This window comes from Clostridium sp. UBA1056 (assembly GCA_002316385.1).
Taxonomy (GTDB): Bacteria; Bacillota; Clostridia; order Clostridiales; family Clostridiaceae; genus Clostridium_J.
Genome location: DCDL01000061.1, coordinates 118049 through 175719, shown reverse-complemented (window position 1 = coordinate 175719; position 57671 = coordinate 118049). Strand labels below are relative to the sequence as shown.

General features: G+C 30.1%; 55 protein-coding genes, 2 riboswitches and 3 other annotated features (1 of these 60 cut by a window edge). Of the genes, 12 read left to right on the top strand and 43 right to left on the bottom strand.

What is annotated here, in order from left to right:
- The 23 genes from B3W71_RS17940 to B3W71_RS17830 all read right to left on the bottom strand — a co-directional run.
- Positions 1-112, bottom strand: partial view of an ABC transporter permease gene (locus B3W71_RS17940; protein ID WP_346890310.1) — the 5' end (the start) only. 830 nt of this gene lie to the left of the window's left edge; only the first 112 of its 942 coding nucleotides appear in the window; its start codon is at positions 110-112; the stop codon falls past the left edge of the window.
- Positions 105-1181, bottom strand: coding sequence for an ABC transporter permease (locus B3W71_RS17935; protein ID WP_346890309.1), 1077 nt, complete (start codon positions 1179-1181; stop codon positions 105-107). Before B3W71_RS17935 ends, B3W71_RS17940 begins: the two co-directional genes overlap by 8 nt.
- A gap of 1 nt (position 1182) precedes the next feature.
- Positions 1183-2712, bottom strand: a complete 1530-nt coding sequence (locus B3W71_RS17930) for an ABC transporter ATP-binding protein (RefSeq protein WP_346890308.1) — start codon at positions 2710-2712, stop codon at positions 1183-1185.
- 233 nt (positions 2713-2945) lie between these two features.
- Complete coding sequence (locus B3W71_RS17925) at positions 2946-4058, bottom strand: BMP family ABC transporter substrate-binding protein (protein WP_346890307.1); 1113 nt, start codon at positions 4056-4058, stop codon at positions 2946-2948.
- A gap of 212 nt (positions 4059-4270) precedes the next feature.
- Complete coding sequence (gene grdD, locus B3W71_RS17920) at positions 4271-5434, bottom strand: glycine/sarcosine/betaine reductase complex component C subunit alpha (protein ID WP_346890306.1); 1164 nt, start codon at positions 5432-5434, stop codon at positions 4271-4273.
- A 100-nt stretch (positions 5435-5534) separates the two neighbouring features.
- A complete protein-coding gene (grdC, locus tag B3W71_RS17915) occupies positions 5535-7073 on the bottom strand; it encodes a glycine/sarcosine/betaine reductase complex component C subunit beta (RefSeq protein ID WP_346890305.1) in 1539 nt (512 codons plus the stop codon).
- 175 nt (positions 7074-7248) lie between these two features.
- Positions 7249-8553 carry a glycine reductase complex selenoprotein B gene (grdB, locus tag B3W71_RS17910; protein WP_346890304.1) on the bottom strand — a complete coding sequence of 435 codons (1305 nt, stop codon included), beginning with the start codon at positions 8551-8553 and terminating at the stop codon, positions 7249-7251.
- A gap of 76 nt (positions 8554-8629) precedes the next feature.
- Positions 8630-9097, bottom strand: a complete 468-nt coding sequence (gene grdA, locus B3W71_RS17905; protein WP_346890303.1) for a glycine/sarcosine/betaine reductase complex selenoprotein A — start codon at positions 9095-9097, stop codon at positions 8630-8632.
- 67 nt (positions 9098-9164) lie between these two features.
- Positions 9165-10451, bottom strand: coding sequence for a glycine/sarcosine/betaine reductase component B subunit (locus tag B3W71_RS17900; protein WP_346890302.1), 1287 nt, complete (start codon positions 10449-10451; stop codon positions 9165-9167).
- 110 nt (positions 10452-10561) lie between these two features.
- On the bottom strand, positions 10562-10891 hold the full coding sequence (locus B3W71_RS17895) for a thioredoxin family protein (protein ID WP_343826950.1): 330 nt from the start codon (positions 10889-10891) through the stop codon (positions 10562-10564).
- Between the two features lie 73 nt (positions 10892-10964).
- Positions 10965-11888, bottom strand: a complete 924-nt coding sequence (trxB, locus tag B3W71_RS17890) for a thioredoxin-disulfide reductase (RefSeq protein WP_346890301.1) — start codon at positions 11886-11888, stop codon at positions 10965-10967.
- Between the two features lie 15 nt (positions 11889-11903).
- Positions 11904-12281: a GrdX family protein gene (locus B3W71_RS17885; protein WP_346890300.1), complete on the bottom strand. Its 378-nt coding sequence runs from the start codon at positions 12279-12281 to the stop codon at positions 11904-11906.
- A 66-nt stretch (positions 12282-12347) separates the two neighbouring features.
- A riboswitch (glycine riboswitch) is annotated at positions 12348-12403 on the bottom strand.
- Between the two features lie 3 nt (positions 12404-12406).
- Positions 12407-12513: riboswitch (glycine riboswitch) on the bottom strand.
- Positions 12514-13204: 691 nt separating this feature from the next.
- Positions 13205-14056 carry a DegV family protein gene (locus tag B3W71_RS17880; protein WP_346890299.1) on the bottom strand — a complete coding sequence of 284 codons (852 nt, stop codon included), beginning with the start codon at positions 14054-14056 and terminating at the stop codon, positions 13205-13207.
- A gap of 14 nt (positions 14057-14070) precedes the next feature.
- A complete protein-coding gene (gene trmL / locus B3W71_RS17875; protein WP_346890298.1) occupies positions 14071-14538 on the bottom strand; it encodes a tRNA (uridine(34)/cytosine(34)/5-carboxymethylaminomethyluridine(34)-2'-O)-methyltransferase TrmL in 468 nt (155 codons plus the stop codon).
- Positions 14539-14642: 104 nt separating this feature from the next.
- On the bottom strand, positions 14643-15464 hold the full coding sequence (locus B3W71_RS17870) for a Cof-type HAD-IIB family hydrolase (protein ID WP_346890297.1): 822 nt from the start codon (positions 15462-15464) through the stop codon (positions 14643-14645).
- A complete protein-coding gene (locus B3W71_RS17865; RefSeq protein ID WP_346890296.1) occupies positions 15464-17869 on the bottom strand; it encodes a transglutaminase domain-containing protein in 2406 nt (801 codons plus the stop codon). The genes B3W71_RS17870 and B3W71_RS17865 overlap by 1 nt, the downstream gene beginning before the upstream one ends.
- A gap of 4 nt (positions 17870-17873) precedes the next feature.
- Positions 17874-19043: a DUF58 domain-containing protein gene (locus B3W71_RS17860; RefSeq protein WP_346890295.1), complete on the bottom strand. Its 1170-nt coding sequence runs from the start codon at positions 19041-19043 to the stop codon at positions 17874-17876.
- Positions 19030-19986 (bottom strand): MoxR family ATPase, encoded by a 957-nt coding sequence (locus B3W71_RS17855; protein WP_346890294.1) that lies wholly within the window; start codon positions 19984-19986, stop codon positions 19030-19032. Before B3W71_RS17855 ends, B3W71_RS17860 begins: the two co-directional genes overlap by 14 nt.
- A 204-nt stretch (positions 19987-20190) precedes the next feature.
- A complete protein-coding gene (locus tag B3W71_RS17850) occupies positions 20191-21540 on the bottom strand; it encodes a VanW family protein (protein WP_346890293.1) in 1350 nt (449 codons plus the stop codon).
- A gap of 146 nt (positions 21541-21686) precedes the next feature.
- Positions 21687-22949: a magnesium transporter MgtE N-terminal domain-containing protein gene (locus B3W71_RS17845; protein WP_346890292.1), complete on the bottom strand. Its 1263-nt coding sequence runs from the start codon at positions 22947-22949 to the stop codon at positions 21687-21689.
- A 549-nt stretch (positions 22950-23498) separates the two neighbouring features.
- Entirely contained in the window at positions 23499-23633 is a 135-nt protein-coding gene (locus tag B3W71_RS17840) for a hypothetical protein (RefSeq protein ID WP_346890291.1), read from the bottom strand.
- A 29-nt stretch (positions 23634-23662) separates the two neighbouring features.
- On the bottom strand, positions 23663-24325 hold the full coding sequence (locus B3W71_RS17835) for a hypothetical protein (RefSeq protein WP_346890290.1): 663 nt from the start codon (positions 24323-24325) through the stop codon (positions 23663-23665).
- Between the two features lie 66 nt (positions 24326-24391).
- A complete protein-coding gene (locus tag B3W71_RS17830; protein ID WP_346890289.1) occupies positions 24392-25279 on the bottom strand; it encodes a YegS/Rv2252/BmrU family lipid kinase in 888 nt (295 codons plus the stop codon).
- A gap of 255 nt (positions 25280-25534) precedes the next feature.
- Here B3W71_RS17830 and pssA point away from each other — a divergent pair, with 255 nt between their 5' ends.
- Complete coding sequence (gene pssA / locus B3W71_RS17825) at positions 25535-26047, top strand: CDP-diacylglycerol--serine O-phosphatidyltransferase (RefSeq protein WP_346890288.1); 513 nt, start codon at positions 25535-25537, stop codon at positions 26045-26047.
- 54 nt (positions 26048-26101) lie between these two features.
- Here pssA and cax read toward each other — a convergent pair whose 3' ends face one another.
- The 4 genes from cax to B3W71_RS17805 form a co-directional block, all read right to left on the bottom strand.
- Positions 26102-27202 carry a calcium/proton exchanger gene (gene cax, locus B3W71_RS17820; protein ID WP_346890287.1) on the bottom strand — a complete coding sequence of 367 codons (1101 nt, stop codon included), beginning with the start codon at positions 27200-27202 and terminating at the stop codon, positions 26102-26104.
- Positions 27203-27314: 112 nt separating this feature from the next.
- Positions 27315-28193, bottom strand: a complete 879-nt coding sequence (gene sdaAA / locus B3W71_RS17815) for an L-serine ammonia-lyase, iron-sulfur-dependent, subunit alpha (protein ID WP_346890286.1) — start codon at positions 28191-28193, stop codon at positions 27315-27317.
- A gap of 5 nt (positions 28194-28198) precedes the next feature.
- Positions 28199-28879: an L-serine ammonia-lyase, iron-sulfur-dependent subunit beta gene (gene sdaAB / locus B3W71_RS17810; protein WP_346890285.1), complete on the bottom strand. Its 681-nt coding sequence runs from the start codon at positions 28877-28879 to the stop codon at positions 28199-28201.
- 378 nt (positions 28880-29257) lie between these two features.
- Positions 29258-30913, bottom strand: a complete 1656-nt coding sequence (locus tag B3W71_RS17805; RefSeq protein ID WP_346890284.1) for a nucleoside kinase — start codon at positions 30911-30913, stop codon at positions 29258-29260.
- A 219-nt stretch (positions 30914-31132) separates the two neighbouring features.
- Here B3W71_RS17805 and B3W71_RS17800 point away from each other — a divergent pair, with 219 nt between their 5' ends.
- The 3 genes from B3W71_RS17800 (at position 31133) to fba (ending at position 33303) form a co-directional block, all read left to right on the top strand.
- A complete protein-coding gene (locus B3W71_RS17800; protein ID WP_346890283.1) occupies positions 31133-31843 on the top strand; it encodes a DUF421 domain-containing protein in 711 nt (236 codons plus the stop codon).
- A gap of 17 nt (positions 31844-31860) precedes the next feature.
- Positions 31861-32241 carry a DUF4363 family protein gene (locus B3W71_RS17795; protein WP_346890282.1) on the top strand — a complete coding sequence of 127 codons (381 nt, stop codon included), beginning with the start codon at positions 31861-31863 and terminating at the stop codon, positions 32239-32241.
- Between the two features lie 114 nt (positions 32242-32355).
- Positions 32356-33303: a class II fructose-1,6-bisphosphate aldolase gene (gene fba, locus B3W71_RS17790; protein ID WP_346890281.1), complete on the top strand. Its 948-nt coding sequence runs from the start codon at positions 32356-32358 to the stop codon at positions 33301-33303.
- A 48-nt stretch (positions 33304-33351) separates the two neighbouring features.
- Here fba and B3W71_RS17785 read toward each other — a convergent pair whose 3' ends face one another.
- Positions 33352-34392 (bottom strand): nucleoid-associated protein, encoded by a 1041-nt coding sequence (locus B3W71_RS17785; protein ID WP_346890280.1) that lies wholly within the window; start codon positions 34390-34392, stop codon positions 33352-33354.
- A gap of 164 nt (positions 34393-34556) precedes the next feature.
- Here B3W71_RS17785 and B3W71_RS17780 point away from each other — a divergent pair, with 164 nt between their 5' ends.
- The 5 genes from B3W71_RS17780 to leuS all read left to right on the top strand — a co-directional run bounded on the left by B3W71_RS17780 (position 34557) and on the right by leuS (position 39891).
- Entirely contained in the window at positions 34557-35105 is a 549-nt protein-coding gene (locus tag B3W71_RS17780) for a class IV adenylate cyclase (RefSeq protein WP_346890279.1), read from the top strand.
- Positions 35105-35977 (top strand): DUF5685 family protein, encoded by an 873-nt coding sequence (locus tag B3W71_RS17775; protein WP_346890278.1) that lies wholly within the window; start codon positions 35105-35107, stop codon positions 35975-35977. Before B3W71_RS17780 ends, B3W71_RS17775 begins: the two co-directional genes overlap by 1 nt.
- Positions 35970-36590, top strand: a complete 621-nt coding sequence (locus tag B3W71_RS17770) for a J domain-containing protein (protein ID WP_346890277.1) — start codon at positions 35970-35972, stop codon at positions 36588-36590. Before B3W71_RS17775 ends, B3W71_RS17770 begins: the two co-directional genes overlap by 8 nt.
- Positions 36591-36602: 12 nt before the next feature.
- On the top strand, positions 36603-37109 hold the full coding sequence (locus tag B3W71_RS17765; RefSeq protein WP_346890276.1) for a hypothetical protein: 507 nt from the start codon (positions 36603-36605) through the stop codon (positions 37107-37109).
- Between the two features lie 69 nt (positions 37110-37178).
- Positions 37179-37381, top strand: a binding site (T-box leader).
- 71 nt (positions 37382-37452) lie between these two features.
- A complete protein-coding gene (leuS, locus tag B3W71_RS17760; protein WP_346890275.1) occupies positions 37453-39891 on the top strand; it encodes a leucine--tRNA ligase in 2439 nt (812 codons plus the stop codon).
- Positions 39892-40180: 289 nt separating this feature from the next.
- On the opposite strand, the gene B3W71_RS17755 is transcribed toward leuS, so the two are convergent.
- From B3W71_RS17755 to B3W71_RS17700, 12 genes are all read right to left on the bottom strand, one after another.
- Positions 40181-40720, bottom strand: coding sequence for a GNAT family N-acetyltransferase (locus B3W71_RS17755; protein WP_346890274.1), 540 nt, complete (start codon positions 40718-40720; stop codon positions 40181-40183).
- Positions 40721-41086: 366 nt separating this feature from the next.
- Positions 41087-41503 (bottom strand): carboxypeptidase-like regulatory domain-containing protein, encoded by a 417-nt coding sequence (locus B3W71_RS17750; RefSeq protein WP_346890273.1) that lies wholly within the window; start codon positions 41501-41503, stop codon positions 41087-41089.
- Positions 41504-41571: 68 nt separating this feature from the next.
- Positions 41572-42360 carry a GTP pyrophosphokinase family protein gene (locus B3W71_RS17745; RefSeq protein WP_346890272.1) on the bottom strand — a complete coding sequence of 263 codons (789 nt, stop codon included), beginning with the start codon at positions 42358-42360 and terminating at the stop codon, positions 41572-41574.
- Between the two features lie 101 nt (positions 42361-42461).
- A complete protein-coding gene (locus B3W71_RS17740) occupies positions 42462-43151 on the bottom strand; it encodes a metallophosphoesterase (protein WP_346890271.1) in 690 nt (229 codons plus the stop codon).
- A gap of 44 nt (positions 43152-43195) precedes the next feature.
- Positions 43196-43462 (bottom strand): EscU/YscU/HrcU family type III secretion system export apparatus switch protein, encoded by a 267-nt coding sequence (locus B3W71_RS17735; protein WP_346890270.1) that lies wholly within the window; start codon positions 43460-43462, stop codon positions 43196-43198.
- 16 nt (positions 43463-43478) lie between these two features.
- Positions 43479-45077 (bottom strand): hypothetical protein, encoded by a 1599-nt coding sequence (locus B3W71_RS17730; RefSeq protein WP_346890269.1) that lies wholly within the window; start codon positions 45075-45077, stop codon positions 43479-43481.
- A gap of 194 nt (positions 45078-45271) precedes the next feature.
- The gene (tyrS, locus tag B3W71_RS17725) at positions 45272-46501 is read right to left on the bottom strand and encodes a tyrosine--tRNA ligase (RefSeq protein WP_346890268.1); all 1230 of its coding nucleotides are present in this window, start codon (positions 46499-46501) and stop codon (positions 45272-45274) included.
- A gap of 268 nt (positions 46502-46769) precedes the next feature.
- Positions 46770-46994 (bottom strand) — a binding site (T-box leader).
- A 67-nt stretch (positions 46995-47061) separates the two neighbouring features.
- A complete protein-coding gene (locus B3W71_RS17720) occupies positions 47062-47472 on the bottom strand; it encodes a hypothetical protein (RefSeq protein ID WP_346890267.1) in 411 nt (136 codons plus the stop codon).
- Positions 47473-47993: 521 nt separating this feature from the next.
- A complete protein-coding gene (locus B3W71_RS17715; RefSeq protein ID WP_346890266.1) occupies positions 47994-48197 on the bottom strand; it encodes a heavy-metal-associated domain-containing protein in 204 nt (67 codons plus the stop codon).
- 147 nt (positions 48198-48344) lie between these two features.
- The gene (locus B3W71_RS17710; RefSeq protein ID WP_346890265.1) at positions 48345-50780 is read right to left on the bottom strand and encodes a heavy metal translocating P-type ATPase; all 2436 of its coding nucleotides are present in this window, start codon (positions 50778-50780) and stop codon (positions 48345-48347) included.
- A gap of 13 nt (positions 50781-50793) precedes the next feature.
- Positions 50794-51060 (bottom strand): metal-sensing transcriptional repressor, encoded by a 267-nt coding sequence (locus B3W71_RS17705; protein ID WP_346890264.1) that lies wholly within the window; start codon positions 51058-51060, stop codon positions 50794-50796.
- Between the two features lie 176 nt (positions 51061-51236).
- Positions 51237-51806 carry an ECF transporter S component gene (locus B3W71_RS17700; RefSeq protein WP_346890263.1) on the bottom strand — a complete coding sequence of 190 codons (570 nt, stop codon included), beginning with the start codon at positions 51804-51806 and terminating at the stop codon, positions 51237-51239.
- A 240-nt stretch (positions 51807-52046) separates the two neighbouring features.
- Here B3W71_RS17700 and B3W71_RS17695 point away from each other — a divergent pair, with 240 nt between their 5' ends.
- On the top strand, positions 52047-52226 hold the full coding sequence (locus B3W71_RS17695) for a hypothetical protein (RefSeq protein WP_346890339.1): 180 nt from the start codon (positions 52047-52049) through the stop codon (positions 52224-52226).
- A 44-nt stretch (positions 52227-52270) separates the two neighbouring features.
- Here the strand turns inward: B3W71_RS17695 and B3W71_RS17690 are convergent, their stop codons facing one another.
- On the bottom strand, positions 52271-53866 hold the full coding sequence (locus tag B3W71_RS17690; RefSeq protein WP_346890262.1) for a peptide chain release factor 3: 1596 nt from the start codon (positions 53864-53866) through the stop codon (positions 52271-52273).
- A gap of 353 nt (positions 53867-54219) precedes the next feature.
- Complete coding sequence (locus B3W71_RS17685) at positions 54220-54750, bottom strand: hypothetical protein (RefSeq protein WP_346890261.1); 531 nt, start codon at positions 54748-54750, stop codon at positions 54220-54222.
- A 261-nt stretch (positions 54751-55011) separates the two neighbouring features.
- Between B3W71_RS17685 and B3W71_RS17680 the strand changes: the two genes are divergently transcribed.
- A complete protein-coding gene (locus B3W71_RS17680; protein ID WP_346890260.1) occupies positions 55012-55596 on the top strand; it encodes an ATP-binding protein in 585 nt (194 codons plus the stop codon).
- A gap of 65 nt (positions 55597-55661) precedes the next feature.
- Here B3W71_RS17680 and trpS read toward each other — a convergent pair whose 3' ends face one another.
- Positions 55662-56660, bottom strand: a complete 999-nt coding sequence (trpS, locus tag B3W71_RS17675) for a tryptophan--tRNA ligase (RefSeq protein WP_346890259.1) — start codon at positions 56658-56660, stop codon at positions 55662-55664.
- A gap of 182 nt (positions 56661-56842) precedes the next feature.
- Positions 56843-57074 (bottom strand) — a binding site (T-box leader).
- Positions 57075-57327: 253 nt separating this feature from the next.
- Between trpS and B3W71_RS17670 the strand changes: the two genes are divergently transcribed.
- Positions 57328-57594, top strand: coding sequence for a hypothetical protein (locus B3W71_RS17670; protein WP_346890258.1), 267 nt, complete (start codon positions 57328-57330; stop codon positions 57592-57594).
- Positions 57595-57671 lie beyond the last annotated feature (77 nt).

The following is a 57671-nucleotide window of genomic DNA, read 5'->3' as shown; positions in this document are numbered from 1 at the left end:
CACCTGAACGTTCTGAGAACATTCCTCCAAGGGCTGTAAAGATAAGTGGAGTAGCTATTCTTAGTGTGGATGCTATCAATGATATAATACTTGCAAAAATTATGCTATCCATTCATTATCTCCCCTTTCTTTTTCTTATTTTCAAAGTAGGTTACAATATAATCCGTAGCTACAAATATAATAATTACTGCTTGAATTAAGAATACTATTTCTTTTGGTATTCCACTTATTTGAAGTGCTCTTGAACTACTATTTAAAGCTCCAAATAATACTGCTGATAGAATACATGCTACAGGATTATTTTTTGCTAATAGCGCAACTGCTATACCGTCAAATCCGTAACTTGGAACAACCATAAAATCTTGAATAAGATGTTTAACACCTGCTACGTGAGTAGCTCCACCAAGGCCTGCTATAGCTCCTGATAATACCATTGCTAATACAGCTTTCTTAGCTACGTTTACTCCACCATATTCTGCTCCATACGGGTTAATACCTACGGCTCTAATTTCATAACCCAAAGTAGTCTTCCATAATATAAATGCTATAAGAATAGCTACTATAATTCCTATAAATAAACTTATATTTGCTGAACTTCCTTCAACAAATCTAGGAAACATTGCACTCTCTTGTATAGTCGGAGTTGCTGATTTTCCTTGAACTCCAAAGGCAGTTCTAAGTATAACATAGTTTGCAAGAGCTATAGAAATATAGTTCATCATAATTGTATTTATAACTTCACTAGTTCCAAATCTAGCTTTAAGATATCCAGGTATTCCACCCCAAAGTCCCCCAGCTACTATACCACTTAATATCATTAATGGTATATGTACTATTGGACTAAGTCCAGGAATAACACCAACTATAGCAGCCGCCAGCATACCTAATACAAACTGACCACCAACACCAATATTAAATAATCCACATCTAAATGCCACCGCATTAGCCACACCAGTAAAAATTAATGGAGTAACCTCTGCTAATGTAGTCATAACATTTCTTTGAGTTCCGAAACTACCATTCCATATAGTTGAAACCAAGTCTGTTAAAGCAGTAAAATATTGAGTTATTGAATATCCCTTCGCCCACATAACAAAAAATACTGATATAAATAAAGAAAGTATAACTGCTACTATTGGAAAGAGGATAGCTTTCATGGTATTCTTAACTTTACTATTCATCTTATTTCTCTTCCCCTTTCTTATCTAAGCTTCCACCAGCCATTAATATACCAAGCTTTTGTTCATCTGCATCTTTTCTATCTAAAATATCTACTATTTTTCCATCATACATAACAGCGATCCTATCTGAAAGAGCTAAAATTTCATCTAACTCTAAAGATACTAGTAAAACGGCCTTACCTTTATCTCTCTCATCTACAAGTCTACTATGAATGTATTCAATAGCACCTACATCAATACCCCTTGTAGGTTGAGCCGCAATTAGTAATGTTGGGTCCTTTGAAATTTCTCTAGCTGCAATTAATTTTTGTTGATTACCTCCAGATAGAGCGGATGCATAGACCTCATTGCTTGGTGTTCTTACGTCAAATTCTTCTATAAGTGTATCGCAATGTTTTTTTATGGCCTTATAATCCATCATAATTCCTTTATTAAATTCCTTATTTTTATGAATTCCAAGAATAGAGTTTTCAAATAAAGAATATTTAAGTATAAGACCTCTTTTATGTCTATCCTCTGGAATATGTCCAACACCAGAGTCTATAATTTCTCTAGGTGATTTACCATATAAGTTCTTATCATTTAATAAAACTTTCCCATTCTGGCCTTTTCTAAGTCCTGTAAGCACTTCTAATAACTCCGTTTGACCATTACCATCAACCCCTGCAATTCCTAAAATTTCTCCACCATTAACAGAAAAAGAAACATTTTTTACAGCCGGAATACCTCTTTGATCACTGGCAGATAAATTTTCCACTTTAAGAACTTCTCCTACTAATTTAGGTTCATCTTTATCTACAACTAAATTTACCTTTCTTCCAACCATCAACTCTGCTAATTCGTCAATATTAGTATCAGCAGTGTTAACGATACCAGTAACCTTACCTCTCCTAATTATAGTAACTCTATCGCTCATGCTCATAATTTCTTTTAATTTGTGCGTTATTAGAATGACAGATTTTCCTTCTTTTTTTAGATTATCTAGTATTTTACCTAATTCTTCAATCTCTTGAGGTGTTAAAACCGCTGTAGGTTCATCAAGGATAAGAATCTTTGCTCCTCTATAAAGAGCCTTAAGAATTTCTACCTTTTGCTGTTGCCCTACAGAAATATTTTCAATAACCGCATTAGGATCTATAGAAAATCCATATTTGTCAGACAGTTCCTTTACATCATTATATGCTTTTTTTCTGTCCATAAGTAATCCTTTAGTAGGCTCACATCCTAGTACAATATTTTCAGCTACCGTAAAGTTGTGAACTAACATAAAGTGTTGGTGAACCATTCCTATTCCAAGCTTTATAGCTTCGCTAGGTGTGTTAATATTAACTAAATTTCCATTAACGTAAATATCACCTTTTTCTTGTTGATACAAGCCATAAAGTATATTCATTAAGGTAGTCTTTCCTGCTCCATTCTCTCCTAACAATACGTGAGTTTCACCTTGTAACAAGTCAAAATCCACATTATCGTTTGCTATGGTGCCAGGGAAAACTTTAGTTATACCTTTCATTTCAATTACTTTTTTCATTTCCCTTCCTCCTCATAATATTACCTACGTTTACATCCTACATTAAAATACTTAATATTAACTAAAATACCGCCATGTACTTTATAGAATCTACTTTTCATTATACCATAAAACTATTTTATTTAATATTTTTTTAACTTTTCATACAACTTTATTCTTCTAAAAATATATTATCAAAAGTAATAAAAAAAAGCTAGATGTAATATCTAGCTTTTTTACTACTCTAATTTTTATTACTGTAATTCAAAATCAATAACTTCTTGTCTTGTAACCGGCACTTTAAACTTACCTTCTTTAATTTGAGTTTCATACTCTTCTGCTTTTACAAGTACATCAGGAGCAGTATTATCTTTAGTTGTTTCAGCCATGCCTACTCCATCTTCTGCTATTCCAAGAGACATAACTCCAGCTTTGAAGTTGCCTTCTACAACTGACTTAGTTGCATCATAAGTAGCAGTGTCAACTCTCTTGATCATAGAAGAAAGAATTACATCTTTGTACTTTGGAAGTTCAATTGCCTGGTCCTTATCAACACCAATAGTCCAAACTTCTTTACCTGAATCTTTTAATTCTTTAGCAGCTTGGAACATTCCTAAACCAACTCCACCAGCTGCATGATATATTACATCACATCCAGCTCCGTATAGTGATAGAGCCAACTCTTTACCTTTGCCTTGATCAGCAAAAGAGTCTGCATATTTAACAGTTGTTCCTGGATTCTTACCATCTGCACTTATAAGTCCAGCAGCGGCTTGTGGGTTAACAGCTTTAACTCCAGCTGCAAATCCTGTTTCAAATTTTTGCATTACTTCATTGTCTTTTCCACCTATAAATCCAATTTTATCAGTTTTAGTAGTTAAACCAGCTATAACTCCCATTAAGAAAGAACCTTCTTCTTGTTTAAAAGTTATAGATAGAACATTGTCAGCTTCTACAACTGAGTCAATGATAGCAAATTTTGAACTTGGATTATTTCCAGCTATAGCTTTAACTGCATCAGCTAATTGATATCCAACTGCAAAAGTTAAAGCTGAACCATCATCTACTAAAGCCTGTAGGTTAGGCTCATAATCTTCTTTCTTTTGAGCTTCAACTGCTGTATATTTCACACCTAATTCTTTTTGAGCTTTCTTTACCCCTTCATCTGCTGATTGGTTAAATGATTTATCATTTAATCCACCCTCATCTGTTGAAAGACCTATTGATATTTCTGTTTTTGGAGTATCTTTTCCTTCATTTGCTGCACCTTTGTTATCATTTCCGTTACCAGTGCCAGCACAACCTACTAATAAGGAAGCAGTCATAGCAACCGTTGCCATAAGAGCAACTATTTTTTTCATTTTCATTTTAAACCCTCCTGAAATAAATAAGTAGTAAATATATAAAATTTTTATTATAGTATGTATTATATCCTAATAAAAAAATTTTATCATTAGTACTCTATATGCTATACTATTTAACTTCATATATTTATATGCTGAATATACCATAATTACCCGTAAAAATCAAATAAAATTGACTGCAAATTCACAGTCAATTTTATTTTTCTACTCATATTTTATGATATGAATTCTGCCTTCTTTAATACTTCTTGAGCCTTTAATCCGTCTTCATCAGCTACAAGTACTATGGGTCCTGTACAACCCATTCCACTCTCTGAATATATATCTTCTTTCCAAAGCGCTTTACATGCGTTTTCAAGCTCTAATATATCAATCCCTGCTATGGAGAAAGTTACTACCTTTTTAGTAGGCATTTTTACTTCTTCCTCTTCTTGTGGTTTACTAGCTTTTTTTGTAGTTTTATCTATAAACTCCTTTAATCCAGCTTTATTAGCTGCTTTAAATTCATCTCTCGCTATATCTAAAACTTTATTTTCTGCACAAGTTGCACAGAATCTTAAAGCCTCTGCAATAAGAGGTGCTCCTGATGCCCTTGAAACTATGTTAACTAATTTATCATAGTTTTCTCCAATACCAGGTCCATATCCAGCTCCTACAGTTTCATAATTTCCACCAGTAGTAAATGATGAAAATACTTTAACTAATAAGTTTCCTGTTAATGAATCACAAACCATGACATCTGGAGTTCCTGCTAAAAGGTCGTTTCCTCTCATTACAGCTCCACCATCAGCTCTTAGTGATTCAGTAAATAACATGTCATATCCACTCTCTTGAACTTCTCTTAGAATTCTTTCTACTTGTCTAGCGCCATCAAGGTTCAATATTCCTACCTTCGGATTTTTAATACCATTTGCTTTAGCTACAGATATTCCCGATATAGCATTTTTGACCATACCTTCAACTCTATTTGTAGAAGTAGTTCCTGTAGTTGTAGCTATTATCATTTCTTTTCCTTTACCTGGAGTCATTACTTTACCTACTGTTGAAACTCCTATAGGGAAATCAAAGTGTTGTGTAACACAACCATCTAAATCTCCATTCTCTAGCATAGCTGTCATTTTCTTATGACCTTCTTCAGCTGTTTCTGCTTCTACTACTTCAAAATCAGCATCCACTTTAGGTCCAATTAAAACTACATCAAAATCGCCGTATTTCACTTTCGCCAATTCAGCAGCTTTAACCATTTCTTCGATTCCATGTTCAGAGCCTAATATAGTTAAGCCTATTCTAACTTTTTTCTTAAATTGTCCGCTTTTTATTCCTGTTGCTATATCATTAAAGACTTCAGCAATCATTGCTTTAGTAGCATTTTGATTCATTTCTACACCCCGTTTCTTTAATAATCTCTTCTATATTAAAGAGATAAATTAGTAATTTTAAGCTTCAGAAGGAGTAAACCTCCTTCTGAGTTTAAAGGCTCTATTTATCAGAGTTCATTAAGAAGCTTGCAAAATCCTTCATAGCATCTGCCACCATTGATTTAACTTCTTCTTTACTTACCCCTGATTCATTGTCTAGTTTTCCAGTATTCTTTTCAACTAGTATAGAAACTCCATCAAATAAGTTAGTCATTCTTCCTAAGAATAAACTTCCTTTTCCTACTATCATGAAGTTATTTAGAACTCCATTTTTAATGTGATCTATTCCATGCCCAACTATCGGTACTCCAGATGGAATATGTCCTTGAGTTGGTGCAAATCCTTGATATCCATGAGCTTTTATAAACTCTGGTAATTCTTTTCTATCTAATTGACCCTTCTTAACAGCTAGTGCACCAATCATTTTGTAGTTTTGAGTTGGTACATCCCCAGCTCCTGCCGGTTCAGTAATGTCTGGTGTTTGCATCTCTGGTGCATACTTATCTACATCCTGAACTTTAAGTCCAGCTGCAGTTAATGGGTCAAGTACTAATGCTTCAAGTACTGCTTGTGGAGAAGCTCCATGACCAATTGTATGTCTTCCAATTATATCAGTTCTTAAAACTGGGCTTACACCGTCATTTTCAGATACTAGAATAGCAAATCCCCCTAAGCAATCTTCAAGAACAGGTAATTCTTTCTTTATGTGGTCCCTACCATTCATTCCAAGCTTAGCAGTAGCTCCACCTGCTATTACTAATACGTTTTTAAATATTCCACTCTTAACAAGTGATGCTGCATTTATTAAAGCATGAGTAGGTCCTGCACAGAATCCTCTCATATCTGAACCAGTAGCTCCTGAAAGTCCTACAACTTCACCTATAGATTTAGCAACATTTCCGCCACCTCTTTGGTTCATATCCCCTATTGCTTCTTCTGAACATTCTATTATATATCCAATTTCCTCTACTGGAACATCTAGATTGTCAACTAAATGCATTCCAGCAAGTACTCCCGAAGATTTAACTGCTAAGTTTTCAAGCATGTAATGAGCTGAAAGGTTTGGGTCGAACTCATGAGCTCTTCTTACACATCCTACAAGATTTCCATCTATATATAATCCTTCTGCTCCAGCATTATTAACTAGCTCTTCAACTTTAGCCATTTCATCTCCAATAACTTTATCTAGTTTTGAATTTAATAATGGGTGCTTAGCTAATTTTTCTTTTACGGCCTCAGCAAATGCTGACTCTAGTATAACTAGATCAAATACATCAGAGATTTTCATTAAACCATAGAATTCATCTTGTGGCATTATCTCTCCGAATTTACCAAATCTATTAGCATTATCTATATTCTTTCCAACCCATGGTCTTGGCATTTCGCCTAGTTCTTCTGGTGTAATGTTTCCTATATAAGTTTGGTTTGGTGCATAAGCTACCACTTCTTCAAAACTTCTTAAATGGCTTTTTATAGCCTTCAAATATTCTGAGTTAGGATTTGTTTGTCTTTCTAATGTTTGTGTAGTTCCATTATGTATTACCATATCTGGAGTATTCACTAAAATATAAGATGCTTTCTTTATAACTGGAAAATTCATTTTAAATTCAACCTCCCTTAATAATGTGCCTTTATAATAATTAATTTTGTAATTTGCACAATCTATAATAAATGGATAAAAACTATTCATTGTACATTGTGCAAACTAACCAACTTGATATTAATATATTTAGTAATTAGGGGTAATCCCCTAATTACTAAATTATTAATTTCAGCTATTCAAATATTTTTTGTCCATCAACTTCTGTTTCAAGAGCTTTTAAAGCTTTCTCAACAAGTTTTCTTCTTAACGCATATTCATCTTCTTTTGATAAATTTGGATTTCCAAGTGGGTGAGGAATAGCAACTGTAGGAATTATTCTGTTAGCTCCAACAGTTAAAGATACTGGAGTAATCGTACACATGTGAACTACTGGAAGTCCAGCTCTTTCTATTTCTTTAACAAGCGTTGCACCGCAACGTGTACAAGTTCCTCACGTAGAAGTTAATACAACTGCATCTACGCCATCAGCTATTAATTCTTTAGCTGCAAACTCACCATATTTTTTAGAAGATGCAACAGCAGTACCATTACCAACAGTTGAATAGAAATATCTGTGTAATGATCCTATTCTACCCTCTTTTTCAAGTTCTCTTAGAACATCTACAGGGATAACTCTATCTGGATCTTCATTAGCATACACTGGATCGTGTCCACCGTGTGCTGTTTCAAAAGTTTCTCCAGTTAAATCATTAATTCCTTCTATATCATATTTACCTATTTTAGAAGCTGAAGATGACTCAATGTGATCTGGATTTCCTTTTGGAACTATACCTCCTGATGTAACTATAGCAATTTTAGCTTTAGTTATATCTTTTATTGCTGGCATTGGATCAACTCTATCAAAGTCAGGCATTTTAAATTCTGTAATAAACTCTTCACCTTTTATCTTTTTAACAAGCATATCAACTGCTCTCTTAGATCCTCTTTCAGTTGCAAAGTAATTCTTTCTTATACCTCTTTCGATATAATTTTCTTCTACTGGAGAACCTATTTCTTCTCCTTTAGCTAACTTAATAGCTAACTTAGCCATCTTAGGTAGAGCATCTCTCATACCTACAGCACTATTTCTTGTAGAGATAAGATATACTTCTTTTTTATACATATCTGCACCTGGGTTTTCAATGTACATTCCAGATAAAACAGGTATATTTAACTCTTCTTTTACAGTTTTACATATATCTCCACATGCAACTCCGTATCTTCCAGCGTTAAATGCAGGTCCAGCTATAAATAGATCTGGGTTATATTTTTTAACCATCTCTATAACTTCAGCTTTTGCTTCTTTTGTATTTTCCGCAAAATAAGAGTCACCACAAATAACTGTCGCTACTATCTCAACGTCTTCCTTCTTTAATAATCCATTTAACCCAAGTCCTGGTCCAACAAACCCTTCACGAACCTCAGGTTTAATATCTGCTTTCTCTTCTCCGCCTATTCCTGCGTAGAATTGGTTTATATAATGAACAACTTTTAACATAGGTTTTCCCCCTTTCATGGGACTTGACCTCTAAAAAACCATAATTTTAAAGGTCAATTAATTGAATATTTTTCTATTAAAGATATTTGCAGAATTGATCTCTTACTGTTTTAACTTCTTCTATAATAGCATCAACATCAAGAACCATTTCCATCATTCCGCACTGCTCGTCATAAATCGCTTCATCACATTCTTCTTTTATTTCTGGTTCTACAACGTGGAATACAGATAATCCAAGGTCAACTCCTGCTAAAGGACCTGCAAATGTAGGATCTCCTGCAGCAACTGTTTCAGCAGATAATCCAGATGCCTCTGCTTCAGCTCCTCCGATTACTACAACCATGTTTTCTGCTCCATATTTTTCAGCTAAATCTTTAACTCTTTGTTGGATCTCCAGATCCATTGCACCTGCAGCTGTTCAGACAAAACATTCTGTTGATGCGAAAACAACTTCTGCTCCTGCTGATTTAACACAAGCTTCTATAGCTGGTCCTGGTATTCCGTCTCTATCCCCTATACAGATAGCTTTTTTTCCTTGTAACATAATATCTATCTCCTTCTCATTAAACTATAATCAGTAAATTAAACTTTTAGTCATTTTTTATTTTCTATTAATAACCTTTAGCTGTTAAGTAGTTAAATCCAACTTCACTAGTTGCTCCAGTAATAACTTGAATTTCAGCTTCGATTGATCCATCTTCTCTTAAACTTCCCATGTGCCCACCAGCAATAATATTTGCAGCATCCACATGACCAATTACTCTTTTCATAGGTGGTAAAACAATAACTTCGTTAGCATTTCCACCTGTTACTACAGCATCTCCTTTTGGAGTTGAATCTGCTAATGATTGTGACATACCATCTTGACCAGCATATTCATCTGTTACTAAAACAGTTTTAACACCTTTAGCTGTGATTTTATTACAGTTCATAACTAAGTCGGCATCTGGGTTTCCAAATCCTTCTTCAGAAATTATGGCAGCATCTGCTCCTAAGAATTCTACTAATTTAGCAACCATATTTGATGATCTTTCTTTATCAGCTAGATATACGTTTTCATTTGTTATAACGCAACCTAAGAAGTTAAAGTCCTTACCATGTCTTTCATATAAATCTTCTATTATTGGATGATTCATGTGAACATAGCTTGGATTTTTATCACATGCAGATACGCAGTTTCCACTTACGATTGCTCCATCAAATACTTCTGTTGGATAAATAAATGTAGGAATTATTTTCTTAGCATCTACTCCATATACATAAGTATCATGTAATAATCCTTGTGTTTGAAGCATGTATACATATACAACCTTAGGTAATTCTGGATATTGTTGAACTTGTTGTAAGATTGGTAATGTTTCGTAAATTTTCACTTCATCAGGTTCAATATCTTTTCCTGCTTTTCCAAGGTATGTAGCTGCTTTAAATCCTATAGTTCTTACTGCTTCCTCATGATCATGTTGTAAGATACCTTCTTTAGGTTCGCATATAACTACTAAATTATTTGTTTTTGAGAATGGTGTATATTTAGCACCTTCTCCACTCATGTCAACTATACCTTCTTGGAAACCAACAATTTTACCAGTAGTTACAACTGCAGCCCCTTTTAGAACATGTGTTCTGCCAGAACCCACTGTATCTACTTTACTAATAAAGCCTGGGAATACCCCACCATTTCCTTCTACTTTAACTCTTGGTTCAACTACGTCTTTTACAGGTATTATTCTAACTTCTTCACCTGGTCTTGCTATATCAAAATCGATACTTGCAATTCTTTCATCTCCAGATACTTCGTTTAATAATTCCTCTTTGTTTACATAAAGAACTCCATTCTCAACTTTTGTTTCTGCTCCGAATTGAATATCCTTTATAAATACTTTTCCAATCTCTAGACGCAAAACCTTCACCTCCTAAAAATATATAGGTCACTTTTATTTATTAAAAGATGGGAGGTACGTCCTCCTCATCCAATAATCCCTTAAAATTCAAATGATTTAAATAATTCAAATTATAATGTTTCGTAATATTCTTTAATGAATCCTTCTATGTCATCTAAAGTAGCGATTTTATCTGGAGTTATTGTAGCAACACAAGCTCCACCATTGTAGATTTTCATAGTTGGAAGTCCTAAAACTTTTTGTCCAATAGCAACTCTTCTTGCTCCACCTATGTTTAAGCTAGCAAATTTAATTTTATCTTCGTATTTTGGTTCTAAATCGTGAACGCCTGGCATTAAAGATATACATATTTCACATTTATCTCCCCAAAAATCTACGAAAACTGGTTTATCGCTGTTTAAAACTTCTGATTCAAAATTGTCTTTGTTTAATTCTATCATTGTATTCTACCTACCTTTCAAATTATAAATATTTATATATTATATAATTTACCTAAATTAAATAAATTATGTTCTAGTGTAAACTTTCTATATAGTGCTCTGCATTAGTAGCTGCAATAGCACCATCTGCTGCTGCTGTAATTACTTGTCTTAATGATTTTTCTCTAACATCTCCAGCTGCAAATACTCCTGGTATATTTGTTCTCATTTCTTCGTCAGTTATTATGTCTCCTCTTTCAGTCATGTTTACTTTACCTTTGAATAATTCTGATATTGGTAAGTATCCAACGAATACGAAACATCCATTAACATCTAAAGTACTAACTTCGCCAGTTTTTACATTCTTAATAGTTAGATTTTCAAGAATTTCTTCACCATTAGCTTCTTCAACAACAGAATCCCAAATAAATTTTATTTTTGGATTTGCAAAAGCCTTTTCTTGTAATGATTTAGCAGCTCTTAATGAATCTCTTCTGTGAATTACAGTAACAGTTTCACCAAATTTAGCAAGATATATAGCCTCAGTGATAGCTGAGTCTCCTCCACCAATTACAGCAATGTCAAGGTCAGTGAAGAAATCCGCGTCACAAGTAGCGCAGTAAGAAACTCCTCTTCCTCTTAACTCTATTTCATTTTTAAATCCACCAAGTCTTGGAGTTGCTCCAGTTGCTATTATTATAGTCTTAGCTTGATATTCACCTTTTCTACATTTAATAACTTTAATATCACCTTCTAAAACAGTATCAACTACTTCATCCTTAACAAATTCTGTACCGAAGTCTTCAGCTTGTTGTCTCATTCTTTGGCTTAGTGCTGTTCCAGTACAATCTTCAATTGAACCTGGGTAGTTTTCTAGTTCATCAGTTGTTGTAGCCTGACCACCATACTTAGCTCTTTCAATGACTAACGTTTTCATTCTTGATCTTGAAGCATATAGTCCTGCTGATAATCCTGCAGGGCCTCCTCCAATTATTATAGTGTCATAGATTTGTGACATATTAATATACCTCCCTTAATTAATAGCATGATCTATTAAATCTGAATCTATCAATTGAAAATCTGCTAATATTTTTTCACTCCATTGAGGAGTGTTAAAATCTTTTAGAAACTTTTCTGTGGTAGCTAAAGAGTTTTCTATAATCTCTAAAGATTGTAAATCCACTCCATTAACCACCTCTTTTGAAACACAAACTGTTCTATAAGGAGTTTCATTAGGTTTTACGCTTCCCATCAATGGATGAGTAAGCAGCCTATTCCCCTTATGAATATAATCTCTCACTTTTTTTAGTATATTCAACTGCGGTGCGTCTATAAACTCAACTCTATACTTTTTTTCAAACTTTTCCTTAGACATAGGATTGTTAGTTACAATAAATAGTGGTTCAATCACTTAAATACCTCCTAATGATAAACATAAAGAGGCATAAGACAAAATATTAAATATCTCGCCTTATGCCTCTGTATTTTAACCTGAGAGTTTTGCTCCTTCGGTGCAATATACGCTTTCCAGAGTTTTGTCCACCTTCGGTCCCTTTGCCTGAGAGTTTCATATTTATTTGGCAAAATAAATACTTGCTTCTTCGGCTACCTAAATTTATTAGGTCATCTCCCGAAAATGTCATCCAAATTCTATTATTTTATTTACTTGCTTTCTTCACTATAAGTATATAATAAATTTGTTTAATATTCTACATAATTTTATTGTTTTACTATTTGATTTTTCTATAGTTTCTATAAAGTTTTTCTAATGGAAATATTCTGTAAATTGTTCATAATATTATCTTCTACTTTTATATTATTTCTAACCATCAATAAACACCTTGTGTGGCAACACTTCCACTATGTTTCTATCCTTTTGTATCTTTATATAAGGATAATCTAAAGCAACTCATTCTTAGTAAATGTAAAGTTTTTTTCATATAATTTTAAAAATATATTGATATTTTTTTAACCTTCAAAAGTTGTAAAGTAATGTTAATACCAGATACTTAATTATAAATATGAAACATTTTAAGATTTTAAAATGTTTCATAGGAAAATATTTAAATATATGACTTTTTGAAATGTTATATATTCCCCATTAATCCAAGGTAGCTTCTTCGCTTCCTTAATAAAACCATATATTTACATCATATGACAATATTTAATGCAAGATATTTAATCCTGTAGTATTCATCAACTTTCTTATAGATATAAAAATAATTTCATTTAAATTATACCATTTACTTTCTATAGAAATCAACTTTAAAAAGGATATGACTTTAAATCATATCCCTTTACTTATATATTATGAAGTTAATTTCTAAATTACTACTAATTTTTTTCAATAAAGAAAATACCACAAGCATTTTTCCCAGAATGTGTGCCTACGACACAACCAACATCTGACTCTATAAATTCAATATTATGTTCTTTTAAATAATCTATAATTCCATTAAGTACGCTTCTATTTTCCTCATCTGCTGCTGCATTTAAAACTATAGGAGTAACTTCTTCTGAAATTCCACACTGCTCTAAATAATCTATTAAATACTTAAGTGCCTTTTTACTCCCTCTTACCTTATCTTTTACAACCATCTCACCATTTTCAACGGCCAGATTTAATTTTATTCCTAAAAGTCCACCTACAAATGCTGTGGTTTTACTAAGTCTTCCACCTTTAACTAGGTTATCTAATGACTGAAAGTTTAAAGTACTCTTTACACGAGAAATTGTATCATTAATAATTGAAAGTATTTCTTTAGCATCTTTACCCTCATCTCTAAGTTTACACGCCTTAAGTACTAATATTCCTAGTCCACAGGTAACATTTTGCGAATCTACTACATGTATATTATCACTACCTACCATATCTTTTGCTATCAAAGCCGATTGATATGTTCCACTCATCTTTGATGATAAATGTAATGAAATTATTTCATACCCATGGTCTATATATTCCTTATATATACTTTCAAACTTAGCTGGAGGTATTTGACTTGTTTTTGGCATCTCATCAGTTTTATCCATTTCTTCAAAGAATGTTTCTATATCAATATTTATTCCATCTAGATAAGTATTATTGTTAATAGTTACCTGTAAAGGTATTACATGAATATCTAGAGATTTAACCAGTTCCTTTGGTAAATCACATGTACTATCCGCTATAATTTTTACTTTTTTCAAAACTGTATCACCTCCTATTTCATATTTTCAAATCCTATTTGTCTTAATCCTTCATAAGCAATTATAGCAACTGTATTAGAAAGGTTAAGAGACCTAGTTGTAGTGTTCACCATAGGTACTTTTATAAGATTTTCCTTGTTTTCTTCTCTTATATAATCAGGCAATCCTTTAGATTCTCTACCAAATACTAAAAAATCACCTTCTTTAAAATTAGCTTCATGGTAGTATTTAGTTCCTTTCGTAGTACAAAAATAAAAGGTTCCATCCTTATATTTTTCTCTTAAATCTTCATAGCTATCATGAATTTCTAAATCTAAATATGGCCAATAGTCAAGGCCCGCTCTTTTTACTTCTTTTTCATCTAAACTAAATCCTAGAGGTTTTATTAAATGCAACTTACAATTAGTAAGTACGCAAGTTCTTCCTATATTCCCAGTATTTTGAGGTATTTCTGGTTGAAATAATACTATATTTAAGTTCACTCTTATGTCCTCCTAAAAATAAATCTGTTAAGGCTTAATAAAAATATAATACTTCAATTCTATTTTTATGTAAAGTTTATAGTTCTAAAAACTTCATTAACACTCTATTTTAATATAAACTCTTCAATTACATGAGCTACTCCATCATCTTCATTACTAAAGGTTATATAATCCGCTTGCTTCTTTACAAATTCTTCTGCATTACCCATAGCTACACCTAATCCTGCAAATTTAATCATAGAAAGGTCATTTTCGTTATCACCTATGCAAATTACTTCATTTCTATTAATTCCATAATACTCACATATTTTCTTTACTGCTTCACCTTTTGATGTTCCCTTTTTCATAATTTCAAAACTTCCATCCATAGAGCTTACTACTTCAAATTTTTTTAACTCCAAAAAATCTTTCTTTGCGACTCTAACTCTATCTTTGTCATCATCCATTACCATAACTTTAATTAAATTTATGTTCTCTTCAAAAAGCTTTTCCCATTGACTTACGATTCTTATTGCTACCTGTCTATTTCTAGGTAACGTTTCATTTGCTTTACTATATGCTAATGCTGAATGTTTCACCTCTTCTGTGTATATTGTATCTGTACTATAAAATTGAGGCATAATACCATGTGTTTTTAATAAATTTAGTATTGATATACACTCCTCTTTGTTTAGATACTCTTCATATATAGCTCTATCCATATCTTTTTCTCTAATATAGGCTCCATTTGAAGCTATAATAGGAGTTTTTACCCCTATTATATCTCCATAGTAATTGGCTGATACAAATATTCTTCCTGTGGCAACCACAAATCTAGCTCCCTTATTATATGCTTCATTAATTGCCTTTAAATTTCTTTGAGATATCTTCTTTTTATTATTTAATAATGTGCCATCCATATCAACACAAATTAATTTATATTTCATTAGTCCCTCCATAGAATAAATACAAAATATTTATTAGTAATGTATTTATACCATCTTTCTCTCTCCTTAATATAATTTTCAATATACATGAAATATTCCTTTTTTTCAAACTTTCCAGGTAATCTTTCTCCATAAAACTCATCGTATACTAAATTTACAATAGTTCTTAACCTATTTTGTAGTTCCTTGTCTTTAATACTTTCCACAAACTCCAAATCTCCACTACTTTTACTTTTTATTATATCTTGAGTCTTAAGTCTTTTTAAATAATAATTATATAAAGGTATTGCACTTTTATTGTTAACTATTATTATTTTATTAATTTCAAAGTTTCCTACAAATATAGCTATTATTATAGCCATTAATCCTACAAATACATACACTCCAGTATATTGATTAAATATATTATCTTTTTCTATTTCACTATCACTTTCATCAAATCCAGGTTGATTTTTATTAAGTTTATTTTTCTCTGATTCATTGCTAGCACTACTTTCTGTAGATGTATTTTCTAACTCAACGGCTTGTCGAGCTTCTTCATATTCAGTTGGGGTAGGTGCTGAATCCACTATTGCCCATTGATTCCTATACGGATTTATAAGTATTTCTGCCCAAGCATGAGCATCAGCATTAGTGACCTTATAACTACCATCTTCCCCTTTATTATCTGACATTTTGAACCCTTCTACATATCTAGCTGGAACTCCCGCAATTCTACACATCATTACAGTAGCAGAAGCAAAATAAGTACAATACCCCTCTTTATCTAATAATAAAAAGTTACTAACAAAATCACTATATCCACTATTATTTCTCACATTAGTAACATATTTATAATTCTTCATTAAATAACTTCTAATTGCTAAGGCTTTATCATGAGTAGTTAATTTCTCTACAAATTTTCCTTTAGTTTCAGCTTCATCTCTCATTATATTATTTACTATTTCATAGACTTCATCACTTATAGGAGCATCCAACTGAAGATATTTCATGTAATGTAACATAAATTCATTTAAAATAGTACTTTCTCTATTTACATTTTCTACACCTTTAGATGTATCTATAGATGAAATTAAATATTCTTTATAAGAATAATCATCGACTGCAAACTTTCTTTGAGGCAACCTATAATTCTCAAATATTGGAATTTGTTTGTACTGTGAGTTTTGAATACCTTCAAGATAATTATCAAAGCCGCCATAAGATAAGTAATTAACATTGTAAGGTTCTTTTATCTCTACATCACTCATAAATACAGGAATTAAGTCCAAGAATAAATTTTTATTATTATCAATGATATTATTACTATTATTAGGAGTAAAATAAGAAGTAGTTTTAAAGTTTCTTTCTGGTACTATAGTTAGAGTCTTTTCTTTAATATCAAAAGTCTCATCATTTGTTGCCTGTATAAGTTTATACATGGGCATATTTGAAGTTGCATTAACTTCACCTCTTCTCATTACTTTCTCCTCAGATTTTATCCACGACCTACCTGTGTATTTGTCCATAACTTTTCCTCTTAAATAATAAGGCTTATCTGAAATTACTTTAAATACCTCTCTGTGATTTATAGATATAGACCCACCTAAAATCGTGGATGAATCACTATATCCACTTTGCTTAATAGAAAAACTTCCTTTCACCGCTTCTAAAGACGGATTTTTTTCATTTTCTTTTTTCTTTTCAAATTCATTTTTAAAATAAGTAAAAACACCATTTACAGTTCTACCCTTATATTCCTGAGGCAGTATTAATACTATTTGTGGAATTACTAAAGAAAGTATAATAATTAATGTAAGCATGTGTATTATATTAACATCTGTTTTAATTTCTCTTACTTTATATTTTTTACATCTTTTAATATATTCTCCGATTCCTAAAGTGATAATGATTGTCCCTATGAAATATGGGATATTAGAAATAACATTTTTATAGAAGATTTGATACCAAAAAACTATAAAAACACTTATTGAAAAAATCAAAGGGGTATATATAAACTTCTGAGTGATAGCTATAAGAATAACAATAATCAAAGGAATTGTTATGGAGAATATGTGAGTAAACTGTTCAAAATTAATGCTTTTAGCCTTAAGGGCTGCATTATTTATATTTCTTAGATTACCTGATATTACTTCAATTTCCTTTAATATAAATATTCCAGAAGTTTTATAAATAATTATTGCCAATAAAATGAACGTAATTATAAAAAAGATTACTCTTTTCCTTGCATTGTTAAGTATCTTAGAAAAAAATAAGTAGATCAATACTCCCATAGTAAATAAAAAGGCTAAAAATATAAAGTTAAATTCCTCTATTTTAAAACAAGCTATTATAAGCTTTATCACTAACGCAAAATTTATAATAACTAAAAATAATTTTAATATTTTTTCATCAATTACTCTCATGATATCACCTTACTTTTTCTATGCTGTAGCAATTTATACCCTTATTTAACATGTGAAAAATAATATCATCACTGATCCCTGGTGCTTTATCTAGATAAAATAATGTAACCGCATATCCTTCTGTAGATAAGTCTATAAAATAATCTATATTTTCTTTACTCATATCATAGGTTATTATTACAACAGCACTTTTTTTATTTATGTTAAGCATTAGTTTTTTCATGAAAAGTGGTAGTTTACCTTTTCCTTCGCTATACTTACTCACCATATGAGTCTTTAATCCCTCTGAATGCTCCATATTACCAATATTAAAAACTTCAGTGGTCTCTCCTATAATTATAGCTTGTGAATTAGCACCTCTCTCCTGCATATAATTTATTAAAGATAAGAAAAATTCTACGACTTCTTCTTCTTTTTCTCCGGCTTTATCTAAGCTAAAAGGATCTTCTCTTAGATCTAAGAATACATGTATACGTGGACTTTCACTACTTTCATATTCCTTTACAAACAGCTTTCCATGTTTTGCAGTAACTTTCCAATTTACTCTTCTATAGCTATCTCCAATCCTATATTCTCTAATATTTTTAATAGTTTCTAGGCTTTCTGGACCTTTGTTTAACTCCTTCATTACAGCTTTAGTATTAAATTCTCTTAGATTGGCGCCTCTTATTTTAATATTTTTCAAGGAATATGTGCTAGGATATACCTTTATAGTTTCCCTGTGATTATATTTATTTTTCCAATTAAAAACTCCAAATATATCACTAATTACACTAGTTGTACTGCCTAATCTATACTCACCTCTAATTGGTATATTTATATCTCTTTTTATAAATTTATTACTATTAATATTAATCGATAGAATATCGCCTCTATACCTCTTCATAACTTCTTTTAAAAGAGAATTTTCTATTTCTATATAGGATATCGGAAATATAGAATTATTGTATATTTTTATTGTAATATTATTATTTTGACCAGCAATTATCTCTTCCTTATCACTAACTACATCAATATTTAAATTTTTTCTTACAAAATAAGTATATATTCCTGTAATAATTAACACTATAAGAAGACAATAAAAAATAGAATATGGTAGATTTCCTCCCGAAAATAGCGCAAATATAAAAGCAAAAACTATTAATATAAAATATGACTTTTTAATCTTCACCATATACTCTCACCTTTGGAGCTATTACCACATTTAAAATTTCTTCTAAAATATTCTCTACCTTTATTCCTCTTGCAATGGAACCATTAGTTAATATTAATCTATGAGAAAGAGCCAACTTAACATTTTCTTTAACATCTTCTGGTATTACATAGTCTCTCCCCTTTATTAGTGCTGTAGCTTGCGCAATTCTAAGTAATCCTATGGATGCTCTTGTACTTCCCCCTAATACTATTTCTTTGTGATTCCTTGTGGCATCAATGATGTTTACTATATACTTATTAATTTCATTATTTACTTTTATTTCCTTAACTTGTTTCTGTATATTTATTATATCTTCCTTATTGGCTACAGGAGTTAACTCATTCAATGGGTTTTCACTTCTATATAAGTTTAAAATATATGCTTCATCCATCTTGCTTGGATATCCAAGATGAACTTTTATCATAAATCTGTCTAATTGAGCCTCTGGTAAAGAAAAAGTTCCTTCATATTCAATAGGATTCTCCGTAGCCATTATAAAAAATGGTTCTTCTACTTCATATGTCACTCCACCTTCTGAAACTTGCATTTCTTCCATTACTTCTAATAGAGCAGACTGTGTTTTAGGTGATGTTCTATTAATCTCATCTGCTAAAACTATATTAGAAAATATAGGACCCTTATTAAAAGTAAATTTTCCTGTACCAGCATTATAAATAGAAATTCCAGTAATATCTGAAGGCAGTAAATCAGGCGTAAATTGAATTCTACTATATGTCAAGTTCAAGCTTTCTTTTATAGCCTTTATCAAAGTTGTCTTTCCAACTCCTGGTACATCCTCTATTAAGATATGCCCCCCTGAAATCATTCCCTTCATAATATCATAAATTTCTTTTTGTTTTCCAATTATAACTTTTTCTATATTACCTACAATACTCTCTATCAGTTCTACATTGTTTGCCATTTTAACTCCTCCCTAAGTTTTGTCCATTACTTTCTTCTTAATATTTCGTTAGCATACCCGAAAAAACCTTTTAACTTTTTGGAATTTGCTAAAATTTTACCCAGTTATAGATATACTCTCTATAACTGGGTAATAATTTTAATCCTTTACTATTTTAACATATATGGATATTTAATTCAAATAGATTGGGACATTGTAATAATTTTAATCTTTTCCCATTCTAACTATAGTATTTTTACTAGCATATATACTTTCACCAACTAAAACCTTCTCTACTATCTCATCTTTATCATATCTAACTCTATAAGTATTTACTATATAGCCAATTTTCCCATTTTGTTCCACCATTATGCTACCTTCACTTAAGCTATAGTCATAAATAATTTCCTTTTTAGGCTTAATCTCTTTTACTATCTCATTTTTTATTTCATAATTAGGTTCTTTATCTTTTTCATTAGAGAATATATTGAAAGTTATTTGCTTATTTTGCACAATAGTCTCAAGCAAAACAGGATGATTAAAGTTATTTTTAAACTTAAGATCTGAAACTCCATAAGATATCATAGCATCTTGTCCCATCGGAACATAGGATATTATCTTACTATGATTTCTTCTTTCTGTTATAGATAAATTACTTTTTAATACAGCATTATATAAAGTTGAAGAGACTTGACATACTCCTCCCCCAATTTCATCTACAAAAGTTCCATTTTTAATTACCTTTGCATATTCAAATCCCTTTCTAGGCGTAGCTGCACCCACAGCCTTATTGAAACTAAATTCATCTCCAGGCATAATTACTGTATTATCTATATATTTAGCTGCCAATTCAATATTTCTACATCTACCAAAGCTAGAATTTCCAAAGCTAGTTGTATATGATGATATTTTAGTATCTATACTTTTCAAATCCTCTTCCATAATCTTAGGATATTCCTTGTTAAAGTTTACATTTACAAGAATATCACTATCATCTAGGCTATTATCTATAGCTTCGCGAATACTTTTATTTAAATCATCGCCATCTATTTTTCTTCCAAGTTCATGAGGGGTTATAATAAAGCCATTCCATTCATGATCTATAGTTGCATTTATTGCTGATTTATTTTGTTCTTTTTCCATAACATTTAAAAACTTATTAAAACTCTCTTCATCCAAGGTTGTTAAGGTGTAAAATTCTCTATTTACACCTTTTTTAATATTTTTATATTTACCTATGAATTTATCTTTCTTCCCATAAAGTAATGCCATATCAACTATTTCCTCTACATTTTTCTGAACACCTAACTCATCAAAAGATATTTCATAACTTTTTTCATCAATCTGAACTTTTACATTTTTATTTGCATTGATACCTGTTATATCTTTGCATACTTTATCTATAGCCGCCTCTCTATTTAAAAGTGAAACATCTATTTTATTAATGCTAATTCCTTTATATATAAGATTTTCATGACTTTTTATAATAATTTGCATCTTTATTGCTATAAAAGTAATTATAATAACTAATATGATTATTAGTAATAAAGTTATTCTCATAAATTTCTTTTTCAAAACATTCACCTCCATATGTAAATATATGAGGCTGATGAAGTTATTATAATATCTAAAAATATATTTTTAAAAATAAAACCTTAGATTAAACATTTTATTTAATCTAAGGTTTTATTTTAATTCATCAATTCACTCTATATAATATTTTATGCCATCCTCTTGATTCTACGTTTCCAACTTGGTGATAAAATTTGATCTATAATATCTCCCATTACTGCAACTCCACATAACTTATCTTCTTCATCTACCACTGGTACAGAATATAAGTCATACTTTACAGCAGTTGCTATAGCAGCATCAATCTCATCTGTATCCACTACTTTAAATGTCTCTGTATTCATAATAGATTTTAGTTTAGTTTTTGGTTCTGCTATAACCAAATCTATAAGAGATACTGTTCCCTGTAGTCTTTCATTCTTATCAATAATATATATATAATGAGCTACTTCTTCCTCTGGTTTAAGTTCTCTCAGTATATTGATTGTTTCTTCTATTGTTATATCTATGTTAAAAGATATAAAATCAGTATTCATTATATTACCAACTACTTCATCTTCATATTTCATAAGATCTCTTATTTCATTTTCATCATCATCATCTAAATTAACTAATACACGATTAGTGGTTTCTTCATCCATATTATCTAGCATGTTGGCAATCTCATCGTTAGGCATGATATCTAATATCTTCTTTGCCTTATCTTCGCTTAAATTTTTTAGAATATCCTTTACTATATCATGGTCCATTTCCTCTAAAGTATCTGAAGCCAACTCAATATCTAATCCATCTATAACTTTAACTCTATCCTCTGATGATAAATCCTCAATAATTTTAGCAATATCAGCTGGATGCAACTTACTCAGCTTATTATATGGCGTTGTAAGCTTTAAAGATGAATCTACCATCTCTAAAGATTGAACGCTCTCCCAGCTTATTAAATTTTTTTTTGGTGTTTTATTAAATAAGGCATATGCATTCTTTATAGGATTCTCAATCTTTAATTTTCTTGCAAGTGCTAAAGTTCCTGATTCTACCCCTACTACAATTAAATATCCATTACTTTTAACCATTTTTAAATCAACAACTCTAACTATCTTTTTGCCATTTACGTCTACTATATCCTTATCTAATAAATTTTTTGATAAAAGATATGAATACTTTCTTGGAATTATATCCTTAACTTGTACAACCTTAATAATATATTTACCATTTTCTTTATATACATCAATATTTCTAAATTCAAAGTTTTCAATTTCTCTTCCATTTTTAATCTTGTATCCTATAGCTCTTGGATAGCCATAATCTGTAGTTACATAAATATCTTCTAACTTTCCTATGCAATAATTTAATTCATCATAAACCCACTTGTTTAGAATACTACTTAGATAAAATTCTGATAGTTTTTCCATATTCTTTCCTCCTTAAATAGAGGAAAATGCATATAAGTGTCTAAAACTTAATAAACAGTATTCCCCTATTTCTATTCAATTTATAAATATCATCACAGTCCGTGCACAACAAAGGCCCACCGTCCATTAATTTCTCACCACCTAATTAAATATATTTCATATATTCATTATAATCTACAGATTAAATTTTGTAACTATATTATTCAAATTTGGTTGAATTTCTTCATATTTATTTAATATCATAATTTTTCTCTATTTTCATGCAAATTACTACACTTTGCTAGGTTAATCCAATTTTTATATATTAATTTACCATAATAATCCTAATAACCCTATTAATATTTGTCTCTTATTACGTCAATATAGTTTAATGTATAAATTAGTGCGAGAAAAGAATTATATTATTATTAACTTACTAATATTATCATTAGTATTCTCATTAAAAGTTTAATTACTCGAAGTAAGTTTATATAAGCAAGCCTATGAAAAATAATAAAGGATATTTAAGATTTATATTCAAACCTTAAATATCCTTTTAAATTTTAACTTCTATATTTTATTTTTATCTCTATCATGCTCTGCTAATCCATCTTTTACTGCCTTTTTTATAACAAAATATAAGAAATATAAAAATGGTAATATAGCTACAAAATATAATAATATTATGTTTGTTATTTTATTCATATTTCCCTCTCTTTAAATAAGCTAATAACTTATCTCATACTTTTAACTAAGCGTTGCTTAAAGGTTCTAATGCTTCCATATAGCGCTGCCATCCAAGCCAAATCACCTATCAATAAGTAACCTATATTTTCACTACTTTGCAGTGCTATTGCAGTGGTTCCTATAAATACTAATGAAGCTATACTAATTAATGCTGTACCCCACTTTACACTATGATTATATCTAAAGCTCTTTATCCCCATAAAGAAGGATAGTCCGTTAACACATAATAGTATTTTATATGGTAGTGAGTTGTTTAAAATAATATTATATCCATAGGATAATGAAATATAGTATTCCATAGGAATTTTAAAAATACATGCCAAATAAACCACTATACCTGCAATAAAAACTCCATAAAACCACTTTATATTCATTCTTGTGTTTCTATAAAATATATATAAACATGTATATATATTTATGGGAATATATATGATGTTTAAGAAAACTAGGTTTTTCATTAAATATACACTTTTCATATTATCAGCTAGAAGAAGTATCAACAAACTAATTATTCTAATTATAAGTAAAATAAAAGATATTGTGAGCACTTCCTTTATCTTAACAGGACAATACTCTATACTTAAGGTCACAGCCTCATAAATCAAAAACATCATAGTTAAAATTAAAAATAAGTATATATAAATATTCACTATCCACACTCCAAAATAATAATTATATTTATATATATATTATTTTTTATTTATTTTATGAAAGTATTATTCTTCCTTATATCCTATTATTTTAATAGCCCTACGTTCACAGGTAATTTCAAGTGGTAAATCAGGTCCTTTTTCCCCATCAATATCTGTTGCTACATTCTCATCACACTCTATGACTAAGTTCTTGCACTTAAAATAAAGTATTCCATCTAAATCAGTAACCTGTCCCTTTCTCATCATAATAATTAAATTATTAAAAGCATTCTTTAAAATTTCCTTTTTTATAACCACTACATCTAGTAGGCCATCGTCTGCTTCTGAGTGATCTGCAAATTTAATATTTCCTGCTGTTTGACCATTAAACACTAGTAACGTATATATTTTACCTTCAAAGTTTATTACTGGAGAAGTAATCTTCACATTTATCTTCTTTAGATTCTTAACCTCCTCTACAGCTTTTAAATAATAAGCTAACTTTCCCATGGTATTTTTAAGATTACTATCAGTTTTTTGAGATATATCTGTAAACACTCCTGTACTAGCTACATTAACAAAGTATTTATTATTTATTTTACCAAGATCAAAACGTTTAACCTTTCCTTCTAAAATCTGCTTACAAGCAGCAGAAACATCATTTGGTATCCCTAAATATTTGGCAAAATCATTAGCTGTACCTACAGGCAAAAAACCTACAGGAATATCTATATTGTTTTGCTTCATCTTATTTATTACTGAATCAATAGTACCATCTCCACCTGCTATTAATATATACTTATAGCTTTCATCTATTTCAATAAGAGTATCTCTAATATCCACATCATTACTAATTCTAAAGGGTTCTACAGTATATCCATACTGTTGATGAATTTTTATTACTTTATCTATGTCGTTTATTATTGAATTTTCTCCCGAATAAGGATTATAAATAAATTTAACTCTTTTCATAATTTCCTCCTAAATTATTTATAAATAATTTAACTTATTAATTTAATTATTCCCATTAATATTATTTGTAAGTATACATCTATATTATACTTTATTCCCTTTAATCTATATCATATTACCATTTAAAAAACCTTTTTTCAAATTTTTTAAATTTATTCATATTTTCCTACTTCATAATTAAATCTAATTTTCATTGCATATATATTTTACAATAGTAATTAAAATGTATATAATAAGGTAGAGGTAGGTGATAATGTGAATAAATCTATTATCCCAAATTCTATGACTTTGGGTAACTTAATTTGTGGTGTTTTATCGATTCAACTTACTATAAATAATGATTTTACTACAGCTGGAATTTTAATTTTATTAGGAGGAATTCTTGATAGATATGATGGTACAGTTGCAAGGTTCCTAAATACTCACAGTGAATTAGGGAAAGAACTTGATTCTCTAGCAGATTTAGTTTCCTTTGGTGTCGCACCATCAATTTTAGCATTTTCCTTATATGGATTTATTAACTTTGGACTTTTAGGTAAAATTTTATTAGTATTATTCCCTGTGGCAGGAGCTTTTCGTTTAGCTAGATATAATTGTACAGAATTTAATAATGTATTCACAGGCATACCTATAACTGTAGCTGGTAGCCTATTGGCTGTACTTGAGATTTTTTCTACTGTAAGACCTATACCATCAATAATTCCTATGGTATTTATTACATTACTTTCATATCTTATGGTTAGTCATTTTCAAATTAAGAAAAAATAAAATAATAATATTAAAAGCAACTNNAGTTGCTTTTAATATTATTATTAATGTAATCTAAGCTACATAATAATACGAGAGAGTCACTACTATATATACAGCTATAAGCAATGCTCCTTCAAACCAATAAGTTTTACCATCTTGAAACACAAAATAAGACATGCCCATAGCTATAGACATGGTTACTATTTGAAAAGTTGAAAACAATAAATTTACCTGGAACCCCATAAAAGAAGAGCAAATAATTAATACAGGAATTACAAACATAGTAATTTGTATACTTGATCCTATGGCAGTTTCCAGACTAGCATCTATTTTATTTTCTAGAGCACAAACTATACTTGATGCATTTTCACCAAATGAGCCTAAAAGTGGAATTAAAATTACTCCTATAAACTCTTGTGAAATTTTATACTCTTCTACAATAACATTTACACCACTCACTAGCTTTTGGCTTATGAAATATAAAAGTATTGTTATTAATATAATTAATACAAAAACTTTCCTAGTTTCATTCTTATTTACGTCTTTTGAACATATCTTTTTTTCATCTAATATGAATAAATTGCTATGGGTATATAATGAAAATATTAGACCTAGTATATAAACCAGTATCAATACTCCACCTATAATTAAACTTAATTTTTGAAAACTGCCATTATCAATAATAGAATATCTATTTAAAGCCGATACAATTATTATAGTAAACATAACTAAAAATAGCATATTTAAATTTGTACGTGCAATTATTTTATTAAATTTCTGCTCTCTATATTTTATTCCACCGCAAAACACAGCAATTCCCAACCCTAATAACATATTTGTAACAACAACTCCTAAAAGCCCTGCTTTCGCCATGGAAATCATCCCATACTTTATAGACCAAAGCCCCATCATAAGCTCTGGTACATTTCCTGCTGTAGCTGAAATAAGTCCTCCCCTTTTCTCACCTATATAATCAGATATTTTTGATGTTCCTCTGCCTAATAAAATTGCCAAAGGAATCATGATTAGTGAATAGATTATAACATTAACTATGCTTGAATCTATATTTATAAAAAGTAATACCATAGAAATTAATAATACCACCAAGGTAACTACTTCTTCTCTTTCAATAAAACCTTTTAACTTGAACTTACTTTTCTTAAAGTCTTTCATGCTTTCCTCCATAATATTACATAGATATATATTTACTCTATTCATATTATAAAGAAACAGTTACACCTATGTTTTTTCTTAAGGTGTAACTGCATTAAAACACTTTATATTTTTATTTTTTAGAATATACTTTCTCCTTTAACTTTTGACCACATGGAGTTACTGCAAGACCACCTAAGGCAGTTTCTCTTAATTCACTAGGTAATCTCTTTCCTATTTTATACATAGACATAACTGTATCATCAAAAGGAATTTTACTCTCTACTCCCGCCATAGCTACATCTGCCATAGTAAGAGCACTTACTGCTCCTGCAACATTTCTCTTAGCACATGGTATTTCAACTAAGCCTGCTATTGGATCGCAAACTAGCCCTTCCACATTCTTTATTACCATAGCTCCTGCGTCAAAGGCCATCTTTGGAGTTCCTCCCATCATTTCTACAACAGCAGCTGCAGCCATGGCAGCCGCGCTACCACACTCTGCTTGACATCCACCTTCAGCACCAGCTAAAGTTGCATTTTTTGCAATTAAAATTCCAACCCCTGAAGCCGTAAATAGTGCAGTTATCATCTCATCATCAGTTTTATTTAACTTCTCTCCAGCAGTTATAATAGCTGCTGGTATAATGCCACAGCTCCCTGCAGTAGGTGCTGCCACTATTCTTCCCATAGCAGCATTAACCTCAGAACAAGACAAAGCTCTCGCCATAGCCTTCACTATAAAGTCACCACATAAAGTTTCTTTTTTCTCAAAATATTTTCTAAGCTTAGTTGCATCTCCACCTATAAGTCCACTTATAGATATAACCTCTTTATCCATGGCTTCTTGAGCTGCCGACTTCATAACATTTAGATTATCTCTCATCATTTCTATTAATTCTTTCCTAGAACTTTCTGAAGACTCCATTTCCTCTCTTATAGTATATTCTGCAATTGATATGTTTTCTCTATTACATACTTCAATTATTTCACTAGCCTTTGATAAAAACATAAAATCTACTCTCCTTTCATTGGTGGTAAAATTTCCTCTACATTTTTCACATCTTCTATATTTCTTATTTTGTCTACCACATCATGACTTGCTATGCCATCAGTTTCAACTACAGTTGAAGCTTCCAATCCTTTAGCTTTTCTATATACATTCATTGACGCTATATTTATATTTTCATTAAATAAAAGATTACTAATCTTATATATCATTCCTGGCACATCACGATGAGTAATTATAAGAGTTGGATATTCTCCTGTAAAATGGATACTTTGTCCATCTAACTCAAATATAACTATATTTCCTCCTCCTATAGATGAGCCTGTAACTGTAGTTTCTGTGCCTTTAGAATCCTTCATTATAAATTTCACTGTATTAGGGTGTACATCTCCTAGATCAGTTTCTTCAAAGGTAAATTTTACACCTCTTTCTTCTGCTATAGTAAAGGATTCTTTTAGTCTATAATCCCAAGGATCCATACCTAAAATTCCTGCTACCAGTGCCCTATCTGTACCATGGCCTTTATAAGTTTTTCCAAAGGAGCCATGAAGTAAAAATTTAACTTCTCTAACATCATCTTCTGCAATCTTTGCAGCTAATTTTGCAAGTCTTGCAGCTCCTGCTGTATGTGAACTTGAAGGACCAATCATTATAGGTCCCATAATATCAAATACGCTGTAACTTTTCATAATTTCCTCCTATAAAATACCACTCTAGCCTATACTAAATTTAAATCTTCTATTGTCTCCTCAATTAATTAATTTTAATTTAGTATACCCATTTAGTATAATGTCACTATTTAAACATTAAAAACATCTAACTTTTTAATAAAAAATTAGGTATCAATACATGTCCACTATAGTTATACCATAATTTCATATATATAATAAATATTATTTTCAATACAAATAGAGCTAGATAATAGTATTACGTATTTAACACTATTATCTAGCCCTTTCTAAAATATCTAAACTTATTTTTCTACTAACTTAGAATGTATATAGAAATATTAAAACTATACTAATACATCTAATTTTGATTATACACAATTTAAATAATTCATTAATTTAGTATTGATAAAAACAACTTCCACCTATAAATTCTCTAATTAAGGAATTAGTTGGAACCACATCCTTATCTACTTCCTTAAAGAAATGTAAAAATTCTATAAGTCTTCTTGCTTCATTATAAACTGTACTTTGTGGCTGTACTTTATAAAGCTCTGCCAAAGCATATTTCTTTAAAACTGCTAATTCATATATAAGTGCTGAGTTGAACATCACATCTGCACCTTCTTGATAAGGAAAAATATTTTTATCTTCTCCCCTTCTTATAGACGTCCACATTTTTAGTGTATATTCCACATCATATCCTCTAGATAAATAATCTCTAACTATACGTCTAATCATCCTTACATCTGTAGTTGCTATTCTATTATGATCATCCATATTTATTTGAGTTAAAGGACTAATATATATTTTGAACTTGTGATTATATGGAATAGAAGCTGTTAAAACTTCATTTAGACCATGTATTCCCTCAATAACTATTACACCTTCATCTGGAAGCTTAACTTTATTTCCCAGCCATTCTCTTTTTCCTGTTATGAAATTAAAGGTTGGAAGTTTAACTTCTTCTCCATTTAGAAGCATTTGAAGATGTTCATTAAATAACTTTAAATCCAGTGCATTTATACTTTCAAAATCATATTCACCAAACTCATCCTTTGGAGTCTGCTCTCTATCTATAAAATAATCATCTAAGGATATAGGTACTGGAATTAAACCATTAACTCGCATTTGAACTCCCAGTCTCTTACAAAATGTAGTTTTACCCGAAGATGATGGCCCTGCTATTAAAATTAGTTTTATATTGTTATTTTTCTTTATTTTATCAGCAATATTGGCTATCTTTTTCTCATGTAAAGCTTCCGCAACCCTTACTAAAGTTACAATATCACCATGTTCAATTTCATCATTTAGAGCACCTACATGTGCAATATCTAATACATCTCCCCATTTTTCCGCCTCATAAAATACTTTAGCCAATTTCTTATGTTTTTCAAACCTTGGAATTTTTGTTGGTTCTTCTTGAGTTGGAAATCTAAGAATAAACCCTGGATCATAGTAAATTAAATCAAAATATTCTAATAATCCAGTAAAAGGTATCATTAGACCATAAAAATAGCCTATTTCTTCCTCTAATTTATAAATTACTAAGCTACTTTGATTCACATTACTAAAAAGACTAACCTTATCCTCCATACCCGCTTCTTTAAATAGCTCTATAGCATCTTCTCTACTATAATTTTTCTTTTTAATCTCCATGTTAACATCGATTATTTCATGCATTCTCTTCTTTATTGCATATATATCATCTATCCCTAAATGTACATCCTTATATATTTCTCCAAATAGACCCTTACTCAAAGAATGTTCAATTTTTATTCTGCTATCTGGAAATAAGTCCTTAGTAGCTTTAATTAAAACGAACTGTAAACTTCTTATATAACACATCATTCCTTGCTTATCTGTAATATCAATAAATTCTAAATCACAATTATCTTCAAGAATTGTTGATAACTCTTTAAGCTCTCCATCTACTTTAACTAAAACTATAGGCACTTTATGATTGTATCCATACTCTTTCATTAAGTCATAACAGCTTATTCCCCTATCAACCTCTATAGTTATCTCTTTTATTCTTATTTTAATTTTGTCCATACCTTCACCTCTATTATGATTATTTCCACATATTCTATTAACTTACTTCTTCTAAGCTAATAAAGTGATAATAATAAAATTTTAATTTAAATTAGATTATATATTAGTATTACTTATTATATTACATAATTGTAAATATGAAACCAACAAATCACAAATAATTTATTATATTCTGTGCATAATATATTTAGCATCATATTAGAAATATAGGTGATATTTATGTTTATACTTATAATAAGAACAGTTATACTATATGTTTATTTAATTTTTATTATGAGAGTTATGGGCAAACGACAACTTGGGCAATTAGAACCTGTGGATTTCGTAGTTGCATTAATGATTTCTGAACTTGCTACTCTTCCTATGGGAGATAATAGAATTCCACTAATATATGCCATAGTTCCTATAACTACTTTAGTCTTTCTTCAAGTAATGACCTCTTTTTTAGAACTTAAAAGCGAGCATATTCGATCTATTTTAAACGGTCAACCTAGTATACTTATAAAAGATGGCTTAGTAAATGTAGAAGAGCTAAAACAGCTTAGATATAATCTTGATGATCTTTTAGCTGAGCTTAGACAAAATGGTTATTTTAATTTACAAGAAATACACTATGCTATTCTAGAAACTGATGGTTCCCTATCTATAGTTCCTTATACACCTTATGAACCGCCTACAAGACAAGATTTAAAAATAAAAGTAGAGGACGAACCACTTCCTATGCCAGTAATATTGGATGGTGTTATAAATAAATCTAATCTTAAGAGCATTGATAAAGACGTATATTGGTTAGAAAAAAAGTTATCTCACCATAACATTAAAAGTCATAGAGATGTGTTAGTGGCAATAGTTTATTCAAATAATCATAAATTTTACTTTCAACTTAAAAATGAAACTACTAATACTAGCAATAATGAGAAAAATAATTAAGGAGGATTTTATATAAAATGAAAAATATGATATTTACATGTATCATCTTCTTCCTCATGCTCTTTATTCTTTTTTTTGCCAGCAAATATATAATATTAACCTGCGATAAACTTTTGGATGTTTCTTCTAAAATAGAAGAAAATATAGTAAATGATAATTGGGATGAAAGTTATATGTTATCCTTTGAACTCTTAAATATCTATGAAGGACATATAGCAAATTTGACTTTATTTTTAAATCATACTGATTTTGATAATATTTATAGTGAAATTATAAAGCTTAGTCAATATTCTAAATGTGAGAGCAAAGATGAAGCTCTTTCATCTATCCATGTGGTGAAGACTTTAATTAATCATGTTAAAGAATTGGAATCTATAACAGTAGGTAATATTTTTTGACAACTTTTTTAGTTATACTTTTAAAATGTAATTTTCTATATGGCATTTAGCCAAAATTTCAATTATAATAAAATTATAGACTTAATCTTATAAATAGAAGGGTGGAATAATGTTATGGCATTAGTAACTACTAAAGAAATGTTTAAAAAGGCTTTTGAAGGTAAATATGCTATAGGTGCTTTCAATATTAATAATATGGAGATAATTCAAGGAATTGTAGATGGAGCTAAAGCTCAGAACTCTGCTGTAATACTTCAATGCTCTAGTGGAGCTATAAAATACATGAGACCAGCTTACTTAAGACATATGGTGCTTGCTGCTGTAGAAGAAAGTGGAGTTGATGTTGCTCTACACTTAGATCATGGTGATTCTTTTGAGCTTTGCAAAGAGTGCATAGAAAATGGATTTACTTCTGTTATGTTTGATGGTTCTCACTATGATTACGAAGAAAATGTAAGACTTACAAAAGAAGTTGTAGACTATGCACATGCTCATGGAGTAGTTGTTGAAGCAGAGCTTGGAAAACTTGCTGGAGTTGAAGATGATGTAAATGTATCTGCTAAAGATGCTACTTATACTAATCCAGATCAAGCAGTTGACTTTGTTAAGAGAACTGGTGTTGATTCATTAGCAATAGCTATTGGAACAAGTCATGGTGCATATAAATTTAAAGGCGAAGCTAAACTTGATTTTGAAAGACTTGAAACTATTACAAGAAAGTTAGAAGAAGCTGGCTTTGAAAAATATCCAATAGTTCTTCATGGAGCTTCTGCTGTAGATCCAAAATATGTTGAAATGTGCAACGAAAATGGTGGAGACATAAAAGGTGCTAAGGGTGTACCTGTAGAAATGTTAAGAAAAGCTTCATCTATGGCTGTTTGCAAAATTAACATGGATACAGACTTAAGACTTTGTGTTACTGGTTCTTGCAGAAAAGTATTTGCAGATAAACCAAGTGAATTTGACCCAAGAAAATATCTTGGAGTTGCAAGAACTAATCTTCAACAATTAGTAGAAGATAAAGTTACAACTGTTTTAGGTTCAACAGATTCATTAAAATAATATAAAAATAAAAAACATGGAAATCAATTTCCATGTTTTTACTTTTATCTATTTCTCAGTATAATTAATGATATGTTTTATTATCATATTGATACTACCGTCTCCCACTCTTTCAATCTCAAATTTGTTGATATCATTGTAAGCTTCTTCTGATATATATAAATCTATATCTTTATCTATTTTTAGTCTAACTCTCTTTAATTTCTTTTCTACCCACTGCTTATCTAAGTCTACGGTTTCACTTACTCCACTTTCAATAGCAAAGTCTCTAAAATTTCTTTTTAGTGATTCATCTTCCTTAAATACTTCTTCAGCAAAATTATTTAAATCTATAGAATCTTCTTCTCTAAGCCTTTTCTTAACTTCTCTACGAACAATTTCTTGACCTTCTGCATTTTCACTTAGGGCATTTTGAGTCCACTTTTCTGCTACCTTTAAAAACTGTTTTGTCTTGTCTCTTTCATTCTCTATAATGGCACATCCTAAATAGCTATCTATAAAATAGTTAGCCCCATAATCATTATTTTCTTTGTTATTTTTGTTTTGTTTATCAATTACTAGTAAATCATATTTATTATCACTAGCCATAGTCTTAATAAAGGCACATTTTTGTATTCTAGAGCTGCTTGAAGGAAGTCCCGTAAATTGAGGTACTATGCCTATCCCAATCTTTCCATCTACAAATTCCACATTATGCATGTAATTTTTAATATAATCCATTTTAAATATCCCTATAAAAGCACCATATTCTGTAGTAAATGATACTGTCAGTAAGTCACTGGAAGGTATACTCCCCTTTGACCTCATCAATATAAACATCTGACTAGCTAATTCCTTAGATACATTTATTAAGTTGTTTTCTCCATTTAGATATTCTTGAGATACTTCCTTTACGATATTTCTCTCCTTGTTAAAGATAGCATACTTAAGCTCTTCATCCTTTAAACATCTCTGAATATGTTTAAATATAAATGTATATACTTCTTCTGTTAATTCTAAAGGATATTCATTTAAAACTGGCTCATCTGCATTATTATCTAAAATATGAATAATTGCTTCATTTATATTAATTTCATTTATATATTCCATTACTTTCCTCCATAAATTTAAATATAAATTTACTTAGTATATCTAATATAGATCTTACCACATAAGAATAATTATATATTTTTTTTAAACAATATCAATAAGATTTGTTATAATCTTAAACATAAGGTATAATGTCATCATTAAATAAAAAAGGGGTGCTAACCTTGCAAGAGATGGAAACTAGAATCTTAAAGATAAATGTAGATGAAATAAAATCTAAGCTAAATAGTTTAGGATGTGAAAAAGTTAAAGATGAAAATCAAGTTAATAACCTCTATGATTTTCCAGACAGAAGAATGCTAAATAAAAAAGGTTATGCTAGAATTAGAGTAGTAGAAGATAATTTAAACAATGTAATAATAAATTACATGACTACAAAAAAACTTCTAAGCCAAGAAAAATATAAGGTTATGGATGAAAATGAGATTATCATAGATAATAGTACTGTTGGAAGTCAAATATTTACCTCTCTTGGCCTTGAGCTAGTAGAATCTATAAAAAAACATAGAGAAAGCTATAAGTATAAAAATTCTCTTATTGAGATAGATATAAACGATAAGAGCTTTTGTCCTTTTCCTTACCTAGAAATAGAATCAACTAGTGAGGAAGAAATAAAACAAATTGTAGCTTTACTTGGATATACTATGGAAGATACTACCTCTAAAACAATCTTTGAAATATTAAACGAGGAAGGATCAATAAAAGGAATATAATGTTTGGTTATGTAACACCATATAAAATGGAATTAAAAATTAAAGACTATGAAATGTTTAAAGCTTACTATTGTGGACTATGTATATCTATAAAAAATAATTTTTCTAATCTATGTAGAATGTCTTTAAATTATGATATGACTTTTTTAGGTATACTTTTAGACAGTTTAGAATGTAGTAAGCATAAGTATGTAGTTACTAAGTGCATTGCTCACCCTATGAAAAAAAAGCCTAAGGTTATAGATAACAAAGCCTTAGATTATGCAGCTTTTTGTAATGTAGCTTTAGTATACTATAAGTTATTAGATGATTATAATGATGATAATTCTCTAAATAAAAAATTCATTTCGATGTACATAAAAAAATTTATAAACAAATCTGAAGAAGATTTATCTCCACTCTTAGTAAATATAGAAGAAAATATAAAGAAGTTAAGTTCTCTTGAAAAATCTCAAGATATCATATCTATTGATGAACTTAGTGATCCATTTGCTTCTTTAACAGCTTTTATAATATCTTATTATTATAAGAATGAAGATTTTTATGATAATTTATATAATTTAGGTTATAATTTAGGACGATGGATCTATATAATAGATGCATATGATGACTTAAAGGAAGATATGGAAAAGCATAAGTTTAATGCTATCAATAAAGCTTTTAATACTGAAAATATCTCCTATGAAGATTTAATTGCTCAGCAAGTTAATAGAATTGAATTCAATCTATTAATGAGTGCAAATACTACTGTTGAAGCTTTAAATAAACTTCCTATAAATAAAAATAAAGATTTGCTCTTTAATATATTGCAATTAGGACTCATGAATAAAATAGAAATTATAAAATCAAGGAGTGACAAGAAACATGAATAATCCTTATGAAGTACTTGGAGTTAAAGAAAATGCCTCTCAAGATGAAATTAAAAAGGCCTACAGAGAGCTAGTAAAACAATATCATCCAGACAAGTATGTTGATAACCCACTTAAAGACTTAGCAGAAGAAAAACTTAGAGAAATAAACGAAGCTTATGATATATTAAGTAAAAAAGGTAATACTGGTAATGGATCTTCTAATTATGGAAATACTTCCTCAACCTATAGTGGTAGTTCTAATAGCTATAATGATCCTAATCTTCAATCCGTTAGAATGGATATTAACAGAGGAAATATTGGTGGTGCAGAAGCAAAACTTAATGCCATGACTAATAGAACTGCTGAATGGAACTTTTTAATGGGAGTTGTTCATCTTAGAAAAGGTTGGTATGATAGTGCAAATAACTTAATAAATACAGCTTGTAGAATGGATCCAAATAACTTTGAATATAGACAAATGCTTAATCAATTAAATCATACTCAAAGTAACTATAGAAATACCTATTATGGACAAAGAAATAGTTCTAATGATATGTGCAATACTTGCTTAAATATTTGGATGTTAGATACTTGTTGTGAATGTATGGGTGGAGATTGTATTGGTTGTTGTTAAAAGGAGGTTACTATGAAAGAAAATAAGGCTTCGAATATAGCAAAGGGCGGTATGCTTATTGCTTTAACTCTTATTATCTTATATGCCGCTAATTTTATTACCTTTAACACTTTATTTTTATTAGGTCTAACTTCAGCACTTATTCCCCTGGGAATACTTATTGCTGATATGAAAACCACTTTATTAGTATATATAGGCTCCTCTGTATTAGCTTACTTCATAATCCCCGACAAAACTCTTTGTCTTTTTTATGTGCTAATCTTTGGTCCCTACGGCATAGTAAAATTTTTTATAGAACAAAAAAGAAATATAACTATAGAAATCATATTAAAACTAGTTTATTTTAATGTGATAATCTTTATAGCATTTCTTTTATATAAACAATTGTTTATGCCTACAATTGAACTACAATATCCCTTAATAATTATGTTTATAGGTGGAAATGTAGCCTTCTTCGTATTTGACTACGTTCTTACAGTTTTCATAAATAGTATAAGAACTAAAAAATTTAAAATATAAGAGACGGAATATTAAAATTCCTTGACATTTCCTTTATTCTTAATGTATAATTTTTAAAAAACTTAATAATTTATTGCAGTGATGAGGAGTAGTAATATAATTACTTATTTAAAGAGAGCTACAGCTTGGTGTAATGTAGTAATAAGCTTATATGAACTTGCCTAGGAGCTTACTTGTGAAAAGCAAGTACGGACTAAGCCGTTATCTTATTAAGTGAGACCTTTATGGTCTAAATAGAGTGGTACCGCGGAATTACAGTTTTCGTCTCTTTATATATAAGAGATGGAGACTTTTTTTATTTTCAATAAAATATTTTGATGTTTATCAAACAAGGAGGATTACTATGGCTAGATATGGAACTGCTACCGATAAAAAATGGCAGAAAAAATGGGAAGAAACAAACCTATATAAATTTGATGAAAACAATATGGATAAAAAATTATATGTCCTTGAGATGTTCTCATATCCATCAGGAAGCCAGCTACATGCAGGACACTGGTTTAACTATGGACCAGTAGATTCATGGGCTAGAATGAAGAGAATGCAAGGATATAATGTATTCCAGCCAATGGGCTTTGATGCCTTTGGTCTTCCAGCAGAAAACTATGCAATCAAAACTGGAATACACCCTAAAGATTCTACTGATAAAAACATTGAAACTATGGAGAAACAACTTAAAGCTATGGGGGCAATGTTTAACTGGGACAATGAAGTTGTAACTTGTAGACCAGATTATTACAAATGGACTCAATGGTTATTTCTAAAATTATATGAAAAGGGACTTGCTTACAGAAAGAATGCTCCAGTAAACTGGTGTCCTAGTTGTAATACAGTACTTGCCAATGAGCAAGTTGTAGAAGGTCATTGTGAACGATGTGAAAGTGAAGTAACAAAGAAAAATCTTACTCAATGGTTCCTTAAAATCACAGAATATGCAGATGAGCTTCTTGAAAAACTCGATGTTCTTGATTGGCCAGAAAAAACTAAGTCTATGCAAAAACACTGGATTGGTAGATCAACTGGTTCGGAGGTAACTTTCAAGGTTAAGGATTCAGATATTCAATTTAACACCTTCACTACTAGAATTGATACTTTATTTGGAGTTAGTTATGTGGTTCTTGCTCCTGAAAATGAATTAGTAGATAAACTTACTACAGAAGAAAATAAGGCTGCTGTAGAAGCTTATAAAGAAGCTGCTGCAAAACAGAGCGATATCGAAAGACAATCTATTTCTAGAGAAAAAACTGGAGTGTTTACAGGTTCTTATGCTGTAAATCCAATAAACGGTGGTGCTATTCCAATTTGGGTTGGAGACTATGTACTAAATACCTATGGTACAGGTGCAGTAATGGCAGTTCCAGCTCATGATGATCGTGACTATGCCTTTGCACAAAAGTATAATCTACCTATAGAAAGAGTTATAGAAGGTGGAGATGCTCTTCCATTTACTGAATATGGTCCAATGATGAATAGTGGAAAATTTGATGGATTTAAGGGTGAAGAAGCTAAAAATGCTGTAGTTGCAGAACTCGAAAAGTTAGGTCTTGGTAAAAAACAAGTTAACTATAGACTACGTGACTGGCTAGTTTCTAGACAAAGATACTGGGGTGCACCTATTCCAATGATTCACTGTGATAAGTGTGGAACAGTTCCTGTACCAGAAGATCAACTCCCTGTAGAGCTTCCATACAACGTAGAGTTTGCTCCAGACGGAAAATCTCCTCTTGCTAAATCTGAAGAATTTATGAATGTGACTTGTCCAAAATGTGGATGTGCTGCTCACCGTGATGCAGATACTTTAGATACCTTTGTATGTTCGTCTTTCTATTATCTAAGATATGCAGATAATAAAAATACTGAAAAGGCTTTTGATAGTGAAATAATAAATAAGATGCTTCCAGTAGATAAATATGTGGGTGGTCCTGAACATGCTTGTATGCACCTTCTATATGCAAGATTTATCACTAAGGCTCTTAGAGATATGGGGCTTCTAAACTTTGATGAACCATTTCTATCATTAACTCACCAAGGTTTAATCTTAGGACCTGATGGACAGAAAATGAGTAAATCTAAAGGAAATACTATATCTCCTGATGACTATATCAAAGAATATGGTGCTGATGTATTTAGAATGTATCTAATGTTTGGATTTGGTTACATTGATGGTGGTGCTTGGAGTGATGATGGCATAAAATCTATAGGAAAATTCGTAGATAGAATAGAAAGAACTTTAGATACTGCCATTGCAGAAGTTAATTGTAAGAAAGCTGCTAAGGATACTATAGATGCTGCTGAAAAAGAGCTTAACTATTGGAGACACTTTGCAATTAGAGGTGTTAGCGAGGATGCTGAAAAACTTCAATTCAACACTGCTATTGCAAGACTTATGGAGCTTACAAATGCTCTTAATAAATATATAAATGAAGATATTAAAAATACTTCCTTCTTAAAAGAAGTGTTAGTTGACTATATTAAGCTTTTAGCTCCTTTTGCTCCTCACTTCAGTGAAGAACAATGGGAAACCCTTGGAATGTCTTACTCAGTATCTAACGACAAATGGCCTGAATTCAATCCAGCGGCTTTAGTTAAAGATGAAGTGGAAATTGCTATTCAAATTAACGGTAAGATTAAAGCTAAAATAAATGTTGCAACTTCTTCTTCTGAAGATGAAATAAAAGAAGCAGCTTTAAATGATGAAACAATAAAAGTTAACCTTGAAGGAAAAACTGTAAGAAAAGTTATAATTATTAAAGGCAGACTTGTAAATATAGTTGCTAACTAATAAATTATCATAATTAAAAGAATGGTTAGGTTTTTATTAACTTAATCATTCTTTTATCATATTTTAATTCAATACTATTATATTCATTTATTTCGCTTATTGTAAATAAAATTTAACTAATAAAAAAATCTATAGTGGTTTATAATGAGTATTCCATGAATAAATTAGAATATAAAGAATATAAAATACATACTATGTTTTAAAGTACTGTTGATATTGCAACAATTTTTAAGGAAAGTATTTAAACTTCCCTTAATACGCGTTTTGAGAGTATTACATATTTATATACTTAATACTTAAAGTCATTCCAATTTACTGGAATAGCTTTTCCATTTTGCCAATCTTCTTTTGTAATGCCATAACCAATTGAATCATATATTTGTCCATTTTGGCCTCCCCATGCTTTTCTATAATGTGCTTCTTTAACAAAACCACACTTATGAAATACACATCTCATAGCATAATTATCCTGCCTTGTATTAGCTTCTATCCTATCCTTATCAGGGAAATTACTAAATATATAATCAACAAGCCAATTTACAGTAATTGTACCAACTCCCATACCTTTGTACTTACTCAAAATTCTTATGTCAAACATCGGAGTATCATCTTCTAAATCATAAATCCTTATCATTCCCACTTTTGTATCTTGGTCTAAAATAACCCAAAATGTTTTGCAGTAATCACCAGTATAGTGCTGGTTTTCATAGCTCAATCTAATCCTTTCTGGATTTAAGTTTGGTGTTCCATAAAACTCCCAGGTATCTGAGGTTAAAAATTCTACAAGAGTATCAATTTCATCTTTAAACTCTTCAAAGCATATTTTCATTATTTTATTTCCCCCTCATATTGATTTGAAATATTTTATAATTATGCACTAAATCATAGATTATTCATATGCCAAGCATAACATTATATTCCATATAATTCAATAATTAAACAAATATCGGTTTTATTTTTTTATAATCAGTTATATTGAAAAGGTGATAAAAGAATATGGAATTCATTGAGATGATGCCTCCTCTGGTAAATAAAAAATCAATACCAGAGCCTAATAGAAATTTAAACAGTAATCATTTTACTTAGTAGTTTAAATGAAACTCCACCTCACATACGTTTAGCGCAGTAAGTTTGCCTAGCCAAATCATTGATTTTGAAACTCACTTTAAAAAAACAGAGGAAAAAATCCTCTGTTTTATTTTTCGCTATGGTTTATTGGTAATTTCTTTTCACTTTTAACAGTGCTAGAATTTACATCTTCTCTTATTGTTATAGAGCTATGTCTTGCTTCCTTTTCTTTTACAGTAACTGCCCTTACATAAATATCATCATGCCATATCTTTATTAAATAGGTTTTATTTGGTGGTAGTGGACCAAATAAAAATTGACCATATTCATCTGTAAAGGTATGAGTTATAGGTAAAATGCTCAATGGATCATTTGTATCTTGAAGTATGATTAACTTTACTACAGCATCACTTACTGGCTTATTATTTTTATCAATTACTCTACCATAGATAACACCTCTGTTATCATCACCAGTTTCAACTGTAACATCTACATACTTATCTCCATAAGTAGTTGATTGATATTTAATTAATTGCTCGCTCACTCTATTCCCTCACCAAATATTGTTATATATCATCATATGAGGAATATGGAGTTTTGTACCACTAAATACTATTTATATCTTTCAAGAACCTTTTTAGTTTCTTCTAATAGGCTTGTAAGTTCAAATACATCTCCTACTTCTAATAATTTATTAAGCTCTTCTGTAAACCTTGATGCCTCTCCAGTTTTCCCAAGAGAAGATATAGTTAATATATTTTCCACTATATTACTTACTAAAGATGACTTTACCTCAAAGAGCTTTTGAGCATCTTTTATTTCATCTTTTATTGCTAGCATTTCTGTATCTAAGTTAAAGGCAGCATCTGCTGCATTTTTAAGCTTTGCCTTAATATCCGTTGGTATAGCATGCTTATATTTATAATTTAAAGAATGTTCCACTGTAGCCCAAAAGTTCATTGCCAAAGTTCTTATTTGAAACTCTGCCAAGACTTCACACATTCCAGATGCCATATTTACTGGATATTTTATAATCATGTGATAACTTCTATAACCACTAGATTTTACATTAGTAACATAATCTTTTTCATAAATTATGTTCATGTCTTTTCTCTCGCGTATTATATTTACTACTTTATCAATATCATCTACAAATTGACACATGATTCTTAGTCCAGCAATGTCTTCCATTTCATACTGGATTCTATCTAAAGGTATATCAAATTTATTAGCTTTTTCTAGTATACTAGAAACCTCTTTAACCCTACCCGTTACAAATTCTATAGGTGAATATTCATTTTTCTTTCTTAATTCTCTTCGTATACTTTTAAACTTTACTTTTAATTCCTCTACTGCTTGGTCATATGGAATTAAAAAACTCTTCCACTCAATAACTGCCATATATGTCATTCCTTTACTAACCAATTCTATTAATCGTATTTAATTATATCATATAATGGTATTTTTTATGATATTTTATATGACTTTTATTGAAGTTTTTATTAATCTAAAATCTTTATAGGAGTAAAATCTATATAATCACAGGAGGTTAAAATATACTCAACTCCATCTTTTTCTCCTTCAAAAACATTTAAAAGTCCTCCACCATGAAGATGTCCGTAGATTACCTTTTCCACTCCATACTCCTTAAACATTTCTAAAAATTCATTTTCCTGCATGTTTGGAAATATAGGTGGATAATGGATCATACATATTATTTTTTTATAGCCATTTTTTATAGCTTCATCCAAAGATAGTTTTAATCTTATAAGCTCTCTATCATATATTTTTTTATCATGAGAATTAAATTTAGGATTATTCTTTAAAATCCATCCTCTACTTCCACATACAGCATAATTCTCATAGACAAAAAAATTATTTTGAATAAACTCCATTCCTTCAAACATAGAATTGAGCTTTGTGATTCCTGACCACCAATAGTCGTGGTTCCCTCTCACAAATATTTTTCTTCCTGGAAGTCTGTTTATAAACTGTAAATCATCTCTTCCAGTCTCCATATTCATAGACCATGAAATATCACCTGCTACTAATACTGTATCTTCATCCTTCACAATTCTATTCCAATTATCTTTTATCTTTTCCTCATGATTTCTCCACTTCTCTCCAAATATATCCATTGGTTTTTCTCCTGTAGAGGCTAGATGAAGATCTGAAATTGCATATAATGCCACTTAATCACCTACTATCTATTTCATAATCCTTTCACTAATTAGACTTATTTATACTTACTATCAATTTCCATAACATAGGCTATAACCTTTGCTACTACATCATAAAGCTCATAAGGAATTTCACTATCTATATCAACTTTAGTCAACATATCTGCTAATTCATCATTATATACAATGGGTACGTCACTTTTTTCTGCTTCCTCAAGAATTTTATCAGCTACATTTCCCATACCAGCTGCAGTAACCTTTGGAGCATTTTGACCATATTCATATTTTAAGGCTGCAGCCTTTTTTCTCTTTTTATATTCCATATAAGCACACTCCTAGCTATACCCTAGTATTGATTGTAGTAAAATCATCATCTTCAAAAAAACTTCTACAATTAGAAAAGGAAAAGTCATGTTTCTTTTCTTTAATAAAAATATTAAACATATACTTACTATCAATTAAGTCATTAATTAAATTACCTTTAAACTTTTCTAATATCTTCACATAAGCAGCTTCACTTTCTATCTCGACAGTCGCTGCACTTTTATTAACCGTTAAGTAGGCATCTATTTTATCCATATTTACAGTTGCTATACTTGCTGCTATTTTTATATTTTCAGTATCCAGCTTTTTACCTTTTCCTCTTTCATCCTTAATAATAAGCTTACAGTCATATTCTTTATCTTTCATATCCATTGGTATATTAAGAAAATAATAATTATTATTTATAGTATTAAACATTTTAAACTCTTGAAATTTAGTATCTAAATTTTGAACTATATTATTAAAAGTAGCAGGATCTTTCTGTGATAGTTTAATCATTTCCATTAAATTTGTTTTTATAAGTGATATCTTTTCCTTTAATTCATCCTTTACCATATTACCAGTTACGCTTATATCTAACATGGTATCTGACTTAAGCTCTTTAAGGAGTTTAGTAGAATTAACTCCTCGAGATGTAGGATTTCCTTGTATCTCATCTTCATCACTAACAATACCTATTGTTCTTTCACCTATAATGTCCTTAGCAGCTTTCTCGTCTTTACCTATCATATTTTCCAATGATAGGGTAGCTTCTTTACTTTCTATATTGTCCTTTACCGATATCTTAGATTGAGATTTATCTGCTTCCTGAAAAGTGGAATTCCTGTTAGCAATATTTTCACCTTGTGAATCTTTATTATTGCCAGAAATCTGCTCCTTAATAACATTAGAAGCTTCCTTCACCTCTGGAAAAACACTATACTCATCAGATATAACCTTAGAAAAAGCTTTAATATTATTCTCATTTAATTTTATGTCTAATGATTTCATAACAAATATATCATCTATATTTAAATTCTTAATTTCATTTATAACTTTTCCTAGAGTTGATTTTATATATTCCCCTTCTGGACTATTATTAGGTATCCCCTTAGCTTCTATAAATTTATCTATAAATTTACTTAATTCCTTAGGAGAATTATTACTTTGATTTATAAATTCCTTAAGTCCTTTAATCTCTAAAAGATTTTCTTCTGTAATTGCAATATTATTCTTAAGCATAGCTTTTAATATAGGTACGTCTTCTTTTCCCACTGGAAAATCTAAATTCTTAAGAAGTTCTTCCATTAAAGGGTCTTTAATAACTAAGTCTCCCATGTTTCCTAAATTATCTACAACATTTGATTCTAATACTTTAAGAACAAATTTTCCATCTTCAAACCCATCTAATTGAAATTTAAACATATAGTCATCTAAATTTTCCTGAAGTATTTCGCCATCAACTCTTGCTGGAAATACCCTTCCATCTAACAACTTTATTATAACATCTTTAGTACTTCCTTCTAACCTTAAAATTCTAGCAGAGAATGAATCTCCTTTTTTAAAGGTGAGTTTGTTAAAATCATCCTTAGTTGTATAGTTTTGTACCATATTAATTTTCCATACATTTGACATACACTTCACCCCCTATTAAACTATTCGTATCATTTTTATTTTAGTGAAGTATATTATAAAAACAATGAGACTTCCACAAAAATATATTACTAAGCTTATATAGAATGCTGAGCTTGCACTTTAATAATATATGGGCATGCTCAACATTCTTTTTAGATTAGTTAATTTTGCGAAAGCCCCATGATTTTTTTCTACTAAGCTAGCACTAATTTATAGAATTTCTTCTTTCCTCTTTTTATTAGAGCATATCCATCCTTTTCTAGGTAGCCTTCATTAAATGTTTCATTGACATCTTCTATCTTTATATCATTTATAGTAAGTCCACCTTGCTCTATAAGTCTTCTTCCTTCTTTTTTAGATGGAACAATACCTGTTTGTGTTATGATATCAAGAATTGAAGCTGATTTCATATCTTCACTAATTTCTACTGTAGGTACATTACTCATGTCTGCTCCGCCACTAAATAGAGCTTCTGCTGCTTTTTTAGCTCCAGCCGCTTCTTCTTCTCCATGAATAAGTTTTGTAACTTCATAAGCCAGAACCTTTTTAGCTTCATTAATTTCTGAACCTTCTAAAGCTGAAAGTCTTCTTACCTCATCCATAGGAACAAATGTTAATAGACGTAAACATTTCTCTACATCTGCATCATCAATATTTCTCCAGTATTGGTAGAATTCGAATGGTGATGTCTTATTAGGATCAAGCCACACTGCTCCATTAGCTGTTTTACCCATCTTGTTTCCTTCACTATTTGTAAGTAGTGCGTTAGTCATTCCATACGCTGACTTACCTTCTTTTCTTCTGATAAGCTCCATTCCAGCTAAGATGTTTGACCACTGATCATCTCCACCTAACTCCATTGTACAATTGTATTTTTTATTTAATACGTAAAAATCATAACCTTGCATTAGCATGTAGTTAAATTCTAAGAATGACAATCCCTTTTCTAGTCTTTGTTTAAAGCATTCAGCAGTAAGCATTCTATTAACTGAGAAATGTGATCCTATATCTCTTATAAAGTCTACATAGTTTAAATCTAAAAGCCAGTCTGCATTATTTTCTAATATTGCTTTACCATCGCTGAAATCTATTAGTCTTGAAAGTTGACCTTTAATACAAGATATATTGTGATCAATTTCCTCCTTAGTTAACATTTTTCTCATATCTGTTCTACCTGATGGGTCTCCTATCATAGCAGTACCCCCACCAACTAAAGCTATTGGTCTATGTCCTGCCCTTTGCATGTGAGCCATAAACATCATAGCTATAAAGTGTCCTACATGAAGACTATCTGCTGTAGGATCAAATCCTATATAAAAGGTTACCTTTTCCTTTGCAAGTATTTCTTTCATTTCCTCTTCATGTGTTAATTGTTTTAAAAATTCACGTTCTTTAAGAACGTCATATACATTGTAATTTTCCATAATTTCCTCCATAATCTTTTAATTTTGTTTTACTTTAACTCTTGGCTATAGTTTCTACTTTTATAATATAATTAATTATATTATTTATATAGTTTACATGGTTTATGCTAGCTATATAAACCTTCTATAAACTTTTATTCTTGTATAAACAGATTACCTAGAAAACTTTACTCCTTTGTAATCCTATATCATTCTTTTAAAACTTATAATCTTAAAATAAATATTTATTTAATGAATTAAGAAAAATAAAAGTCCCTAGTATAAATATACTAGGGACGAAAATTTCCGTGGTACCACCCAAATTTATAATTTAAACTCTCTAAAGTGTTTTAAATTATTCTCTTCCTTAATAACGTTAGGAACCCGTAACAGTCTACTACTACTTCAACCTAAGACTCTAAAATGTATTTCATTAAACTCCTTTACTGATTTACACCAACCATCAGCTCTCTTTAAAATTCATTTAATTACTTCTTTTCTTCATCGTCTTTACTATATTTTATTTTAAATACATATTACTATTATTATTATCATTTTTCAAGAGTAAATACTAATTTTCTCTAAACAACATATTTTTTAATAGTATCTGGTATATTATTTTCTTCACAACTAACGTTGGCATAAAAGTCAACTTTAAATTTTTCTGATAAATATTCTAACTTATTTAATATTGAGCTAAAATCATCTGCATTATTGCATATGTCACTTAAAACACCGTCTATAAATATACTTTCCACATCGTAATCCTTAGATATTATGCCACATATAAATCCATAGAAATCTTTATAATTATGGATATTAAAGTCTTTTGAACATATAAATCTTATGTTCTTATGAATTCTTAATAATCCTCTAGTATCATCATCGATATACACTAGATTACCTTTAGAACTATCTACCTTTGAATTAGCCAAATTCATTAATGCTTTTGTTTTCCCAGAGCCTTTTTCTTTACAAAATACTTGAATCATCTTAAACGCCCCCAAACTTTTTAATAAAATACATTAATTTAATAGTTATATTATATAATATTCAGAATATTATATCAATACTTCCTTTCAACTTATATATTTCTGTTGTTTTAATTATATGTGAATAATTAGTACATTATTATTATTTCATACACATAATCTAGGAATATTTTTAATACCCTTAATCATTATATTAGCTATATTTAATCTTTGAACCTAAGCTATAAACATAATATTAATTTAACTTATTTGTATGATTTAATACTATATCTTTCACATACCCTTCTATTAATAATTATGCAATATATATAATTCCCCTATGAACCTATATAAAAAGTTAATTTTTTGTATAGGTAACATTTTAAAATTTCAACTTTTTTCCTATAGAACTATTTAAAATTTTAACTTTTTAAATAGTTAAAATTTCAAAGATAAAAAATGCCTTAAAGCTTATTTCAATTAAAATCTAATAAACTTTAAGACATTTTATTATTTTACAGTTATATATTTGATGTTACTTTTTACTCTATTCCTACTACATCATATCCTTCTTCTTCTATAGTATCTTTTAGCACATCATCACTTTCAGTAGTTTCTACTACTGCATATTTTCCTTCTAAATTAACTTCTACTTCCGAAACTCCCGCTAACTCTTCTAAAGCATTTTTTACATGAGCTACACAGTTTTTACAGCTCATTCCTTCGATTAATATTTTCTTTTTCATAAATCTCTCCTCCTAAAACATTTATTAATATTTATAAATAAATAATCTATAGCTTTTTATTCTAAATTACTATTAGATTATCTGCTTATATATTTTTTAATTGATAATATATTACCTCTAACTTTATTTTTTATTAAAAATCTAGTATTAAGCCTTAAACCCTCTAAGTCTTAATGCATTTAATAAAACTGACACTGAACTTAAACTCATCGCCGCTGCAGCTATCATAGGATTTAATAATGGTCCACCGAAAATGTGTAGTAATCCCATTGCAACAGGTATTCCTAATACGTTATATCCGAAAGCCCAGAATAAATTTTCCTTTATATTTTTAATAGTTGCCTTACTTAGCTTTATAGCTGAGATTACATCCATTAAATCACTTCTCATAAGAACTATATCTGCTGATTCTATGGCTACGTCTGTTCCAGATCCTATTGCTATTCCTATATCTGCTTGAACAAGAGCAGGAGCATCATTAATTCCATCTCCAACCATACCTACTCTATTACCGCCTTCTTGAAGCTTTTTAACTTCATTTGCTTTGTCTTCTGGAAGAACCTCAGATAATACTATATCTATACCAACTTGTTTTGCAATGGCATCTGCTGTTCTCTTATTATCCCCAGTTATCATGGCTACTTTTATGCCCATTTCATGTAGGCTTTCTATAGCCTTTTTACTACTTGGCTTAACTGTATCTGCTACAGCAATAATTCCAGCTAATCCACCATCTATCGCTATATACATTGGTGTTTTACCTTCAGATGCTAATCTATCAGAAGTTTCACCTAAACTTGAAATGTCAATATTTTTTTCTACCATAAGCTTTTTATTTCCTAAAAGAATATCCTTATTCTCTATTTCTACTTCTATACCGTGACCAGGTATGGCATCAAATTTATCAATATTTTTAAGGTCCAATCCTTTTTCTTCTGCACCTTTAACAATTGCTTCTCCAAGTGGGTGCTCTGAACCCTTTTCTGCACTAGCCGCTAGGATAAGAATTTCATCTTCTGATTCTCTATTAGTTACAATATCAGTAACCCTTGGCTTTCCTTCTGTTATAGTCCCTGTTTTATCAAATACTATAGTCTTTAATTTATAGGTAGTCTCTAAAGCTTCTCCCCCTTTAATTAAAACTCCATTTTCAGCACCTTTTCCTGTTCCCACCATAATAGCTGTTGGTGTAGCAAGACCTAAGGCACACGGACACGCAATAACTAATACTGCAATAAATATAGTAAGAGAGAATATAGGTGTTTCCCCAGCTATTAGCCAACCTACTGAAGCAATTATAGCAAGCCCTATTACTATAGGTACAAAGTATGCAGATATAATGTCTGCTAGCTTAGCGATTGGTGCTTTCGACCCTTGTGCATCTTCTACTAATTTAACAATCTGTGCAAGAGCAGTATCTCTACCAACTTTAGTGGCCTTATATTTAATAAATCCTGTTTTATTAATACTAGCTCCTATAACACTACTTCCTACTGTTTTCTCAACAGGAATACTTTCTCCTGTAAGCATTGATTCATCTATAGATGTATTTCCTTCTATAACCTCTCCATCAACTGGTAATTTCTCACCTGGTTTAACTAGTATTATATCTCCAACTATAACTTCTTCCACAGGAACTACTTTCTCTTCATTATTTCTAATAATTGTTGCTGTTTTAGGTGCTAGCCCCATTAAAGCTTTTATAGCTTGAGAAGTCTTTCCTTTTGATACTGCTTCTAAATACTTTCCTAATGTTATTAAGGTTAATATAACTGCGGCGGATTCAAAATATAAATGCATTGCATATTCATGATCGCCTTGCATTATCTTATATATAGCAAATATACCGTATAAGAATGCAGCTAAAGTTCCTATAGATATTAACGAATCCATATTAGGACTTAATTTAAAAAGATTTTTAAGTCCAACTTTATAGAATTTATATCCAACTATCATTACTGGTAAGGTTAATATCAGTTGAATTAATGCAAAGTTCAACGGATTTGCCATAGGGTCTATTATATTTGGAATATGCATTCCTACCATATGTCCCATTGTTATTATAAGCAGAGGAACTGTTAAGATAAGTGAAGCTATAAACCTTATAAGTAATTTACTAGCCTCGTCTTTCTTCTTTCCTTGCTTATCTTCTATTTTATCTTCTTCCTTAACTAATTTGTATCCAACCTTATCCACTGCAGCCTTTATATCTCTATAGGATATCTCATCTTCATTAACTTTTATGGTAAGTTTTTCTGTAGCAAAATTTACTGTAGAACTCTCTACTCCTTCTAACTTTTTAGTTACTCTTTCTATTCTGTTAGCACAGGCAGAACAAGTCATTCCTTCTATTTTAAAATCATAAGTTTTTATATTTTTCTTCACTCCGTAACCTGCTTTAACAACAGCTTCTTCAATTTTTTCTGAGCCTAATTTTTCATTATCGAAGTCTACGGTTAAAGTTTCTGTAGCAAAATTTACACTAGCTTTTTCAATACCATCTAACTTCTTAACTGCTCTTTCAACCCTGTTAGCACAAGCAGAGCAAGTCATTCCTTCTATTTTAAATGATTTATTACTCATATTTTCACCTTCTTTATTTTGTAATTATTTTCTCTAATATGCTATTTATTTCATCGATCTTTTCATCTACATTGTTATTTATTGCAGCATCCTTGACACAATGATTTAAATGCCCCTTTAAAATTCCTAAGTTAGCTTTTTTTAATAAAGATTGTGAAGCTAATATTTGATTAGAAATATCAATGCAGTACCTATCATCTTCTATCATTTTAATGATTCCATCTATTTGTCCCCTTGCCGTTTTTAATAACTGTAAGGCTTTTTTTCTTTCTTCGCTCATTCTTTCACCTCCCCTCCCCCCAGAGGGGGTATATCTATATATTAATACTAGTTTTATTTCTTGTCAACAGATAAATTTTTTTTGTTTTTTAGTTAATTATATTTATTCTATGTTTAAACTTAGTTTACTCAAAAAATTTAAAAATAAAAGCACCACTTCAGTGATGCTTAACTTATCTATAAATATTTTGCTAGATATTTCTTTAGTGGCATTGAAAGCGGTAACCCTATAACAATACCTCCTACTACTTGCAGGATGTTAGCTGGTATATCTTTTATAGCTACTATAAATCCTTGACCAAGAGTTGGGATTCCATATACAAAGTGATTTAAGCAACCTCCAGCAAAGAAGTATCCAGAAATCATAACTACACCTGCTACAATAAATGCAAATAAATTATTCCAAAAGTTGTCTCCTTCAAAGTTACTTCTATAAGCTATAGCTCCTGCTATATACGCCATAACACCTTTTATAACAAAGGTAAATGGTGCCCAAATAGAATATGGAGAGAACAAATCAAAAAATGTCATCCCTATAGCTGCTGCCACTGCCCCTCTTTTTTTCCCTAGCAATATAGCACTCAAGAACAACACAGTATCACCTAAATGTAGAACTGCATTATCACCTACTGGTATAGCTATAACTGCAGTTGCTATATATGTCAGTGCTGCCATCAATCCTATTTGAACTATTCCAATGGTGCTAGAACTACTTCCTGATGTTTTTATAGACATCTTTTCCTTCATATAAAATCCCCCTTATGATTGCTCATCACACTGTATGGATACAGAAAATTCAGTACCCATACAATTAAATTATACATGAAACGCTGAGAATTTCAACCTTATTTTTTAATATGGAAGAATAATATTAAACTTTTTGCACAAAATAATTCTAACTTTGGTTTTTACATTTAAAAATCCTATATTTTTTTAATAGAATAGTTAAAAGATATAACTTATGACTTTACTTAGGAGTAGAAAGGATTGACTTATATGATGTATCTTCGTTGGTTTAATAGCTTTTTACTATTAATAATTTTAATTGGTTTATTCTTTATTATAGGAGGAAACTTAATCAATTTAATAATTGCAGTAACCCTTCTAACTATTGCCATGGACTACATAGAAGAATACTTAACTATAAAAAATAAATTTAATAGATAAAACTTAAAAGGATTCCTCAAAATAAAGTTGAGGAATCCTTTTAATTATTCACCTTTTCCTATGTTAGATAAAACTAAGCCCTTATTATGATCTAGAGCCCAACTAATGCCCCAGTCATTTTGGAATATAAGCAAGTCTCTATCCTTAAAGTCCTTAACAACTTTAGAGTCACTTGTCAAACTCAAATCTTCAACTTTACCCTCTAAAGCTTCAATCCATCTAATATTTCTATATGGAAGCATATCCATTTTAATATCCACATTATATTCATTTTTTAATCTAAATTCTAAAACTTCAAATTGAAGAACTCCTACAACTCCTACTATGATTTGTTCTGTTCCTATATGAAGCTCTTTAAACACCTGAATTGCTCCCTCTTGAGCTATCTGGGTTACACCTTTTATAAACTGCTTTCTCTTCATGGTGTCCACAGTTCTAACTCTTGCAAAATGTTCTGGTGCGAAGGTTGGAATCCCTTCAAACTTAAGTTTCTTGCTTGGTGAACAAAGGGTATCTCCTATGCTAAATATTCCTGGATCAAAAACTCCTATGATATCTCCTGCATATGCATTATCAACAATTTCCCTATCCTGAGCTAAAAACTGTTGAGGTTGTGCTAGCTTTATCTTATTTCCACCCTGAACATGATAAACTTCCATACCTTTTTCAAACTGACCTGAACATATTCTCATAAAGGCTATTCTATCTCTATGAGCCTTATTCATATTAGCTTGAATCTTAAATACAAAGGCAGAGAAATTATCATCTATAGCTTCTATTTTTCCTATATCAGAATTTCTTTCTAATGGAGGTGTAGTTAGCTTTAAGAAATTCTCTAAAAACGGTTCTACACCAAAGTTAGTTAATGCACTTCCAAAGAATACTGGTGTAAGATCTCCAAATCTCACCTTTTCTTCATCAAATGCATCTCCAGCTATATCTAATAATTCTATATCCTCAAGTAACTTTTCATATAAACTATCAGTTATAGCTTCTCTAACAGCAGCTTCATCTTCTAAATCTATAACAGTCTCGCTTACTTCTAACTGTCCATGATCTCCGGCTTTAAAAATTTGAATCTGCTTATTATTTCTATCATAAACTCCCTTAAAGTGCATTCCTGTACCTATAGGCCAATTTATTGGATATGATTTTATACCTAGCTCATTTTCTATTTCTTCCATAAGTTCAAAAGGATCTCTTGTTTCTCTATCCATCTTATTTACAAAAGTAAATATTGGAATATCTCTCATACTACAAACATGAAATAGTTTTCTAGTCTGCTCCTCCACACCTTTTGCTCCATCAATTACCATTACTGCACTGTCTGCAGCCATAAGAGTTCTATATGTATCCTCACTAAAGTCTTGGTGTCCTGGAGTATCTAATATATTTATACAATATCCATCATACCCAAACTGCATTACTGAAGAAGTAACGGAAATTCCTCTTTTCTTTTCTATTTCCATCCAGTCAGAAACAGCATGTTTAGATGTTTTTCTTGCCTTTACAGAACCTGCAAGTCTTATTGCTCCCCCATATAAAAGTAATTTTTCAGTAAGTGTAGTTTTACCTGCATCTGGGTGGGAAATTATAGCAAAGGTTCTTCTTTTCTCTATCTCCTTTATATAATCACTCATTACCTTAACTCCTTTATTTAAATTTAAAATTATCTTCAATTATATAGTATCTCTTTTTAACACAATTTATATAATATCATATTTATTAATATAAACACAAATATTATTGATGATTTTATATATATCTTCTATCTTCATTAAAATTGCTTCATATATAAAATCTTATATTTATTACCACAACTCTATAAAACTCTAATTTAAATTTCTCATTTCAATGGATATCCTTCCAATAGTCCTAAAAACAAATATATATCTTAAATAAAAAATAATAGCAGTAAGATTTTTAATATCTAACTGCTACTACTGTAAATATTTAAATAAAAATATAATTTCAATAAAATGTACTTATAATATTAGTATACGTAATTGCTTAATAACCCACTATAAACTACTTGTCCTTTTTCCAAAGTATCAAAATCCTCTGGCTTCACTAAGGATACATGTTTATCAAAGTCCACAATTTTACCTTCCTTTAATACATATGCTACAAACTGTGAGCATACGAAATGATATCTCCTTTGATATGGAATATGCAACATTATAGCTAGAATTCCTAAAAAATTATACTTATATCTATCATATTCACTATCAAATCTATCTATAATCTCTTTAACTTGATGATACTCTTCTTCGGTAACATTTACTTCGTAAACTCTGCAGGTTGTCCTTTTATATAGCTTAAATATTCCTCCATCAATTTGTTCTCTAACAAATCCAGCATGAAGTGGCAAATATATTTTTCTTCTCCCAAAGCTATATAACTCTTTTAATTCTTTATCTAGACCTATAGATGTATGATTATAATTATACTTAGTATATAATTTTATAGCCCTTGAAAAACAAGTTCCTGTTTGTGTCAATACAACATAGATTTTTCTATCCACTTAATCACCTCAATGCTATTATAAAAATAAATTAATAATTTATTATAAATCAAATTGCTTAATAAGTATACCATAGATATATTATAATTTAAAATCCTTATAAATTCATTAAGAAATTATTACGATTTTTTAATTCTACCTGTATTTTCCTAACAGATTGTGTATATTTATATTAGAATAACTTTTTTTGTTCGTATTTCATTGAAAAATCTTTCACACCTTGATATAATTAAAGCCTATTAGAATATGGAGGCTGTGATTATGACTATTAGAGTAGCTATTTTAGGTGGACCACGTTGTGGTAAAACCACTCTTATGCAACAACTTTATGTAGATATGAAAATTGCTGGATTAAATGTAGGCTGTGCCTCAGAATACAGCACTGATTACTTAAGAGAAAAAGGTATGATAGAGACAATTTCAGAGCAATATGGAATTTATCTTGGTCAATTTAAGCTAGAATCTGAGCTATCTTCCTTTGACTATGCAATTACTGATTATGCTACCTTTGTTCCTTACATTTATGCTCGCTTTATGCTAGGTAATAAAACTCGCAGTGTAAAAGAAATTGAAATTTTAAAAGATTTATATGGTCTTGCTATAAAAGATATCCAAAACTATGACCATATATTCTATGTAGGAAGAGAATTTGGATATTCAAAAGATGGTGTAAGATGGCAAGATGAAGAAGTTGCAAAAGCAGTAGATAGTGCAATTCTTTCATTCCTTGAAACTGAAGCTGTTTCCTATACACCAATTACAGGTTCCACAAAGGAAAGAGCAAGACAAATTCTTGATATTTTACATATAAATGCTGAAGTGGCAAGTGATATAGAATCTAAATAGAGAATTTTAAAAGTGCCTAATATAAACTTATTAAACTAAGCTTATACTAGGCACTTTTATTAAACTTAATATTGAACTAATCCTACTTTCTTTTGCATCTTTCTTAGTGTTTTAGTAGCTATATAACTTGCCTTTTGTGCTCCTGCTTTATAAATTTCTTCAAGGCTTTTCTTGTCCTCTAAGAGTTCTTTAATTTTCTTTTGAACTGGCTCTAATTCTTTAACTATCACTTCTGCTACATCTAATTTAAACTGAGCATAACCCTGACCTCTATATCTCTCTTCTATTTCTTCCATAGATATATCTTCAATGGTACTTAGAATAGTCATAAGATTTTTAACTCCTGGCTGCTCATCACAGTACTTAACTTCACCAACACTATCAGTTACAGCTCTTGCAATTTTTCTTCTAATAACTTCTGGTGGATCTAAAATCAAAATATATCCATTAGGATTTTCCTCTGATTTAGACATCTTTTTATTTGGATTTTGAAGGTCCATTATTTTAGCTCCAGCTTTACCTACATAAGGTTCTGGTATTGCAAAAGTTGGGCTATATAATCTATTAAATCTCTCTGCTATATCTCTTGCTAGTTCTAGGTGCTGTACCTGATCTACTCCAACAGGCACTAAATCTGTTTGATATAATAGTACATCTGCAGCCATAATTACTGGATAATTAAATAAACCTGCTCCTATACTTTCTCCACTATTTTTTGATTTATCCTTATACTGAGTCATCCTACTTAACTCACCCATATAACTATGACAAGTTAAAATCCATGCTGCTTCAGAATGAGCTGGTACATGAGATTGAATAAATAATGTATTCTTCTCTGGGTCTATTCCAGCTGCAATATAAGTAGCTAATATTTCTAGAGTTCTCTTTCTTAACTCAGCTGGCACCTGCCTTACAGTAATTGCATGTAAATCTGCAATAAAGAAATAGCACTCATACTCCTCTTGTAATTTAACCCAATTTTTTATAGCTCCTAAGTAATTTCCTAATGTTAAATCACCAGAAGGCTTAACTCCACTTAACATAACTTTTTTCTTATCTTCCATGTTCATTCTCCTTTCAATATTAAACACTTACTATTAACAGATTTCTTATATTTTTACTTTTTAAAAATCCGTATTTTAGTAGAATCCTTATCTGATGCGTATTTATTATTATCCATTCAGTTAATAGAGCCGAAATACTAAGTAAGTAATAATCATATAAAAACAAAAGCCCTATGGAAAATCCATAGGGCATAAATCACGCGGTACCACCTATCTTGAGATAATAAAATCTCATCTCTATCAGATACAAACATATCTTAGCTCTATAACGTGAGCATCCGTGTTAGACTACTTCAAAATTCACCCAACATCTCAGCGACCCATTCATATTAAGCATAATTGCGATAATCTCACCACTTATCACTCTCTGAAAATCTGTTTTTAATATTACTTACTTCGCCTCACCGATCAATTCATTATTAATTCTTCGATATAATATTAAAACTATTATAATTCTAATATTTTATTATGTCAATATTATAAATTTTTATCCTACTTTTTTGCAATTTTAATATTATTCTCGTAGTAAGTTTTTATTCCACAAATTTCTAGTATTTAGTTTACTTCATTGAAGCAAACTAAATACATTAAGTATATTAGAATATTTCAATATACTTAATGTAAAATTTTAAATAGACCACCACTTTACTTTAAGGAGGTATTTTATATGGGTTCAAAAAATAATTCTAGACAATCTAATAACTCAAAACCTTATGGTCCTAATGAAAGAGATTTCTTAGAGGCTAATACAGAGCCAGTAAAATCATATTCTCTTGAAGATTATGTCTTACTTCCAAATCATGTTGTAGACTCAATTGCTGCAAACAACATTTCTAATGCCGAATTTGACTATACCTATAACGGGGAATCGGATCTTCTAAATTTTGAAGATAAACCCTTAGACTCAATAAATAAAAACACTCCAACTAAATAATAAAAATATAGGAATTGCTAATAAAGCAATTCCTATATTTTTATCAAATTTCTTATCTTAGGCACGTGAAAATAAAT

What these genes read in the sequence shown, in the direction of transcription:
- B3W71_RS17705 (WP_346890264.1), bottom strand. Translation starts at nt 51,060, where the DNA reads ATGAGCGAAGAAAGAAAAAAAGCCTTACAGTTATTAAAAACGGCAAGG.
- B3W71_RS17765 (WP_346890276.1), top strand. Translation starts at nt 36,603, where the DNA reads ATGAAAGAAAATAAGGCTTCGAATATAGCAAAGGGCGGTATGCTTATT.
- sdaAA (WP_346890286.1), bottom strand. Translation starts at nt 28,193, where the DNA reads ATGTTTTTATCAAAGGCTAGTGAAATAATTGAAGTATGTAATAGAGAA.
- B3W71_RS17735 (WP_346890270.1), bottom strand. Translation starts at nt 43,462, where the DNA reads ATGGAATATAAAAAGAGAAAAAAGGCTGCAGCCTTAAAATATGAATAT.
- B3W71_RS17715 (WP_346890266.1), bottom strand. Translation starts at nt 48,197, where the DNA reads ATGAAAAAGAAAATATTAATCGAAGGAATGAGCTGTAAAAACTGTGTA.
- B3W71_RS17830 (WP_346890289.1), bottom strand. Translation starts at nt 25,279, where the DNA reads ATGAAAAGAGTTAAATTTATTTATAATCCTTATTCGGGAGAAAATTCA.
- cax (WP_346890287.1), bottom strand. Translation starts at nt 27,202, where the DNA reads ATGAAAGACTTTAAGAAAAGTAAGTTCAAGTTAAAAGGTTTTATTGAA.
- B3W71_RS17925 (WP_346890307.1), bottom strand. Translation starts at nt 4,058, where the DNA reads ATGAAAATGAAAAAAATAGTTGCTCTTATGGCAACGGTTGCTATGACT.
- B3W71_RS17935 (WP_346890309.1), bottom strand. Translation starts at nt 1,181, where the DNA reads ATGAATAGTAAAGTTAAGAATACCATGAAAGCTATCCTCTTTCCAATA.
- B3W71_RS17840 (WP_346890291.1), bottom strand. Translation starts at nt 23,633, where the DNA reads ATGAATAAAATAACAAACATAATATTATTATATTTTGTAGCTATATTA.
- B3W71_RS17720 (WP_346890267.1), bottom strand. Translation starts at nt 47,472, where the DNA reads ATGATTCAAGTATTTTGTAAAGAAAAAGGCTCTGGGAAAACAAAAGCA.
- B3W71_RS17770 (WP_346890277.1), top strand. Translation starts at nt 35,970, where the DNA reads ATGAATAATCCTTATGAAGTACTTGGAGTTAAAGAAAATGCCTCTCAA.
- B3W71_RS17930 (WP_346890308.1), bottom strand. Translation starts at nt 2,712, where the DNA reads ATGAAAAAAGTAATTGAAATGAAAGGTATAACTAAAGTTTTCCCTGGC.
- B3W71_RS17845 (WP_346890292.1), bottom strand. Translation starts at nt 22,949, where the DNA reads ATGGAAAAACTATCAGAATTTTATCTAAGTAGTATTCTAAACAAGTGG.
- sdaAB (WP_346890285.1), bottom strand. Translation starts at nt 28,879, where the DNA reads ATGAAAAGTTACAGCGTATTTGATATTATGGGACCTATAATGATTGGT.
- leuS (WP_346890275.1), top strand. Translation starts at nt 37,453, where the DNA reads ATGGCTAGATATGGAACTGCTACCGATAAAAAATGGCAGAAAAAATGG.
- B3W71_RS17870 (WP_346890297.1), bottom strand. Translation starts at nt 15,464, where the DNA reads ATGAAATATAAATTAATTTGTGTTGATATGGATGGCACATTATTAAAT.
- B3W71_RS17690 (WP_346890262.1), bottom strand. Translation starts at nt 53,866, where the DNA reads ATGAGTGATTATATAAAGGAGATAGAGAAAAGAAGAACCTTTGCTATA.
- B3W71_RS17745 (WP_346890272.1), bottom strand. Translation starts at nt 42,360, where the DNA reads ATGGCAGTTATTGAGTGGAAGAGTTTTTTAATTCCATATGACCAAGCA.
- B3W71_RS17730 (WP_346890269.1), bottom strand. Translation starts at nt 45,077, where the DNA reads ATGTCAAATGTATGGAAAATTAATATGGTACAAAACTATACAACTAAG.
- grdD (WP_346890306.1), bottom strand. Translation starts at nt 5,434, where the DNA reads ATGAATCAAAATGCTACTAAAGCAATGATTGCTGAAGTCTTTAATGAT.
- B3W71_RS17710 (WP_346890265.1), bottom strand. Translation starts at nt 50,780, where the DNA reads ATGAGTAATAAATCATTTAAAATAGAAGGAATGACTTGCTCTGCTTGT.
- B3W71_RS17700 (WP_346890263.1), bottom strand. Translation starts at nt 51,806, where the DNA reads ATGAAGGAAAAGATGTCTATAAAAACATCAGGAAGTAGTTCTAGCACC.
- tyrS (WP_346890268.1), bottom strand. Translation starts at nt 46,501, where the DNA reads ATGGAAAATTACAATGTATATGACGTTCTTAAAGAACGTGAATTTTTA.
- B3W71_RS17795 (WP_346890282.1), top strand. Translation starts at nt 31,861, where the DNA reads ATGAAAAATATGATATTTACATGTATCATCTTCTTCCTCATGCTCTTT.
- B3W71_RS17680 (WP_346890260.1), top strand. Translation starts at nt 55,012, where the DNA reads ATGACTATTAGAGTAGCTATTTTAGGTGGACCACGTTGTGGTAAAACC.
- B3W71_RS17895 (WP_343826950.1), bottom strand. Translation starts at nt 10,891, where the DNA reads ATGATAGAATTAAACAAAGACAATTTTGAATCAGAAGTTTTAAACAGC.
- B3W71_RS17860 (WP_346890295.1), bottom strand. Translation starts at nt 19,043, where the DNA reads ATGGTGAAGATTAAAAAGTCATATTTTATATTAATAGTTTTTGCTTTT.
- B3W71_RS17865 (WP_346890296.1), bottom strand. Translation starts at nt 17,869, where the DNA reads ATGAGAGTAATTGATGAAAAAATATTAAAATTATTTTTAGTTATTATA.
- fba (WP_346890281.1), top strand. Translation starts at nt 32,356, where the DNA reads ATGGCATTAGTAACTACTAAAGAAATGTTTAAAAAGGCTTTTGAAGGT.
- B3W71_RS17755 (WP_346890274.1), bottom strand. Translation starts at nt 40,720, where the DNA reads ATGAAAATATGCTTTGAAGAGTTTAAAGATGAAATTGATACTCTTGTA.
- B3W71_RS17670 (WP_346890258.1), top strand. Translation starts at nt 57,328, where the DNA reads ATGGGTTCAAAAAATAATTCTAGACAATCTAATAACTCAAAACCTTAT.
- B3W71_RS17785 (WP_346890280.1), bottom strand. Translation starts at nt 34,392, where the DNA reads ATGGAATATATAAATGAAATTAATATAAATGAAGCAATTATTCATATT.
- B3W71_RS17855 (WP_346890294.1), bottom strand. Translation starts at nt 19,986, where the DNA reads ATGGCAAACAATGTAGAACTGATAGAGAGTATTGTAGGTAATATAGAA.
- B3W71_RS17805 (WP_346890284.1), bottom strand. Translation starts at nt 30,913, where the DNA reads ATGGACAAAATTAAAATAAGAATAAAAGAGATAACTATAGAGGTTGAT.
- B3W71_RS17800 (WP_346890283.1), top strand. Translation starts at nt 31,133, where the DNA reads ATGTTTATACTTATAATAAGAACAGTTATACTATATGTTTATTTAATT.
- trpS (WP_346890259.1), bottom strand. Translation starts at nt 56,660, where the DNA reads ATGGAAGATAAGAAAAAAGTTATGTTAAGTGGAGTTAAGCCTTCTGGT.
- trxB (WP_346890301.1), bottom strand. Translation starts at nt 11,888, where the DNA reads ATGTCACAAATCTATGACACTATAATAATTGGAGGAGGCCCTGCAGGA.
- B3W71_RS17775 (WP_346890278.1), top strand. Translation starts at nt 35,105, where the DNA reads ATGTTTGGTTATGTAACACCATATAAAATGGAATTAAAAATTAAAGAC.
- grdC (WP_346890305.1), bottom strand. Translation starts at nt 7,073, where the DNA reads ATGAATTTTCCAGTTATAAAGAAAGCATCTTATATTTTAGTGAATACT.